Consider the following 57,671-nt stretch of genomic DNA (forward strand, 5'->3'; position numbering starts at 1 on the left):
AAAATTCATCTCTTTTATCTGGGGTAAACATAACGATATCTTGAGGTGTATCAGGTAAATATCCTTTAATCGTATCTCCCTCCATAGTAGTTATTTCAAATGGTATTTTTAGGAAAAACTGAATTCTTTTGAAATTCAGCTTATCCTTTATATCAGTTATCACTAGGGTATTTTCTATAATAAAGCCTTGCTTAAATATAATATTTTTGAAAGTATCATTACCTATATCTACTATTATATTTCTAAAGCAAGATTTTTGTTGACATTGAAAAAAAACTTTGTCAGTAATAATACAGGTGTTTTTTAAATCATGTATAAAGTCAAAAACTTTGACTGATGGACCAGAGGATATACTAGATAGTATACACGAATCCAGATTCGAATCTAAACCTGAGGCAATAGCTCTATTTATAGAACGTAAACCTGTAGCATTAAAGAGACCTTTGATTTTAAACATAGCAGTTAAGGTTTTACCAGGAGGAATCTCTTCAATACTCCAGATAATAGAATTATGAGCTACAAGAATGCCTCCAGAAACTATAAATAGGGTATTAATATAATTAATCTCGTCAAATAAAATATAGTCTGTTACAATTACGTTCTTTAAAACCTCACTAGTTAAGTTAGTAACTTTTAAAGAGAAGCACCATGTTCTGAACTTACCCGAGAAGGCTGCTAGAGGTTCATCTACAATAAATTTTTGTAATAGTAATCTTTCTTTTATGGTACTTTGATCAGGCAAAACTATGATTTCTATATCATCTGCAGGACCAGCAAATATTTCACCAGTAGCTAGATTACCAAGAACTGAGGCAGTATCTAAATTTCTAAATCCATCTTTAGAAAAAGAACCTATAATGTCTACTACTAAAACTGAAGTTTCTAATTTCTTTAGTAGACCGACTTCCCAAATAATTTTATCATCTATTAGACTAGCATTGCCTTGGGATATACTGATAATTTTAGCATTATTTATATTATCTATAAATAATGTATCTGTCATAATAACATCAGATATATTATTACTATTAGAATTACTTATCTTTATTTCTACTCTCCAGCTATTGGTTTTATCAACATTTACTTTTGTTGGTCCAGATGTGATGGTCTTAGTAATATCTAGACTTCTAACAATTTCTATTGATTTTCCACAGACAATATCAGACCTAACTTCACCTAATGGGCTATCACCGATTGCCAAACTTCTATTGATAAAGCGAGTGCCATCGGCTTTGAAAAGACCCTCTACTTCAAAATTTGCAGTGACAGATTCTCCTATATTTAAAGTATTTAAATTCCAAGTAATAGTTGAATCATTTATAATGATATCACCTTGGAATGGAGAAAAGTTTATTATGTTTAAGATAGAATCTAGAATAATATTATCTGTTACAATAATATTATTAATTGGGATACTTCCTATATTGGAGACTGTCAGGGAAAACTTCCAATTGCCAATATGTCCTGTTGGAATAGATGTAGGACCAGATATAATATTTTTTTCTAGTTTTAGATAATCTTTTATGGAATTCTGAACTATAATATTAGAATCAGTAACAGGACCTACAGAGATATGTCCTAATGGTATATGACCTTTAGCAGCAGCCGAATTAAGATTTGTAGTTTCTTCTTCTATAAAGGTAATAAAAGAAATAATAATAGCTACATCTTTTTGAGGAACATCTTTAGTTTTTAATAACAGTAATCCCTTTTCAATTTCATAGTTAACCCTAGGTTGTAATACACCATTAATGAACAAATTAAAATAAGAAACATCATTGGGATCGAGGATACCTCTGCTTCCATATTCTATCAATTCATCTTGATTAGTGTAAATCCTTTTTTTACCATCGGACAGAGCGTTATAATGATAAACATCGGCTTTTAATAACCTTTTCTCATTGTTTAAAGAAGAATCTTTTGTGTACATAGATATCACTCCGAAAATAAATATAGGCTCACATGTAATTAGTTTATGTATAAAACAAATAATGTGTTCTTAAGGATAATAAAGATATATGCGTTTAAAAAGGATGTGCTATGTGGCACATCCTTAAATTTAGATGTTAAGTTGTTACTGTAGTTGTAGAAGTAGAAGTTGGAGCAAAGTTATTTACTACTAGGATAATAGGGGCATCAACAGGGACTGTAGATGCTTGAGGTATTACAACTTGAGAACCATCGGCACTAACTGTATATAGACCAGATTGCTGTAATACTCCATTTACAAATAGCAAGTAATATCCATTGTCTGTTGCTACAGTTGTAAGATTTCCTGTAACCGCATTACCAGAATCATCCATGAATTGAGTAGATGGAATAGTTATGGTACCTCCAGATCTCTCATCTTCTCTTAATTTATAGAAATATTTCTCCACTTCTGGATTAGTATCTGTTGTCGTTGTTGTAACTGCACTCATAACAAGTTTAAATAATTCTGTAGCCATAGTAATTTATCCCTCCTTTATTTTGATTTATACCTTAGTATATTAGACAAGGTGTCAACTTGCTACTGAAAGGAGATTATACCTGTTAAATTATTAATGATTTTATGTGAATTAAGAGTGAAAATGAGCTAGCCGTTAAAAGTCGTATTCTACTATCTATTTTAAGTTGATTAATAGGTGTAACCATTTAATTTATTAAAACATACAATATTAATGGGAATGAACAAGCTGTAGATTGTTTTTTCTAGATTTATTAAACTCTATATTACAATTAGATGAAAAGAAGGAGCGTGTTATATATGGAAGATAATAACGGATTTATCCGAAAAATCCAGGAATGTTATGATGAAAATATCCAATCGAATTCGTATATCATACCAAGAGATTTCATTAATAAAAGTATAGATTATAATTGTAATAGATGGGTTAGGCCTTGTCCTTGCCGTTGTCGTTGTCATTGTCATTGTGGTAGATGGCCTTGGTGGATGGATTGTCCAGAAGATCCAGGAGAAGTTGTTACAGCAGATTCAATGTTTGCGGCGAATGCTTCTGGAGCAACTATAGCAGTAGTACCAGCTGGAACTTTAGTTCCATTGCCAGATGCTCAGAATTTAGATGGATTTATTCCAAATGGAACTAATACTTTATTTATGGTTCCAGAAACAGGACGATATTATATAACCTATAATATAAATTTTACTGTAGCAGTAGCTGTAGGCTCTAGGGTGACAGTAAATGGAAATCCTCTAGCTGGTTCCAATATACAGCCATTATTAGGCACTCAATATAATGCATCACTTATAGCTAATTTAAGAGATGGCGATACAGTGGGATTAGAACTTTTTGGTTTGCTAGGAGCAGCGGTACTAAGAAGTGGAGTAGGAGCATCTTTAAATATTATTAGATTATCATAGTATAGATATGAAACCCTCAAATGTTTTTGCATTTGAGGGTTTCATAAAAATTCTTTTATTGAGACATTAGTATATATTTTAGTATATATTCAAGGAAGTTTTCTTGAAATCCGTGTACCCAAGGTTCTTATTAAATAAGGTTAGAAAAAAGAGAGAAGTTTCTTATGGATTATAAAAAAGTGTAACCATTATTGACTAAGGAAAATATTTTATAGTATAAGAAGGAGGTAATTCTATGGATCAAAATTATTATATAGCTGTTTTTGAAACAAAGAATAAAGCAGTATTTCTATACTCTACACTTGAGACCATGGGCTATAGCAATTTTCAACTAATATCTACTCCTTGCACGTTAAAGGCTGGATGTAATTACTCAATAAAATTTAGAAATATAAGGTATGCAGATGTTTTAGCCAGAGAGGCAGAAGAGCTAAATATTGGAGCCTTTGATATATACTTCGTTGAGAAAAAGGATGGTAAGTATAAATATAAAAAAACAAACATATAGATTAATTTATAAATCTATTTAAGAAAGAAGATTTTTTTGAGTTAATAGATTTTTGTAGATTGTCTAGTTTATCCTCCATGCTTTTTTGATTAGTTAGCAATTGATTTAAAATAGGGTGTATAAAATCATAATTTTCTAATATAGATTCAATTTTATTTTCTAATCCATTTAAAATATCAGGTTTTATTTCAGAAGGTTCTGAAATGATTTCTTTGTTTTCTAATTCTAATGATGAAGTTTCAGAAGTTTTTGGAGACTCTATATATGAGAAGGAATCTAGAAAATAAAATTTAAGATTATCATAAATATTACAATAAATATAATTGATTTTGTCTATATTTGACCTGACTTTAGCCAATATTGTATTCTGGCGTAGAGTCTCACTATTTTCTTCTTTTAACCAAGAGTTGCCATAGTCAGAAGAATAGAGTAGATCAATATTATTATTATATAAAGATATTAATTTTAGTTTATTATTTTCTTCAAAGATTATTGGCGGATATTTTGATAATGGTATATATGGAAGCTTTATATCCTTCCATATATACTTTTCTTTTCCGCTAGAATTCATTCTTAGATATTTCACTTGATAATTATTATTTACTTCTTCTATCCACAATCCATGTAAGTTATCTTGAGAATCTATGAATAGAAAAGGCAACCAATTATTACTGCTATCCGAAGATATCTGTTTAGACAGAGAACTCCATGTTTTAGTATAATGACTATAAAAGACATGATATATTTGAGGATTATTTATATTATTTCTATATAATAAATGAATAGTACCTTGTTTATCTACATCTATAATGAAAGGATCTGGAGTTCTTTTTGAAACATATCTAATTGCATTATGTTTTTCTTCAGTGCCATAGATTACATGCTGAATAGTCCAAACATTGGAATTTATTAAATTAGAATAATCATAAATTATATGGAGCTTATCTTTAATCATTAAAATTTCTATTTGATTATATATGTTTGATTTTATATCAAATTTTGCGATAGTAGATTTTGACCATTTCCCTTCTATATATTTATAATAGTTCAATTCTCCATTATTTATTAATGCAACGAGATGTATTATATCATTTTCATCAATAAGAACAGAGTAATTTAATATATTTTTATCATATAGGCTATTAGAATTTAAAGCTATTAAGGATGAATCAAAAACACTATAGATAATATCTCTATCATCTCCCAATTGAAATATAAATATCTCTCTATTAGAATTAATAACAATATTAATATTTAAATTAAACATTTAATTCACCTCCATAAATTATTTAGTAGCACATTACTATATCTATACATAATATGTTAGTGAATATGAATTTATTAAATAAAAGGAGTGAAAAGCATGGCTGAATTTAATATTAATCAAATAAGTCAGGAGTTAGATTGTGATTGTATTATTGTTGACAAAGTATTCGCAAGTTGCCAACAAAGAGAATGTTTTCCTGAGATCGAAGTAGAAATATGTGAGAAGAAATTCGAAAGAATAAGGTTTAGACCTGGATTTATAGTACCTAATACATTAATAGTTACAGATACTGATATTCCTAATTTTAGAAGAGTGAGATTTACAATAAGGATACCTTTCCAGATTCTAGACTGCAATGGGAACATAATAGCAGAAGGTTTTCTACCAGACATATTTAAAGATATAATATTATATATTCCAGATGCCAGAGATGAGTTCGACTTTAGGATAGTCGTTGAAACGAGCTCTGAAGTTTTACTACCACCAGTACAAACTGGAGATAACTTAATTTTTACAGCTGGGGTATTTATTATAATTAAGGTAGTAGGTACTGTACAACTCTTAATACCAACGTTTGGATATTGTCCGCCACCACCTCCATGTGAAGAATTTAGTCCACAAGATATATGTGAAGATTTCTTAGAATGTGCGCCATTCCCAGAATTTTTCCCACCTCAAATTGGGGATTTAGAATGTTCTCCATGTAATCCAGCACCGTAGAGAAGAGCTGAATGGCTCTTCTTTTTTTGTCTAATTTTATAAAATATGAATGTTGACAAAAACACTAGGGTATAATATACTTATTAATGAAAACCAAGCGGAACAGTTGGGATTAAAAGAGGTGAAAAAATGAAATTATCTACAAGAGGAAGATATGGCTTAAAGGCAATGTTTCAGCTAGCTTTATATCATGGTGATGGCCCTATATCTCTAAAACAAATTGCAGATGAACAAAATTTATCAGAGAATTATTTAGAGCAATTATTTTCTATTCTAAAAAAAGAAGGATTATTAAATAGTGTAAGAGGTGCTCAAGGTGGGTATATGTTGTCGAAGGAGCCAAGTGAAATTACAGTAGGAAATATATTGAGAGCTCTTGAAGGGAATATGGCCCCATCTGAGTGTGTTATGGGTGATGAATTTGAATGCTCCAAGGAAGATAAATGTGTAACTAAATTAGTTTGGGTTAAGATAAAAGACAGCATTGATGAAGTAATTGATTCCATCACATTACAAGATATGGTGGATGATGAGAATAAATTAAATAGAAAACAGTAAACTTAGGAGGATGAGTCTATGGGAAAATATATATATATGGATAATGCAGCTACAACTCCAGTAAAAAAAGAAGTATTAGAAGAAATGATGCCATATTTTACTGAGAAATATGGAAATCCATCATCTGTTTATTCTCTAGGTAATATATCTAAAAGAGCTGTAGAAAGTGCAAGAGAGAAGGTAGCAAAGGTTCTTCATGCAGATAAAAGGGAAATATTTTTTACTGGGGGAGGTTCTGAAGCTGATAACTGGGCTATCAAAGGTATTGCATTTGGTAATAAAGATAAAGGCAATCATATAATAACTACTAGAATTGAACATCATGGAATATTACACACCTGTGAATACTTACAGAAAAATGGATTTGAAGTCACTTATTTAGATGTAGATAAATATGGCTTAATTAATTTAGAAAATCTTAAAAATGCAATAACTGATAAAACAATACTTATATCAATCATGTTTGCAAACAATGAAATAGGAACTATACAGCCAATTAAAGAAATCGGAGAAATAGCAAAAGAAAATAAGATATATTTTCATACAGATGCTGTTCAAGCAATTGGACATATTGACATAAATGTTAAGGAATTGAATATAGACCTTTTATCTCTGTCAGCTCACAAGTTTTATGGTCCAAAAGGAATAGGTGCTTTATATATTAGACAAGGGGTAAAAATTGATCCCCTTATATCTGGTGGAGGACAAGAAAGAAATAGAAGAGCAGGAACTGAAAATGTGCCAGGTATAGTTGGAATGGGAAAAGCGATTGAATTAGCTTATGAAAACTTGGATGAGCATAATGATAAATTAATTAGATTAAGAGATAGTTTAATCGAGAAGATACAATTAAATATTCCTTATGTGAGATTAAATGGACATCCAACCTATAGATTACCTGGAAATGTAAATATGTGTTTTCAATTTATTGAAGGAGAATCTTTGCTGCTTAGTCTAGATATGGAAGGAATTGCTGGTTCAAGTGGCTCAGCTTGTACTTCTGGGTCATTAGATCCTTCTCATGTTTTATTAGCTATCGGTCTGCCACACGAGATTGCCCACGGTTCTTTAAGACTATCACTAGGAGATTTTAATACCGAAGAAGAATTAGATTATGTAGTAGAAAAACTTATTAAAATAGTAGATAGACTAAGAAGAATGTCACCACTATACGAAAAAATAAAGGAGGAAAAATAGATGTACTCAGAAAAGGTAATGGATCATTTTCAAAATCCGAGAAATGTTGGAGAAATATTAGACGCAGATGGCGTAGGTGAAGTTGGTAATGCTAAGTGTGGAGATATAATGAAAATGTATCTTAAAATAGAAAATGGAGTTATTGAAGATGTTAAATTTAAGACATTTGGATGCGGGTCTGCTATTGCATCTTCTAGTATGGCTACAGAGTTGATTAAAGGGAAAACAATTGAAGAAGCCATGCAATTGACTAATAGGGCCGTTGCAGAGGCCCTTGATGGACTACCGCCAGTAAAGATGCATTGTTCGGTGTTAGCAGAACAAGCTATAAAATCAGCTCTATTAGATTATTCAAAAAAGAATAATGTTCATATTGAAGGATTAGATGATGTAAATTTTGACGATGATGACCATCATAACCACGATTTAGAGGAATTATAAAACCATTTATTTTTCTAAAAAATTCTAATATTAGATAATACTAACAGAATTATTATCTCCTTTTAGTGACAATATATATTATATAGATTAGAAAAAGGAGATGGATATATTGTTTAATAATAAGTATAAAAATGGGGCATTTTGGGGAACGGTTATAGGAACATCATTAGGTATTATTATTACCTCAAAAATGACACCTTTAAATAAAAAGAAAATGATGAGAACTGCTAGAAAAGTAAGAACTAATTTAAGAGATGGGATGAATTCTTTTTGGGACTAGGCAGCACTTGCTGCCTTTTCACGAATTCAAAGGGGAGATAAACTATGAATCCACCAAGTTTTTTTATTAAATTGATTTGGTCGCTTTCTATTATATTACTAGTGTTAGTTATATATTATCTTATTAACATAGGAAACAATTTTGTCTCAGACAGGAAAAAGATTAGGATTAATGATAAAAAGCTTTTACCTATTATTATAGGATTAGTTTTTTTGTTTTTGCTTTTTAATCTATTTAAAAAATATACAATATTATCGGAGACATTCTATACTATTATATTTTCTGCAATTTTGGCGTATCTTTTTAATCCAATAATAAATTATTTAGAAAAGAAAAATATAAATAGATTAAGAGGAGTTTTTCTATTATATCTAGGAATAGTGGCTATGTTTCTAATTTTAGCATTTTTAGTAATACCAAAGTCAACTACTGAGATAAAAAGACTTGTAGTGGATATGCCTATATATTTAGAAAAGGCCTCAGCATTAATAGACGAGCTCTATAACAAGTATTATTCTACTTTAGGTGATTTACCTCCGATGTTTCAAGGAGTCCAACAAGTTGTTATGGAAAATATTGTTGGAATAGAGCATATGGTTATGAATGCACTTAAAAACTTTATTGGTGGAATACTCAATACGTTTTCAAAGTTTGTTAGTCTGATATTAACACCTATTTTAACATTTTATTTTTTAGTAGATAAAAATTATTTTAAGGATAGGATGATGGGATTTATTCCTAAAAAATATAGAAAAGATTCCATAGCATTATTTCGTGAAATAGATGATTCTTTATCCAAATTTGTCAGGGGAAAAATAATCATGGCCGCATATGTAGGTATTGCAACCTCTATAGTTCTACTTATTATGGGAATTGATTTTGCCATTGTCATTGGCTTTATAACTGGAATTGCTGATATTATACCTTACATAGGTCCTTTTTTAGGATTTTTACCAGCTGTATTTTTTGCTTATTTAATTAGTCCTTTAAAAGCAATATGGGTAGCTGCATTATTTGTTTTTATTCAATGGGCTGAGAATAACATCCTTGCACCTAAGGTGATAGGAGAAACAACAGGAATTCATCCATTGATAATACTTATCTCCATAATAATTGGAGGAGGGGTATTTGGAGTATTGGGAATGATTTTAGCAGTGCCAGTAGTTGCTATCTTTATAATTTTGTTTAGATTTGTAAGTAAAAAATTTAGGAAACCACCAAGAGTGCAGAATTAGAGGTTCTAGTTATTTACAAATCTAGAATATTAACTATAATCAAAATATATCATAAAACTTTAAGTACTATTATAAAGGGAGAAAATCAATTCCCTTATAATAGTATTTTTATTTCTAATAGGAAAGCGGTGTCTTTTCCCATTCTTATTTCTTAAGATACTAAATATAGACAGAGAAAAACTTAATTAGATTATGGATTTATATTATCATTCATAGAATATAGTTAGTCTATATCTATGTTATAATGTTCTTTACAAGCATTTTTAAATTTACTTTTTAATTCATTTTGATCTGATATTTCATACAAATGTTTTGCTTTCTCAAGGCTGTTTATATAATTATCATAATTTAGCAAGTGTTCTGCAATACCTTTTCTAGTATATAGAAGAGCTAAACAATAAAGGCTTCGATTTTCTATGCATGTTTTTATACCTAAATTTGCAAAATGCAAAGCATTATCGTGGAGAAATAGTCTATGATAAGTATATGATAGATTGTAAACTACTCTAATATTAAGCTCCCAATCATCTGATTCTAAGTTTTTATGGCAAAACTGTAATAATTCAAGACATTTGTTTATGGATTCTTTTTTATTTAAGATAAGTGCTATGTTCATGAGAATTCGGATTTCTGTGTTATTGTAAACAAAATTATTATATTCTATTAGAGAGAAATTAGGAGAAGTTATTTTTATAGATTCTATTAAATATAATAATGCTTTATCATAATCATTACAACTGACTTTAAGAAAAATAGCTTTGACCAAGAAATAAAGTTGCTTTGTTAATCTGGAAAAATAAGAATTCATATCATCTTTATCGATAATTGCATTTAGATTATCCAATTGATTTTTTAACTCAATAAAACTTCCATTTTCAATTATTTTTTCAATTGAATTCTTTAACTGATGAAACTTCGAATAGTTATTAAATCTATATTTTAGTAATATAGTATTTAAATCTTTTTTTAATACCATGGATAAAATATCCAACGTTTCCTGCTTTGGTATTACTTTTCCGTTTTCGATTTTGCTCAAGGTATCTACATTAACTCCTGATAGAAATGATATATCTTTCTGGGTAAGGTTTAGATTCTTCCTTATATTTCTTATTTCTTCACTAAATGATTCTAAATTATAGTACAAAAAGTCACCTCCTTAAAAAAATACCGATTTAAATCGGATTGAATTTCATATTAATTACATATATTATATAAGTAATAAAAAAATATGTAAAGAGAGGGAAAATTATGAAAAAAAGATTAATGCCAATTTTAATTATCTGTATTATCCTATCATCTTTATTAAATTTTATTCCATTTAAAAACAACTATAAAACTGTTGCACAAAAAGGTAAGGACGACGTAATAGAAATACATTCAGGTGATTTAGAAATTTTATTGTAATCAGAATTTACAGAATTTTTAAACAAATAGCACTTAAAAACTAAAACATAAATAAAATGAATAACAGCCTTAAAACCGATATTTTCAAAAACTTGCAAAATTTATAAGAACAGATTAGTTTTTATAAGTTAATATGTATATTTATAAAGTTTTGAGAGGTTTTAAGGTTGTTTTTGAATAGGGGGGATATTATGTTAACAAAGACCTGACGTATATCAATATATCAAATAGCTAAATATAGAGAAAACGTAAGATAAAACAAAGGGGGATTAGTGATGAAAAGGATATTAAGTTTACTGATGGTATTAACATTAATTGTATCTATGAGTATAACTGCTGTAGCAGAGGAGGAAAATATTTTTAGATTAAGAAGTGATGAGATACAGACAATATCAGGGGAGTTAATAGTATCAGTTGAAAATGGAAGTGATTATTCTCTGCAAAATACTGGGGATATTATTGCTAAACATGTTTCAATATTCAAAGATAAGGATTTTATTATTAAAGATTCTCTTATCTCTTCCATTGATAATGATAAAATCAAACTTAATGACTTAGATGAGGACTTTAGAGAACAGATTGTTAAAGATATGGGATATGTGTATTTAGTAAGTTACTCAAAGGAATATAGAAGCCAAGAAGACGCTATTAAAGAATTAGAAAAAACTTTAGAAGAGTCTGGCATAAAGGTTAGATATATTGAGCCAAATTATATGGTATATGCCTTGGATGAATATACTTTGGATGATTATGCTATAGAAATAGATGGAGATATACTTGAAGACGAAATAGGGCTTCAAATGCATAATAATCAAAGATGGCATTATGAAATGATTAAGGCTCCTAGTGCTTGGAATATAACTTCAGGGAGTAGCGGAGTAAAAATAGCTGTATTAGATACAGGAATAGATCATAATCATCAAAGTCTAAGAGACTTTGTTGATAGAAATTTAGGCAGAAACTTTTCAGGTGGCTCCTCAACAGATACTATGGATAGACAAGGACATGGAACTCATGTATCGGGAACAATAGCAAGCTATGGCAGTGTTTCAGGCGTAATGAAAAATGCAACATTAATTCCGGTAAAGGTCTTAGGAGATGATGGAAGAGGATCAACCTACGGAATCGTTCAAGGTGTATTGCACGCAGCAAACATACAGGCAGATGTAATAAATATGTCTTTAGGCGGCGGCGGATATTTGCAAAGCTTTGATGATGCTTGTAGAACAGCTGTATCAAGAGGTGTAGTTGTAGTAGCAGCATCTGGAAATGAATATGCTTCAAGTATATCATATCCTGCGGCATATGATAGTGTTATAGCAGTAGGTGCAGTTGATTCAAACAGAAGAAGAGCATCTTTCTCGAATTATGGGACAGGCTTAGAGCTTATGGCACCAGGGGTGAATATATATAGTACAATTCCTGGAAATCAATATCAAACTAATTCAGGAACTTCTATGGCATCTCCTCATGTGGCTGGAGTAGCAGGTCTTATGAGATCGGTTAATAGAAATGCCTCTGTATCAGAAATCAGAAGTGTATTGAGAAATACTGCTCAATATGCAGGGAATAGTACAGAATATGGTTATGGAATAGTGGACGCTTATGCAGCAGTTCAAGCCATAAGTGGAAATCCAGCACCAAATACGGAAACAAGAACAAGTGTAATGACAGATAAAACTTCTTATTATAGATCTGAGATTGTAAATGTTACAGTAAAGGTAACAAATAAAGATGGTCAACCATTGCAAGGAGCTACAACTAAACTTACCTTAACATCTCCAGACAATTCTAAAGTGAGTGCTGCTAAGACCACTAATGCTAGCGGGGAGGTACAGTTTACAATAACTGCAAATGCTAATTCTCTTATAGGAAATTATGGAATCCTCATAGAAACATCATTGACTGGATATAGTCCAAGTACAGCTAATACAACTTTTAGATATATAAATTAGTGAGTATTAATCAAAAAATGAAATAGAGATAATTATTTATATTTCAATCTATTTACTGGTATCTGTAAATAAAGTATCCTTTTAAATTAGATGAAATATAAAGGCTTATTTGATAAAGGTGCTTGTAAAAGTGGATAAAAAAATCCGCTTTACAAGTACTTTTATTTATAGATATTAACTTACTATAAATTCGGAAAATTCATATTATTAAGAAAGCATTTCTGGTTTATCTTCACTTTTAAAGTCTAATTATTGACAAATCGGGAATATTAAATTATAATCCAAATATATCATAAGAGAGAATCTCGTCCCTCTACTAGGGACGATTTTTTGCAATTCATACAACGGATAAAAACCTTATTAGCTTCGAAATTATTTGAAGTTAAAGATAATCTTAAATGGAGAGGTGTATATAATGAAAAAGATTGGATTACATGAGATAAGAAAAGAGTTTTTTGACTTTTTTAGGGAAAAGGAACATTTAGTTGCACCTAGTTTTTCACTTGTGCCTCAAAATGATAAATCATTACTTTTAATTGGAGCGGGAATGGCACCATTAAAGAAATATTTTACAGGAGAGCAAACTCCGCCTAATAAAAGAATGGCAACATGTCAGAAATGTATTAGAACAGGTGATATTGACAATGTAGGTAAAACGGATAGACATGCCACATTTTTTGAAATGTTAGGAAACTTCTCTTTTGGAGATTATTTTAAAAAAGAGGCTACAGCTTGGGCTTGGGAATTCCTTACGGAAAGAATGGAAATAGATAAAGAAGATTTATGGGTGACAATATATTTGGAGGACGATGAAGCTTTCGAAATATGGAATAAAGAGGTTGGAGTACCAAGTGAGAGAATCGTAAGGTTAGGGAAGGAAGATAACTTCTGGGAATTGGAAGTTGGGCCATCAGGTCCTTGTTCAGAGATATATGTTGATAGGGGAGAAAAACATGGATGTGGATCCCAAAATTGCAAACCAGGATGTGAATGTGATAGATTTATTGAAGTTTGGAACTTGGTATTTACTCAATTTGACAAAGATGAAAATGGAGTATATCATCCACTGCCAAACCCAAATATAGATACAGGCATGGGACTTGAAAGAATCACGTGTGTAATGGAAGGAACTAAAACTATATTTGATACTGAAGCAGTTAAAGAAATTAGAAGAAAAGTAGAAGAAATCGCTAAAATTATCTATGGTAATGATCCTAAAAAAGATATTTCTATAAGAGTAATTACTGATCATAGTAGGGCTATGACCTTTTTGGTATCTGATGGAGTGTTGCCTAGTAATGAAGGAAGAGGATATGTATTAAGAAGACTAATTCGTAGAGCAGCAAGACATGGTAAACTTCTAGGTATAGAAGAAGCATTCTTGAGCCAAGTCGTTGATGTTGTAATTAATTCATGGCAAATAGAATATTCTGAGTTGAAAACAAGAGAAGATCAGATTAAAAAGATAATAAAGGCAGAAGAGGATAAGTTCCAAGAAACTATTCATCAAGGAATATCCATTTTAGAAGAATATATAAATGAAATGAAATTAAGTAATGAGACTATTTTAAGTGGAGAAAAAGCATTTAAATTATATGATACTTATGGATTTCCTTTAGATTTAACGAAAGAAATCCTTGAGGAAAAAAACTTAAAGGTAGACGAGGAAGAATTTAATATAAATATGGAAGAACAAAGAAATAGGGCTAGAAAAGCTAGGGATGAAGGCGATAGTGGTTGGTCTACAGGGAGTGACCAAGATATTTTTAAAGGCTTAGATACTATTTTCAGAGGATATGAAAAAACTAATATTGTAGCTGAAATAACAGGATTATTTAGTAATAATCAAAAGGTAAAGGAATTAAATGCCGAAGAAGAAGGTATTATTATATTAAATGAATCACCATTCTATGGAGAATCTGGTGGGCAGGTAGGAGATACTGGAATTATTGAAAGTCCTGATTTCAAAGCTATAGTTCTAGATACTAAGCATTCCAAAGGAGACCATCTAATTCATATAGTAAGAATTGTTGATGGAGTGGCGAAAGTTGGTGATAGAGTAATAGCTGATGTAGATGATAATAGAAGAAATTCTATTAGAAGAAATCACTCTGCAACTCATCTTCTTCATAGGGCTTTGAAAGATATATTAGGAGAGCATGTTAACCAAGCAGGATCAGTTGTTATGCCAAATAGATTAAGATTTGACTTTACTCATTTTGAAGCTGTAACGCCTGAAGAATTAAAGAAAATTGAAGAAATTGTTAATTCTAAGATTCTGGAAGCTTTAGAGGTAGTTACTATAGAGACTTCTCTTAAGAATGCACAAGAAATGGGAGTAGTAGGATTATTTGAAGATAAATATAAGGATGAAGTTAGAGTGTTAAAAATGGGTGAATACTCTAGGGAATTATGTGGTGGAACTCATGTTTTAAACACAGGAAATATCGGCTTATTTAAGATACTTTCTGAATCAAGTATTGCATCTGGAGTTAGAAGGATAGAGGCAATAACCGGTGAAGGTGTATATGAGTATATGAATCACATGGAAGAGAATATAGAGCAATTATCTAATATATTAAAGACAAATAAAAGCAATTTGTTAGAAAAAGTTAAAACTTTAGCTGAAGAAATAAAAGAAAAAGAAAGAGAAATAGAAAGTCTCAAATCAAAGATGGCATCTTCTATTGCTGATGAAATATTATCATCTAAAGTAATTATAGAAGGAGTATCCTTAATTACTTATAAGGTGGATAATTTAGATATGAATAGTTTAAGAAACTTAGGTGATGAAATAAGAAATCGTCTAGGTTCAGGTGTTGTAGTACTTGCTAGTGTAAAAGAAGATAAACTTTCTTTTGTGGGGATGGTGACTAAGGATATTGTTGAAAAGGGTATCCATGCCGGAAACATAATAAAAGAAGTAGCTATGAGAACTGGCGGTGGAGGCGGTGGAAGGCCAGATATGGCTCAAGCTGGTGGAAAGGACATCACTAAAGCAGATGAAGCTCTCTCAGTTGTTCCAGATTTAATTAAAAAACAAATAAAATAATATAATAAAGGGAATAAATATTAGCTACTAGCTAATATTTATTTCTTATAATCTATAGGAGGTAGAAAAATTCTATATTAATTTTTTTATAAGCTTTTGTTATTATACATTGCAAATATATGATATAATATTAGTATATTAGGGGGTGTTTTTGTGAATAATAAATTTAATGAAACTATGAAATTTGAACCACCAAAAGAAAATATTGATTCTGTAGAAGAAATAATATTTTCAGTGTTTTCCTCTTTAGAGGAGAAGGGTTATGATCCGATTAATCAGATAATTGGATATATACTATCGGGAGATCCAACATATATTACTAGTCACAACAATGCCAGATCTACTATATGTCGTATAGAGAGAGATGAGCTGTTAGAGGAGCTTCTTAAATCTTATTTAAAGAATAGGAAGTAGAATAAGGAGAATTAACTTGAAAGTAATAAGGATTTTATCGCTTTTTCTATTACTTATATTACTGATACCAAATTTATCTTACGGAATTGAAGATAATTCAAGGGTATATCTAATAGTCATAAATAAACTAACTCTAAAAGATATAGAATCCATGGAAAATCTAAAAAAAATAATTGAAGATGGCAGTATCGGATTGATGAATACTAGGGGTGTATCAGGATATACTGGTGCAGAAAGCTTTCTTACAATTAACTCTTCAAGAAAGTCATCTTGTAATTATGCTAGCATCGATTTTCTACCTAGAGAACTAAATGGCTCCATAGTTAATAAATCTTTTAGTAGATTGATTAAGTTAAATAAAAATAATAAATTTTCGCCTTATATTGGTGCTATAGGAGATAACCTCCATAGTGTGGGATTAAAGACAGCGATTTATGGTAATGGCGATTTGATAAATATGCCTTTAAAGACTGCCGCATTGATTCCAATGGACTCCAGAGGGTTGGTTGATTATGGCAATATAGATAATATAACGATAGAAGACAATGATTATCCCTTTACAATAAAAACTGATTATAAAAAACTTTTAAGCGAGATAAAAAATAGTTCTGCAAATCTTATTGTAGGAGATACAGGTGATTTAGATAGGATATATAGATATAGTGACTTTTTATCAGAAGATGAGTCTAAGAACATCCGAGAGAGAATCTTATTAGATATAGATAGTTTTATTGGAGAATTAATCACCATATTGAAATACGATAAATCCTTATTGATTATTACAAGTCCCAATAGTGGAGATATAAATGTTGATGATAATAAATTATCTCCCATAATAATTTGGGGAAATGGTATTGGAAAAGGAATACTAACTTCTGCAACTACTGAAAGAGCAGGAATAGTTGCCAATATGGATATAGGGCCTACTATTATGAGTTTTTTAAAAGCACCTATGGATAACATGTCAGGTAGCCAAATTAAGTCCATTAGGAAGAATGATATAAATCTTAAGGATATAATAGAATACAGCCAACAGATAAATACTACATCTAAAGTAAGATATAATACCTTATATTATTATGGAATTTTCTCTATGATTATATTATCTTTAGCGATTATTTTTCTTATTGCAAAAATAAGGTTATCAGGAAAGACAAAAGATATTACTAAGGTATTATTTGCAATGATACTAGTTTTTCCAAATATATTTATTCTAGTTTCAATATTTAAACCAAGAAGGATCTATAGTTTTATATTGATTCTTTTTACTTTAATGTTACTATCATTGATTGTGTTATGGGTGACTAGGAAAAGTAGTAATCAAATTATTAATATTGTAAGTATTTCTATTGTTATAATAATATTAGATTTGATTTCAAGAGGCAGTATTAGTAAATTTTCAGTGTTATCCCACGATCCTACAATTGGGGCAAGATATTATGGAATAGGTAATGAAATGGTTGGGTTGTTTTTAGGTTCTATAACTATATTTTCAATAGGAATTTCCAAAAGAAATGATAAGAGCCTAATACCTTTATTTTTATTGGGAATATCAGTTATATTGGTAGGACATCCTCATTATGGGGCTAATGTTGGGGGTACCATGGCATTTATAGTTGCTACGGTTTTTTATGTTGTGGAAATTTTTAACAAAGATAAAGTTCTGAATTTAAAAAGGGTATTTTTTATGGTAATATCAATTATATTACTTATTTCTATTATGGGATTTATTGATATAAAATTCAATAGAAACACTACACATTTAGGTAATACAATATTACTTACTAAAAACAATGGACTAAGTTATTTAAATAAAATAATATTTAGAAAACTACTTATGAATATTAAATTGATAGGTAACTCTTTTTGGACATATATATTATTATTACATATGATTTTACATACGTCGATATTTTATTTTAAGAAAAAGAACAATAAAACTTTAACTGCTGCCATAGCAGGATTATCAGGGACTATAGGAGGTTTTTTACTTAATGATTCTGGAGTAATCCTTGCAGCTATATGTATGAATTTAATAACCACAGGACTATATCTAGAATTTGTAGAATAAGGTGAAAAAATGGACAGAATTAAATTAGGAAGAACAGATGTTGAGGTATCAAGACTTTGTTTTGGTTCTCTTACAATGACTCCTTTTCAAGCAGGGTTAACTGTTAAGGAAGGAGCATATCTTATAGAATATGCTTATGATAAAGGAATTAATTTTATTGATACAGCGGAGATATACGAAAATTATGAGTATATAAGAGCTGCTCTAAAGGGTATAAAAAGAGAAGATTATAACATAGCTACAAAGACTTATGCATATACGAAAGAAATGGCAAAGAATAGCTTGGAACTTGCTTTGAAGGAATTGAATACGGATTATATTGATATATTTCTATTACATGAGCAAGAAAGCATTCATACAGTACGAGGCCATTTTGAAGCAATAGAATATTTTTTAAAGGCAAAGGAACAGGGAAAAATTAGAAGCATAGGGTTATCTACCCATCGAATTGAAGGGGCATTAGCGGCAAGGGAAGTAAAAGAAATAGAAATAATCCATCCTATAATTAATAAATATGGTATTGGTATACAAGATGGAACAGTAGAAGAGATGTTAAAGGTAATTGAAGAAATACATCAAATGGGAAAAGGTATTTATGCTATGAAACCTTTAGGAGGAGGACATTTAATAAGAGAAGTAGAAGATGCCTTTAATTTTGTAAAATCTATTTCCACTATACATTCTATTGCTATTGGAATGCAATCAAGGGATGAAATAGATGCTAATATTAATTTATTAGAAAAGGGATGTATGCCCGAAGATTTGAAAGATAAATTGGTAAATAAAAAAAGAAAATTGATAGTTGCAGACTACTGTTTGGGTTGTGGCAATTGTGTTAGAAGGTGTAAACAGCATGGAATAGAATTGATAAATGGAGTGGCTACCCCAAATGAAAAATGTGTTTTATGTGGATATTGCGCAAAGGTCTGCCCTGAGTTTTGTATAAAAGTAATTTAATATAGGAGTGAATAATGGAAAGAATAATGGGATTAGATGTAGGAGATAAGACAATTGGTGTTGCCATATCTGATTTATTACAGATGACGGCTCAAGGAATAACGACTATTAAAAGAGAATCTAAGGAAAAAGATTATAAAGCCTTAGAAGAAATTATTAATGAATATGGTATTAAAAAAGTAGTAGTAGGCTTGCCTAAGAATATGAATGGAACATTAGGGCCTCAAGGAGAAAAAACTATTAAATTTGCAGATAAACTTAAAAATAAATATAAAGTAGAAATTATATATGAAGACGAGAGATTGACGACTCAGGCGGCTGAAAAAATGCTTATATCAGGAGAGGTTAGAAGAGATAAGAGAAAAACAGTAATAGATAAGGTTGCAGCTACATTTATTTTACAGACATATTTAGATAGGAAAGGGAGGATATTGTAATGAATGAAAGAATTGTTTTATTAGATGAATTGGGCAAAGAACAAGAGTTTGTTATTTTGGCTACTTTTGGATTAGATGATGAAGATTATGCAGCACTAATGCCGGCAAATGATATAGAAAGTCCTACTTATATCTTGAGAATGGAAAGAGATGAAGAGGGAGAATTACTTTTAGTTGGTATAGACGATGATGAAGAGTTAGAAGATGCAATAGAAGCTTATGAAGAAATGCAAAGAGAAAATCTTCAGTAGTTGACAAATATGGAAAATAGTAGTATTGTAAACTTAGTATTATAATCGGGTGAAAAAATGGATATTAATATAATTAAAGGGAAACTTCAAAAAGAAGGATATAAACTTACAACTCAAAGAAGAGCTATATTAAAGACTATAGTAGATAACCATGAAGAGCATCTAAGCTGTGATGAGGTATATAATATTGTGAAAAAGGAATACCCAGATTTAGGTATTGCCACTGTATATAGAACCTTACAATTGTTTGAAAAGCTCAACATAGTTTACAAATTAAATTTTGATGATGGATGCAGCAGATATGAGCTAAGCGTAGGTTCGGAAAATCATCACCATCATCATTTGATTTGTTTAAATTGTGGAAAAGTTACAGAGGTGAAGCTTGATCTATTGGAAGCCTTAGAAGAGGAAATCGAAAGTGAGGGGCAATTTACTATAGTGGATCATAATGTAAAATTCTATGGATATTGTAGTGAGTGTAAAAAATAAATCCCGATAGGGATTTATTTTTTGAGCGAATATTTATTTTAAAAGATTATAAACTGAAAAAATGGGAAAAATAAGACGAAAAAGAGGAGTGATTCGGTGCGAAAACCAAATAAAATTAAAATTATTCCATTAGGGGGTTTAGGAGAAGTAGGAAAAAACATTACAGTTATTGAATATAAAGACGATATTATATTGATAGACTGTGGGATGACTTTTCCTGAAGATGAAATGCTGGGAATTGATGTAGTTATTCCAGACATAACCTATTTATTAAAAAATAGAGAGAAAATAAGAGGTATAGTGTTAACTCATGGACATGAAGACCATATAGGTGCTCTTCCATATGTATTAGCAAAGTTAAACTTGCCTATTTATGGAACTAAGTTGACTTTAGGATTGGTAGAAACCAAGCTAAAAGAGCATAAATTAGAAAATGTAAAATTAAATGTTGTAAGACATGGAGAAACTATACAATTAGGAATTCTCGATATTGAATTTATTAAAACGGGTCATAGCATACCAGATAGTGCGGCTTTAGCAATTCATAGTCCAGTAGGTACTATTGTTCATACTGGTGATTTTAAGATAGACTATACGCCAATAGATGGAGACGTCATAGATTTAAATCGTTTTGCTGAGTTAGGAAATAAAGGAGTATTAGTTCTAATGGCTGACAGTACCAATGCAGAGAGACCAGGCTACACTATGAGTGAAAGGACTGTAGGAAATACTTTTAGGGATATATTTATGAATCATAAGCATAGAATAATAGTTGCAACTTTTGCTTCTAATGTTCATAGGATTCAACAAATAATAAATGCTGCGGAGCAAAATAATAGGAAAGTAGTTTTATCTGGTAGATCAATGACTAACACTATTGGAGTAGCTCTTGAATTAGGTTATCTACACATTCAGGAAGGTACTTTAATAGATATTAATGATATGAATAAATATCCAAGCAATGAGATAACGATTATTACTACTGGAAGTCAAGGAGAGCCTATGTCTGCATTATCTAGAATTGCAGCAGGAGAACACAAGAAAATACAAATTCAACCTGAGGATTTAGTAATAATATCTGCTACACCAATACCAGGTAATGAAAAAACAGTTTCAAAGGTGATAAATAATTTAGTGGAAAATGGAACAAAGGTTATATTTGAAGCATTGGCAGATGTTCACGTTTCTGGTCATGCATGTCAAGAAGAGTTGAAATTGATACACACTTTAGTTAAACCGAAATATTTTATACCTGTTCATGGCGAATATAGACATTTAAAGAAACATGCAGAAATAGCAGAATCTCTAGGGTTACCAGAGGAGAATATATTTATTTTAGATAATGGAAGGGTTATAGAATTTACTAAGGACTCTGCTGAATTAAATGGATGTGTATCAGCAGGAAATATTTTAGTTGATGGATTAGGTGTTGGAGATGTTGGAAATATAGTTCTTAGGGATAGAAAGCATCTATCTGAAGATGGTCTAATAGTTATTGTAGTTACCATAAGTAAGAAAGAAGGAACTATCTTAGCGGGACCAGATATCATTTCTAGAGGTTTCGTATATGTAAGAGAATCTGAGGATCTTATGGAAGAAGCTAGAAGCATAGTAAAATCAGTACTTGAAGATTGTGAACAAAAGAAAATAACTGATTGGGCAACGTTAAAATCTAATATTAGAGATACCTTAAGAAATCATTTATATGGTAAAATAAAAAGAAATCCAATGATACTGCCAATAATTATGGAAGTATAATAAAATCCCTGGTATAGATTTATACCAGGGATTTTGGTATAATAATAAGGGCGAATTGTGCATTGTGAATTGTTTACTGTATAAAGGGGGTATATTATATGGGATTAAGATTAATTTTATATTTGGGAATACTAATATTAGGGGGGGTAATTGGATATAAGGATAAAGTTAGTGAAAAATTGCAAGCTAATATAAATACAATTCAAAATCTCTGTCTACTTTTTTTATTGTTTGTAATGGGAGTTACAATTGGAATAAATAATGAAGTTATATCTAATTTGTTTTCTATAGGATTGAAAGCTGGAATAATATCTATTTTTACTATTTCTTTTAGCATAATATTTGTAAGAATGATTAGAAGGTTTATAATACTGGAGAGTGATAAGATTGAGCCTTAAAATATTTTTAGCGGTTTTATTAGGGACTGGTGTGGGATACTTTTTCTTACCGGCTACTATTTCATCAAGTATTGGAATTATTATAGATATTGGACTTATGGTATTATTATTTTTTGTAGGCATGGATATTGGGAAACAAAAAGATGTATTTCAAAAAATAAAAAAGATGGGTTTAAGGATACTATTAGTGCCAGCAGCAATAATAGCAGGAAGTATAATTGGAAGTATGCTAGCAGGTTTATTACTTAAGATGCCAATAAATGAAGCTGGTGCTGTAGGGGCAGGCCTAGGATGGTATACATTAAGTTCTACTATGCTTCTTGCAGATGGTTATATAGAACTAAGTGCCTTAGCATTTTTATCTAATGTATTTAGAGAGATAATGGCTTTAATATTAATACCTATTATAGCTAAATATGTTGGAAAAATAGAATCCTTGTCTACGGCTGGAGCAACGGCTATGGATACGTCGCTCCCAGTAATATCCGCTTCTACTGATCCTGAAACTGCAATAATTGCATTTATCACTGGAGTAATATGTACAACTGCTGTACCTATAATATTACCAATTATATTGAAATTGTAGTTTCAAATCAGTGAAGAGTGAAAAACAGGGAGGTAAATATGAATACAAAATACTTAACTAAAGCTAGTTTAATAGCTGCAATATATATAGTCTTAGTTTTAATACAGATGTTGCCAGTTCCATTTATTAATTTAACATTTGGACCTATACAACTTAGAGTTGCAGAAGGTTTGGCTTTACTTCCATTGGTGGAATCTGCAGCTGTTCCTGGCATATTTGTAGGATGTTTATTGGCTAATTTATTATTAGCACCTTATTCTGGCTTTGGACTAGTGGATATACTAGGTGGATCTTTGGTAACACTTGTTGCAGCATATATTACGTCTAAAATGAAGAATAAGATAACAGGAATGATTCCTCCAGTAGTGATAAATGGATTAATTGTATCTATTTGGGTATCATACTTCACAAAGGTTCCATATTTTGTTACTGTACTCGGGATAGGTGGAGGAGAACTACTATCAGTAGCTATTTTTGGTAGTATCATTTTATCAGTTTATGATAAAGCAACAAATTTAAAAGAATATTAAAAACCAATGAATAGTGAAGAGTTAAAAATGAATAGTTTTAAGTAAAGATTCAGAGACTTTTAGCTATTAGTTATTCACTAGATAAACAAACCCTAAAGGACTACTGAACAGTACCCTACGGGGCAAATGTTAGTAGCTAAGCGATGTACACAAAGTTGAAAATCATAATTTTGGTACCCTGCTTATATTAATTATTCACTATAAAAAGGAGTTGTTAAGGAATTGGAAAAGACCAAGATGAAAAAAAACAGAAGGAAAGCTAAATCAAAGAAATTTTCTGTATTAATAATATTATTATTTGCAATAATATTTGGAGCATTTTTTGCTCAAAAATATTATAAGGAAAGTTTGGGAGCAATGGCGGTTGACAACCCTTCTGATGTAAAAATTATTATCCCTCCATCGAGTTCAACTATTAAAATAGCAGATATTTTATATGAGAATGGATTGATTAAAAATCAGTTTATATTCAGGTATCGGGTAAAAGCTAAAGGTGTAGGCAGTAAACTAAGGGCAGGAGAGTACAATTTATCTACTGGCATGAATCTTGAGAATATAATAGATAGCCTTACAAAGGGTGGCAAAAGTCAAAATACAGTAAGATTTACTATTCCAGAGGGGTATGAACTTAAACAAATGGCTGAGAAGTTATCAGATGAAGGTATTGTAGATAGGGATAGATTCCTTGAATTAGTAAGTGACAAGAAAAACTTTGAAGATAAATATACTTTTTTAAAGGAATTAGATGATGAACAAGGGCTTGAAGGATTTTTATTTCCATCCACCTATGAAATCTATGTTGATTCAACAGAAGAAGAGATTATAGGTAAGATGCTGGATGAATTTGAGAAGGTTTATAGAAAAGATGTAGAACCAAAGCTTGAGGAGCTTAATTTAACATTAAATGAGGCGATTACTTTAGCATCTATAGTAGAAAGAGAAGGTAAGGTAGATGAGGAAAGACCTTTGATGTCTGCGGTATTTCATAATAGGATTCATAAGGGAATGATGCTACAATCCTGTGCTACCGTACAGTATATTTTAGGAGAGAGAAAAGAAGTTCTAACTAATGAAGATACGAGGATAGAATCGCCATATAACACTTATATCCATGAAGGACTTCCACCAGCGCCAATAGCATCTCCAGGAGAATCTTCATTAATAGCAGCAGTAAATCCAGCAGATGTAGATTATTTATTTTTTGTATTGACAGGTAATGGTACTCACACATTTACTAAAACCTATGAAGAACATTTAAAAGCAAAACCAAAGAAATAAAAGGGATGATAAAATTTGAACCAAATAAATGAGGAATATATTGAAGATTATATAAGAAGTTTATTACCTGATAATAATACTAATTTAAAAATTATGGAGAAATATGCAGAGGAAAATCATGTTCCTATTGTACAGCCTGAAGTAGCACAGCTTTTGAAGGTTTTGTTAAAGTTAAAGAATCCCAAAAACATCTTGGAGGTAGGTACAGCAATAGGTTACTCTGCTCTCTTGATGGCAGAATATACGGGAAACTATTGTAATATAACTACCATAGAGCGTCGTAGCGATATGATAGATTTGGCAAAAGAAAATATCTCTAAGACCATATATAAAGATAGGATTAAAATTCTACAAGGGGAAGCGGAAGAAGAACTTCTTATTTTAGATGAAAAATATGATTTTATATTTCTAGATGCTGCAAAGGGTCAATATATGGACTTTTTTAATAAATGCATTAAATTTTTAGAGCCAGGAGGAATCATAGTATCAGATAATGTACTTTATAAAGGCATGGTTGCCACAGATACTTTAGTTATTAGGAGAAAGAAAACCATAGTAAAAAGATTGAGACAGTTTTTACAATATATAAATGAAATTGAAGGCTATACATCCAGTATTATACCAATAGGAGATGGGGTAGCTATAACATATAGAGAGGAGTAATATCTTGGATAAAATAGAACTATTAGCACCAGCTGGAGATTTGGAGAAATTAAAGATGGCTATAATGTATGGAGCAGATGCTGTTTACTTAGGTGGAGATAGCTTTGGACTTAGAAAAGCATCAAAGAATTTTTCTGTAGAAGAAATAGAAGAGGGTATAAGATTTGCTCATGAAAGAGGAAAGAAAGTATATATTACTTTAAATATAGTACCTCACAATGAAGATATGGAAGGTCTAGAAGAATATGTAACTAAGCTTTATGAAATAAAAGCTGATGCAGTTATAGTATCAGACCCAGGAATGTTTTCAGTAATTAGAAGAACGGTTCCAGAATTACCAATACATCTAAGCACCCAGGCATCTGTAACAAACTACGAAACAATGATGTTCTGGTATAACTTAGGAGTAAGACGAATAGTATTAGCTCGTGAGTTATCATTTAAAGAAATAGAATCTATGTCTACTAAACTTCCGAAGGATTTAGAGATAGAAGCGTTTGTTCATGGTGCAATGTGTATGTCATATTCTGGTAGATGCTTAATTAGTAATTATATGACTGGCAGAGATGCTAATAGAGGAGATTGTGCTCATCCATGTAGATATAAATATAATCTTGTAGAAGAAAAAAGGCCTGGTGAATACTTCCCAGTATTTGAAGATGAAGAAGGAACATTTATTATGAATTCTAAAGATCTTTGTATGATAGAATTTATTCCCCAGCTAATTAAATCTGGTATAAAGAGTTTTAAGATAGAAGGAAGAGTTAAGAGCTCCTATTATGTGGCAACGGTTATTAGGGCTTATCGAATGGCGATAGATGAATATTATAAAAATCCAGATAACTATAGATTTGATGAAAAATGGCTTAAGGAAATTAAAAAAGCTAGTCATAGAGATTTTACAACAGGATTTTATCTTGGAAAACCTACTAATGAGGCTCAAGTGTATAGTACATCTTCCTATGTTAGAGGATATGATTTTGTTGGACTTATACTAAATTACGATGAAGAAACTAAAATTGCTACAGTAGAGCAAAGGAATAGGATGTTTGTAGGAGAAGAGATAGAAGTCTTTGGGCCTAATAAAGAATTTTTTACCCAGATTATCGAAAAAATGTGGGATGAAGAAGGGAATGAAATAGAAGTAGCCCCACATCCACAACAGGTTGTTAAGATTCTTATGACAAGACCAGTCAATAGTATGGATATGATTAGAAAAGAGAGGGAGGAATGAAGATGAAAAGACCATTACTCATTGGGATAACAGGAGGGACAGGCTCTGGCAAATCAACTGTATCTAAAGAAATCTTTAAATCAATCCATGAAAAGAAAATTGCGGTTATAGAACAAGACTCTTATTATAAGGACCAAAGCAATCTAACATTTGAGGAAAGGGTAAAAACTAACTATGATCATCCCTTTGCATTTGATAATGAATTGTTAATACAACATCTAAAGGATTTAATGAATAATAAATCTATAGAAAAACCTATATATGATTTTGAAAGACATACAAGAAGAGAAGAAACTATAACTGTAGAACCTAAAGATATAATAATATTAGAAGGAATTTTGCTATTATTTGAAGAGGAAATAAGAAACTTATTGGATATTAAAATATTTGTAGATACTGATTCTGATGTTAGAGTTATTAGACGTATACTTAGAGATATTAAGGATAGGGGACGAACTCTCGATTCTGTTATACTACAATATATGGAAACAGTAAGACCAGCTCATCTTCAATTTATTGAACCTACTAAAAGATATGCGGATATCATAATTCCTGAAGGAGGCTATAATAAGGTAGCCATAGATATAATAGTTGCAAAGATTAATTCTATACTTAATAATTAAGTTTAATCTCCCTAAAAGTGGAAACACTATCTAGGGAGGTTTTTTTATGTCTAGATATAAGAGAAATACTATCTATTCGCGAATAAAATTTTATTACTTTATATCCATCTTACTCTTTGCAGGTTTATTAGGAAGATTATATTATTTGCAGATCTATGATAATAGAGATCTTAAATTACAAGGATTAAAACAAAGAAGCACAGAAATTAATTTAAGATCTAAAAGAGGGACAATATATGACAGAAATCTAATCCCGTTAACCAATAGAGAGGTGACAAAAACTTTAGTAGCTCCAAGGGAAGCTATTATAAATAATAAGGAGATATTAAAAAAGGTAAAAGAAAATACCGAGTTATCTACTATAGAAATAAATAAAATCTTAGATACAAATAATAAATTGGTTCAGATTCCTCTGACAAGGAAAATCGATATTGAAAATGCTAACAATATTTTTATAGTTGATATTATAAATAGATACTCAAAAACAAACTTACTTTCTCACGTCATTGGATATATTAATAAAGCTGAAAATAGAGGAGAGTCTGGTATTGAGAAAGTATATGATGAGTTCTTAAATAAATCTGATAAATCATCTTTATTCATAGAATACGATAAAAATAGATCATTGGTTCTAGGGAGCTCTTATTATGTAGATAGCTCTGTAGCTCCAGAGGAGCCAGCAGGAGTAAGGCTTACAATTGATTATTATATTCAGAGCTTGGTAGAAAATATTTTGGATGAGGGCGATATAAAAGGATCTGTAATAGTAGCTGATGTAGAAACAGGTGAAATATTAGCATTAGCTAGTAGGCCTAGTTTTAATCAAGAGCATATGGAGGAATACTTTAATAGAGTAGATATGGCTCTATATAATAAAGCTGTTCAAGTCTCCTATCCACCGGGTTCTATTTTTAAAATAATAGTACTGTTAGCTGCATTAGAAGAAGAACCTGATATTATAAATCAAGAATTTTATTGCAAAGGTTATGAAAGCATAAATAACGTAACTATAAATTGTAATAGTACTCATGGAGATATATCATTAAAGAATGGATTTGCGAAATCATGTAATTCTGTTTTTATACAGATTGGGAAAAAAGTAGGATCAAAAAAAGTAATTGAAATGGCTAAAAGGTTAGGATTTGGTGAAAAGGTTAATATTGGACTTATTGAAGAGGTAGAAGGGATTTTACCAGAAGGAAAAGAGTTACTAGGGCCAGCCATAGGAAATATTTCAATAGGTCAAGGAAAGATAGAAGCTACACCATTGCAGATTACTAATATGCTTTTAACGATTGCAAATGGAGGAGTCCAAAAAGATATGTCTATAGTACAAGGTATAACCACAAAGGATGGCAAAATTATAAAAGACTATAATAAAATGGAAGATAAAAGAATATTATCAGAAGAATTATCTAATATAGCTAAAGAATTTTTAGAAGAAGTAGTATACTCGGGAACTGCAAGAGCAATAAAATTAGATGATATAGGAGGAGCAGCAGGAAAAACTGGTTCTGCAGAAGGCCTGCTTAAAAGTAAGCCAACAATACATGGTTGGTTCGCAGGATATTATCCTAGAGATAATCCAAGATATGCAATTACTGTGTTAGTTGAAGAAGCTAATTCAGGATCCATATCTGCAGCGCCTATTTTCGAAAGAATTAGTAGAGAAATTTTCATGTTAAATAAATAGGACTTGCAAAGATTAGCACCTCCTTACATATACTTATATATGACTAAAGGAGGGTATAATATATGAAAAATGCGATTCTATTAATTTTTAGTATAGTATTAAGGCCGTTTGTAATCCTCTGTGGATATATGATAAATTCTAATTCGTTTCCGAAGCCACTATCTAGGGAAGATGAAGAAAAGTATTTAAAACTTTATTCAGAAGGAGATGAAAATGCAAGAAATATATTAATAGAAAGAAATCTAAGGCTAGTTGCACATATAGTGAAAAAGTATAGTAATACAGGAAAAGAGACGGAAGATTTGATTTCTATTGGCACAATAGGTTTAATTAAAGCAATATCTACTTATAATCCAGCTAAAGGCACAAGATTAGCTACATATGCTGCGAGATGTATAGAAAATGAAATTCTAATGACTATAAGATCGACTAAAAAAACTAAAGTAGAGTTATCCTTACATGAACCTATTGGTATGGATAAAGAAGGCAATGAAATAAATTTACTAGATATTTTAGGGTCAGATGTAGATGAAATACTAGATGAAGTAGATTTAAAATTACAAATAAAAAAATTATATAAGGCAATAAATCAGGTTTTAAAAGATAGAGAGAAAGTAATTATTGAATTGAGATATGGTTTGATAGATGGAAGTTGTAAGACACAAAGAGAAATTGCTGCCATGCTAGGTATATCTAGATCTTATGTGTCAAGAATCGAAACAAGAGCACTAAATAAATTAAATAAAGCTTTAATGAATAAATAAATTAATCCAGGGAATTTAATCCTGGATTAATTTATTTACTTATCTAACGGGGGGCTGTTATTCTATTAAGAATATTTTCTATATCTCATTCTCAGGTACCAGATAAGGATGTTAAAAAAATACAAACATCGCTAAATAAATAGATTATATGCTAAGGATTGATAAAAGAAATACCTGTGACATGGCAGAACTGTTCAGAAAAATAGTACTAAAGCTAATAGTAATTTATGGAAAGCATATCCCAATAGAAAGGAGATAGAAACGACTACAGTTGAAATATGGTATGACTGCTTAAAAGATGTAGATTTAACCATTGCTTTAGCAGCTAGAAAAACACATTCTTGAAAGTCTATTTCCTCCTGTAAGAGTTAATATAAGAAAACAAATAGTAGTTGCGACTACTGCATTAGAGGATAGGCTAGATAGTTCTGAGGTATCGGGAGAAGTAATAAATGCTATAGAACATACGAAGAAACAGAAGCGTTTAAAAGCATGTCACCAACAATTAGAAAAGTAGTCAACTATATTTACTAGAAGATTTAAAACAAGAAATAGGAGAACTAACCAAATTATTCAACAAAGTGAATATCAACAATGTACTAGAAGGTGAGAAGCAGAAGGAAAAGGCGAGACGATATGTCCTAGATGTAAGACTAAGAATAAATATGATACTGAGAAGAATAGTTAGTCATTTATGTGCAATTAAACATTAAAAACTTAATAATACGGTATTGAAAATAGAAGCTTCTTTTAATAACTTAGAAAATATGTTATAATTTTCTTATTAGTTAAGTTACATTAGATATAAATGGTGAAGTAAAGATTATTTATATAATAGGAGATAAAATATATGAAAGAAATTAGAAAGAAGAGAGCAATAGCTTGTGCAAATAAAAATAATTTTGGAGGTGATATTTTATTTAGATAGGAGAGTGTTAAAATGCATAATATACCTAACCCAAATATAGTTTTTCCAAATGAATATAAGACTTCTTGTTATATTAAGAATGTTATAACAGCACCTAATATTTTTATAGGTGACTACACATACTACGATGGCCCAGTAGATCCAACTGGCTTTGAAAAAAATAATATTCTTTTTAATTGTCCAGATTTTGGTGATAAACTTATCATTGGAAAATTTTGTTCCATAGCTTGTGGAACTCAATTTGTTATGGGTACAGCCAATCATCGTATCAATAGTATAACTACCTATCCATTTAATGTTTTTGGGGGAGCGTGGGAAGAAAATACTCCACCACATCTATCTCAACTTCCTTATAAAGGGGATACTATTATTGGGAACGATGTATGGATTGGAAGAGAATGTGTTATCATGCCGGGGGTTAAGGTTGGTGATGGCTCTATAATTGCCACACGTTCTGTAGTTACAAAAAATATAGAGCCTTATAGTATTGTTGGAGGAAATCCTGCACATTTTATAAAGAAAAGATTTGATGATGAGTTCATCGAACTGCTTCTGAAAATCAAGTGGTGGGATTTTGAACCACAAAAGTTATTAGATTTTCTCCCTCTTTTGTGTGACCCAAATCTTGATAATGTTCGAATTAAATTAAAATCTATAATATACTCAAAATGAGCATAATTTTAAGTTATGTCGCATTTTTATATATAAAGTTATAGTTATTAAAACTTAATATTTAATTGAAATACCGTATCATTCAGAAAAGAATTATGCGGTATTTTTATATTATGTTTAAGTAATTAAAGTTATTTATGTGAAGTAATAATTAGAAATTTGAACTTTGAAAACTGAATAATATGGTATTGAAAAGTAGAATATCACCATATATGTCCAATAAGTTTATGATTTATGCTATAATATTCGCATAGGTAATTCGTAATAGTTTATACTTGCGAACATTTGGGCAAGGGGGAATGCTAATGAAAATAAGGAAAGCAGTTGGTGCAATTGTATTTCAGAAGAATGAATACTTATTAATTCATAAAGTTAAAAGTTCCAATAATAATGAAGAGATAATTGGACATTGGGACTTTCCAAAAGGTGGGGTAGAAGAGCTGGACAAAGATTTAGAATCAGCAATTTTACGAGAATTAAAAGAGGAAACAGGCTCTACTAACTATAGAATTATCAATAGGTTTGAGACAAAAATTTGTTTTTCATTCCCTAAAGCACATAAGTATGATAGCCAAGAAACGGTGATGTTTTATGTAGAATATTTGGGTAACAGAGAAGATTTAAAGCCGCGAGATAAAGAAATTGATATAGTGAGGTTCTTTGATAAAGACGAATTAATAGGGGCGTTATATCATGAAGAAACACATAAATTTTTAAATGAGGTATTCAATAAAATCTAGTATGTTATTTTCCTATTAAATGTCATGATTACTAAAATTAAATATTTTGTGAAAGTACCGTATTATTCAAAAAAGAATTCTACGGTATTTTTATCTTATCTTTTAAATAACTATTGGAAATAAAGATATGAAGATTGAACCTTGAAAATGGAATAATACGATATTGAAAATCAAGATTCTATTATGTCAATATAAGAAATATGGTATAATTTGCTTATTGGATAAGTTAGATTAGATTTAATTCACGACAAAGGTTAGAAAATACTCTAATATGATTGGTATTACTGACTGGACAGAAACGCAATGGTTAGACTAAATAAATTGCTTAGTAAGTCGGTTTTGGAATTACAAATCAAAGAATAAAGATAAAGGGAGATGGTATAAATGGAATGGTCAATATTTAAACAGGAGAATCCATTCGTGATGATTACAGAAGAAAAAGTAGATGATATCCCATACCTAAGGTTTAATCCAAAAGAATATACTGGAGTACTACCAACTGTTATTTATTATCATGGATCGCATTCAAGTAAAGATTTTATAAGATTTCAAGCAATGACAATTGCCAGTTTCGGTTATCAGGTAATCGTACCTGATGCATTATACCATGGTGAAAGAGAGTCAATAAAATATGACGTAAAATATATATGGGAAATAATATTTAAGAGTATTCAAGAATCCGATGTACTCATTAAGAGGGCAATAGAAAAACATGACGCTGACCCAACACGGATAGCTGTAATGGGAAGTTCAATGGGGGCAATAACAGCTGGAGGAGTTTTCATTAAGCATGATGACTTAAAATGTCTAGCTGGATTTAATGGAGCCTTTGCATGGCAAGAATGCATAAAAATGAATGTCTTGCCACTGAGTGAACTTTATAAAGACGAAATTGAGATGTATGATCCAATGACACATGAAGAAAAGATAAAAGATAGAGCTGTTTCAATTTTTCACGGAGTAGAAGATACATCTATACCTATTAAAATACAGAGAAAATTTGTTGATAGAATAAGGCCTATTTACACAAATAATCAAGAAAAATTACAGATAATAGAGTTTAGTAATGTTAACCACAGGGTTACGACAAGTATGTTAGAGAATTTAATTACATGGCTAAAAGCCAATCTTTAGCATTAAGCAGAAATAATGAAATAATATCAAACGGACTTTGATTTTAAGGATGCTTAGTAACTTTAGATTATCTTTTCTAGATGCAATAATTATAAAAAACTAATAACTATTTAAAATACCGTATTATTCAGAAATGAATTTGCGGTATTTTTATATTATGCTTTAAGTAACTAAAGTTATTTATGTGTAATTGAACCTTGAAAACTGAATAATACGGTAATAAAAATATTACTATATAAAGCCTATAGTAAATGCTACATGTATGCTATAATTTCTATATAAGTAATTGATAACAGTAAAACAATATTTATTAAAAATTCTTTATATTAAGTTGAAGAAAATTGTTTAGGGGGTGATTTAAGTGAAAAAATCATCACTTGGTAGTTTAGCGATCATCTTTGGGGGCTTAGTTTTATCACTAGAAATATACAGTTTAAAATTTATCCAAGGTATTGAAATGCAAACGGGTTCATGGAAAACTTATGCTAGCGACTATGCAACAGAGATGCCTATGTTTCTTGGACTATGTATGACTCTTGCAGTAATTATTTACGGAATTGTATTAGTGATAAAAGCTAAAGAAACAAAAGAATGATTCAAAAGGTAGGCAAATCTTAAGTTATTACAATGATTTTTTATAGGCTTATTGAGATGTTTAATTAACATTATCTATACAATTATGTAAGACATATAGTAGGATTTTTATGGAGGTGTAAATATGCATGGTATAGTATCATTGCTGCCTCAACCTTATTATAAAGAAGTTGAAAGCATATGGAATGAGTTAAAAAAAGAAATTGGATTAACTGGAGTTAGAGTTACACCATATCCACATTTTTCATGGCAAATTGCAGAAAGCTACGATATGAACAAATTAATAAATGTATTTGAGGATATTGCAGTATGTACAAAACCATTTGAAGTAAAAACAACGGGGATAGGATTGTTTACTGGAAAATTCCCAGTTGTTTTTATACCCGTAGTTAAAGATATTCAACTATTGAAGTTCCATTATTCTGTTTGGGAAAGATTAAAACAAGTAGGAGAAGATATAAGCGATTATTATAGTCCACAATTGTGGATTCCTCATATTAGTTTAGCATATGAGGATGTTACAAAAGAAAATATAGGAAAAGTATTAAAAAAACTATCATTTATGGATTTTAGTTGGAGCTTTAAAGTAGATAATATTTCATTTATTTATGAGCCAAATGGACAAATAGGGGAACTAAAATATAGAATTGATTTCAAAAGATAGCATTAATGATTTGCTTGGAGATTTAGCATACTGGTGTGGGATACTTCACCTAACATGGTATTTGTGCAAGGGTGCACTGGGGCACAATCTTTATATTTAACGTCATAATTTTTAAAACAGAATATTTACTTTAATACCGTATTATTCAGAAAAGAATTATACGGTATTTTTATGTCATGTTTTAACTAGCTAAGGTTATTTATGTACATTGAAAACTGAATAATTAGGCATCGAGGAGTAAAAACATATACCATATAATCCTAATAGGTTTATGGTATATGTTATAATATACACATAAAATTAAGTGAGGTGTATTTAGTGGATGAAAATAAGGTTGAGTTAATAACATACACTAATCAGCATAGTTCAATTGTAGAAGGTGGTATAAAAGCAATTAATGAAGTTTTAAACGGTAGCAACATATCTGAAAAAAGAAGTTTGTTATTTTGCCTAGATAAATATCTAGATCCTTATTACGGATATAATTTAACTTATTTTGAAGATATCATTATCCTTTTGCAAAAACATTTGTTTTTAACTGATGTTATTAGAAATTTGTTAGTTAAACCCCACAGGCCTTGATTTACAAGCACATTCACAAGATTTCAACTCGAATTTACTACTATTATACTACTTTTGGAAAGAGTTTTGATATGCTAATTTGAAATTCTTATGAATATGCCCCTATATAAGCATGTAGGGAAAAATACAGCAATGGATAGGCGAAACGTGCTGACCATTCCATTGCTCTGCAAAATTTAATATTGTTCACAAATAGCAAGTTAGTTTTTTAAAGAGCTAACTTCTTTTTTTGTACCCAAAAATCGAAAGGAGGAGCGAACTTGAACGCAAAAGTAATTGCCATTGGCAACCAAAAGGATAGCATTGGCAAAACAACCACTTGTGGCAACATAGGGATAGGACTGGCACAAGAGGGAAAGAAAGTCCTGCTTGTTGACTGTGATCCTCAAGGTAGCCTATCTATCAGTTTAGGGTACTCTCAATCGGATACACTCCCCACTACTATTGCAACTCTCATGGGGAAGGTAATTACGGATACTCCCATTGAAAATAAAGAGGGAATTTTGAGACATCCTCCACTGGTAATACCATTATCCCAAATGGTAGGAACACAGGCATTGATGAATGTAATCAATTGAGAAAGATACAAGATGATACCAAAAGAGATCAAGGATTATGTAAAAGGATTATATGGAAAATCCCCATGACCTATATCGAGAGAAATAAAAGAAAAAATCATAGGTTATGAAAAAGTATTAGATGTACGACCAGCAGATTTATTAAAACCAGAAATGAAAAAATACAAGAAGGAACTAGGGGATTTAGCAGAGTCAACGGAAGACGTATTGATGTATGCCCTATTTCCACAACTGGCTTTACCATATTTTAAAGAAGAGAAAAGATCCATTCCATGATGTACCAGTACAAAATGTAATTGTAATTTATTAAAGATTGGAATAGAACATAACTCTGATAAAGAACCCCTAGGCAAAAAAGCTTAGGGGTTAAAAATCTTTATTTATCTTTGGTCTTATCTTTAATCTCATCAAGATAGCTGTATACAGTAACTTTTGATATTCCTAGCTTATCAGCAACCTTATCAATTGCACCTTTTATTAAAAATATTCCTTTACTGTCCATAAAGTTAACAATATTCACCTTATCTTCCCGCTTCATTTCATCTACTTGTTTATCTCCAATGATTTTAGCAATCAAGTCATCGGCAATTTCTGTTATATGGTCTGAGGATAGTTGAATATAATCCTGGTTTGAGTCATTATTCAAACTGGGTAAAAGGTTTGAATTTGGGAGGGATTCCATTAGCCAGTTAATAGCATTTGAGGTTTTAGATGTGTCAAAATTAATGCATAGCGCCCCTATGACTTTTCCATCTTTATTGCAAATTAATGAGGTTGAGGATTTAATGAGGCGATTATCACCAGTTGTAAAATAGTAATTACTTGAGTAATTGTTTGTATAGTTCTGAGACAACAATACATGTGTAATGAGATGGTCAAAACTCTGACCAACTTCCCTTCCTGTTACATGGCTATTAACGGTATAAACCACTGAATTTTGTGGCGTTGAAAGATCATGAATCACAACTTCACAATCTTGTCCGAATGTATCGGCAATTATATGTGCGGCGGGTATAAAATTTTCTAGTATTTTATTCATATTTATCTCCTATAAAAAATATTCTATACTTATTTTATCTCTTTTTTTAGTTTAAATCAAGGCGTTGTATAAAGGAAACCAATAAAATTTTCTATATTAGGATAGAAAAAATAATTTTTTTAACTTTCGTATAAATATTTATATATAATGAAACCGCTAAAAATGCACAATATCTTATTTAAAAACCTGAAAAGGATGAAAAATATATAAAAAGTTATTGACTACATACATAATAAATTATACAATAAACAAAATATGAAAATTAGAGGTGAAAGATATGAAATATTTGGATTTGGATACCCCTTCTTTACTAATTGATCAAAAAATTTTGCTGGATAATATCTTGAGGATGCAAGATTATGCTAAGCGACAAAATGCAACCCTTCGTCCCCATACCAAAACCCATAAGATGCCTTATATTGCAAAACTCCAAATGGAGCATGGTGCCTGTGGTATTGCAGTTGCTAAGGTAGGAGAGGCAGAGGTTATGGCTGAAAATGGAATTACTGATGTTTTTATTGCAAACCAGATAGTTGGGAATCAAAAATTGGAACGTATTTGTGCAATACAGAAAATAGCAAAGATATCTTTTGGTGTGGATACACCTTCACAAGTTGAGGATGCAGAAAGGGTATTTGCTAAGCATGGATTAATAGCAAATGTACTAATTGAAATTGAAGTTGGTGAAAACCGTTCCGGTGTTATTGAGGAGGCAGACTTTATAGCTTTGCTGGATACCATCCGTAACAGTCCCCATGTCCATTTTAAAGGGATATTTTCTCATGATGGTAATACTTATAAGGCAAAAGATTTAGAAGAGTGCTACAATATTTCCATTGGGGCCCAACAAAGGACACTTCGATTTGCACAGATTTCAGCAGAGCATGGGATGATCTGTGAAACTGTGAGCTATGGATCTACCCCTTCTATGATAAATGATATGGATGTTCTTGAAGGGATTACGGAGCTACGTCCAGGAACTTATGCTTTGATGGATGCTTCTCAGAGTAATTCGATTGGAACTTTGGACCATTGTGCAGCTACAGTCCTCGCCTCTGTTATCAGCCGTCCTACAAATGAACGTGTAATTTTGGACGTAGGTGCTAAAGGTCTGACTATGCAGGAACGTACAGTTGGTATATGTGCTACCCCTGGAAAAGGAACTATCTTAGATTTCCCAGGTATACATATCCATTCAGTTTTTGACGAACACGCCATTGTTTATGATAGTAAATTCCAGGAGACTGTTCAAGTGGGTGATAAGGTGCGTATTATTCCTGTGCATATTTGCCCGGTGTGTAATCTATATGATTCTGCCTGGTTGATTTCTGGTGATGAGGTTGTAATGGAAATCCCTATCTTATGCAGGGGCAAGTTGACATAGTATAGTAGTTTCTAAAGTCCAATGCAAACATTTTCAAACCTTAAAGCTTAGAAAAATTTATAAATATATTAAATAAAAAATAGAGGGGATAACAAGATGAAAGTAAAGAAAATTTCGCTTGCAGTTCAAATTATGATTGCTATGGTTTTGGGTTCGGTGTGTGGATTGGTATTTGGTCCAATTATGACTAACTTCGGATTCATTGGCACAATTTGGTTGAACAGCCTTAAAATGATTATCGTTCCTTTAGTTCTGATTGTACTTGTGACGGGTATCACATCACAAAAAGATCTTAAATCCTTAGGGCGTATAGCAATTAGTATAATAGTATTTTACATTATTAGTATGCTTTTGGCTACTTCTGTCGCCGTAATAACTACATCAACAATTAAGCCAGGCTTAATAGCCAGTATTACAGGACTGGAAACAAAGGAAGTTACTGCAGGAAGTATGGAAATGACATTATCTGGATTTGCTTTAAGTCTATTTTCTGACAATATGTTTGCCACCTTTACAAGTGGGAACATCATTCAAACAGTTGTAATTGCAGCAATAATTGGTATAGCTATATTATTGACTAAGGATCAGGAAAAACAGGATAACTTAATTGCTCTTTTTCAAAATCTAGAGAGCCTGGTTAATTCCATTATTGGACTTATAATGAAAGCGTCACCAATTGGTGTATTCTTTCTTATGGCCGATTCATTAGGAAAATATGGTGCAAGCATCTTCAGTGGAATAGCTGCATTAGTAGGAACTTTCTATTTGGCATGCTTTATTTATATTCTATTGGGTTATGGTTCATTTCTGTATTTTGGAGTTGGTATAAATCCTTTCAAGTTCATTAAAGATTCAGCTGAACTATGGATATACACCATCTCTACATGTAGCAGTGTTGCAGCCATTCCGATTACAATGAGAGTTGCAAAGGAAAAGTTTGGGGTACCTGAGAAGGTTTCAAGCTTTACAATTCCTCTTGGTTCTCAAGTTAGTAATGATGGTAGTGTAGTTTTATATGGATGTGTTATATTATTTATAATTCAAATGAATGGAATACCTATGGGATTGGGCGAGTTGGTAAGAATCATTTTTCTAGCTACAATTTTCTCCCTTGGAGGACAAGGTCTTCCTGGCAGTGGAATCATAAAAGTGTTAGTGCTGGTTTCTGCTTTTGGATTTCCTACAGAACTAGTAGGTGTAATTGCAGCATTTTACCGTTTATTTGATATGGGAATTACAACACTGAATTGTATGAGTGACTTAGTTGGCACTGTACTTGTAAGTAAGAGAGAAGAAAAAAGAGAACGAAGGATTCTTCAAAGTAGACAGTTCTAATTATAGGATAGTTATAAAAAGTACTGATTAGTAAAAAGTATATTAATTAAATAGGGGACATAATGTCCCCGAATCATCTTATATGTGGAGATATAAATTTAGTAGAATCAATCTAGATATATCTCCAAAAGTAGGGGATTATTTAAGGAAGAAAACAATTTATTTTAAAATAGATTAGTTATAAGGAGGAATAAATATGATAGTTGTAAATCCAGAATATACCGGTGAAAATAAGGGGCACTATTCTCCAGGTATCATCTCTAAAGGTATGCTATACATATCGGGTCAGCTTTCAATGGATCCAAATACACGTCAAGTTCCAAATGGAGGTATTGAAGAACATCTAGAACTTGCACTTTCAAATATTGAAGATGTGTTAAATGAAGCAGGGCTGGATAAAAATGCAGTAGTTCAATGTAGAATTTATATAACTGATATTGATTATTGGGATACTGTAAATCAAATATATGCTAAATTCTTTGGGGAACACAAACCAGCAAGGATAATAGTACCAGTACCTGAATTGCATTATGGATGTTTAACGGAAATAGAAGCTATTGCTCAGTTAGAAGATTAAAAGGAGGAATCGAATATGAATTTCATATGTTCTAAATGTGAGAATAAGGTTGATGTAAGCACAAGAAAGTCCAAGTGTGAATGTGGCGGTCTTTGGAAACTTGAGTATAAGCCACCAAGATTTGACTTAAATCTGATAGATAAACAGACATGGGGTATATTTAGATATCGTGCTTTCATGCCCTTAAAAGGAGATGATTGGAAAGAAATAACCTTAGGTGAAGGAATGACCCCAGTTATCGAATTTGACGAAGATGTATTACTGAAGATGGATTATTATATGCCAACGCTGTCGTTTAAAGACAGGGGAGCAGCAGTCTTAATGGCACACTGCAAATCAATAGGTGTTGATTCAGTTGTGCAGGACAGTAGTGGTAATGCAGGAAACAGCGTAGCTGCATATAGTGCAAAGGCTGGCATAGGGTGTGAGATATTTGTACCAGAGGGAACATCCCCTAAGAAAATTGATATGATTAAAGGACATGGTTCTAGTGTAAATATTGTTAAAGGTTCTAGAGATCATTGTGCTGATGTTTGTAGGGAGAAGGTGGAGACAGAGAATAAGTATTATGCAAATCATGTATTTAATCCCTTCTTCTATGAAGGGACAAAAACATATATCTATGAGGTTTATGAGCAATTAGAAAGGATACCTTCCAATATTTTTGTACCATTGGGTAATGGAACTTTGTTTATAGGCATAGTAAAGGGACTTGAGGAATTATTGGAAAGCGGAATTATTGAAAAGATGCCTAATATAGTAGCTATTCAAAGTGAAAAAGTCGCACCATTCTATGAGGCGGTACAAAAAGGAGAAAAGAAACCGGCTACTGTTGAGATACAAACTACTATAGCAGAAGGAATTGCAATAGGTGTACCAATGCGTGGTGAGGAGATATTGGAATATATATATAAATATAATATTGAAGTAATCACTGCACCAGAAGAAAAGATACTGGATGCTAGAATGACATTGGCACGTAAGGGAATCTATTGTGAACACACAACGGCAGCTAATTATGCAGCATATTTGAAGTATTGTGAGCTCAATGGGAGAACAAAAGATAGCCTAATACCGATGTGTGGTGCCGGATTGAAGTCAGATCATTAATAAATATCTCCATTTAGAAAAAATTAGAGTTAAACAGCCAGGATTCACCACTTTATAGGATTAAGGCTGTTTAATTTATTTTTATATCAGGGAAGTGAGGTCAAGATATGGGATTTTTTGATAGGTTCAGAAGAAATACTAATTCTATGGAGGAGGAAGAAAATATTGAAAGTATTAACTCAAATATCAGTAATGAGATATTTGATAATTCGGTATTAGACTTATTATTAGAAGTATCAGATGAAGAAAAAGAACTAGTTTCTTTGATCGCATCGGTAATTGCATCAGGAGATCATCTAGATGCAAAGTTTAAAGTAACTAGTATCAAAGGAATCGATATTGATAAGGAAATAGCAGCAGCCATTGTTTCGGCAATAGCAGCAGGTGACAATCAAAATTCAAACTTTAGATTAAAAAGTATTACACAGATAAAATAATAAAGAAGAAAGAGGGTAATAGAATGCTTAGAAAGTTTCGTATAAAAATAAATGAAAAAGAATATTTAGTCGAAATGGAGGAACTAGGAGTACCTAATCAACCGGCAGCTCCTGTAGCACAAGCTCCAGCAACTGCACCACAACAAACACCACAACAAGTAGCAGCACCAGCACCAACGCCAACTTCGACTCCTGTACAAGCCAATGGACCAGGAACCAATATAGAAGCACCAATGCCAGGAAATATCATAGATGTACTTGTAAAAGTTGGAGATGTAGTTCAATTAGAACAGACACTAGTTATATTAGAAGCGATGAAGATGGAAAGTGATCTAGTTGCACCTAAAGCAGGCACTGTAACGGCAGTTCATGTTACGAAGGGCTCAGCAGTAGATGTAGGTGAAGTACTAGTTACAATTTCATAATTTTGGAGGGATTTAATTGACACAATTATTAGAAGGTATATTATCTGTTTCAGTAGGACAGTTGATTATGATGGCTCTTGGAGCCCTATTAATATATTTAGGTATAAAAAAAGAATACGAACCAACATTACTTATCCCTATGGGATTAGGTGCAATACTAGTTAACTTTCCTAATTCAGGACTAGTTACCCAAGTGGGAAGTGACCAAATCGGAGTATTGAATATCTTATTCGATATAGGTATAGCAACAGAGCTATTTCCCTTATTAATCTTTATAGGAATTGGAGCCATGATCGACTTTGGTCCACTGCTACAAAATCCATTTATGCTTTTATTCGGAGCAGCAGCACAATTCGGAATATTTTTCACTATAATCATAGCCGTATTATTTGGATTTGATTTATCACAAGCAGCATCCATCGGTATCATAGGAGCAGCAGACGGTCCAACATCCATCTTTGTAGCCAATATATTAGCACCAGAACTACTAGGACCCATAACCATAGCAGCCTATTCCTATATGGCCTTAGTACCAATAATTCAACCATTTGCAATTAAATTAGTAACAACCAAAAAAGAAAGAGCAATAAGAATGACATATAAAGCATCCAACGTATCAAGGATGACCAAGATATTATTCCCAATAATAATCACAGTAGTAGCAGGATTCATATCCCCAGCTTCCTTGCCATTAGTAGGATTCTTAATGTTTGGAAATCTATTAAGAGAATGTGGCGTACTAGACAGATTAAGTCAATCAGCACAAAATGAACTAGTCAACCTGGTATCCATATTATTAGGATTAACAATATCAGTAAAAATGACAGCAGACCAATTCTTAAACCTACAAACATTAATGATCATAGCCTTTGGACTGGTAGCATTTATAATGGACACCATAGGAGGCGTACTATTTGCAAAGCTATTAAACCTATTTAGAAAAGAAAAGATCAACCCAATGATTGGTGGAGCAGGGATATCAGCCTTCCCAATGTCAGCAAGAGTCATCCAAAAGATGGCAGCAGAAGAAGACAAACAAAACTTCGTCCTACACTATGCCATCGGAGCCAACGTAGCAGGTCAAATAGCATCAGTAATCGCAGGCGGAATGATACTAGCATATTTCATGTAATAAGTGTATGAAAGGAGTATGAATATGAATTTTGATACAGAAATATTAAAGGGAGCCTTTGAAGTAATGGGATTCGGAATGGCAGGAATATTCGTAGTACTAGGAATCCTTTACTTAGTAAGTTTAGGATTACTAAAATTCTTCCCAGCAAAAGACAATTAAAGCCGTTCAAAGGCGTAGCCCTCTGTCATTCGGAAGCAGAGGCGCCAGTGCTCTGTCATTCAGAGCCAGAGGCGAAGAATCTTTAACCCTAGTAAAAATGATAAAATTAAGATTATTAATAAATTATTGATAACACAGATAAATAAAAATATAAAAAAAAAGGAAAGTGAATATAAAGTGGGAAAGCAAATCAGATTTACGGATACAGTTCTTAGAGATGCCCATCAAAGCTTAATAGCCACAAGGATGCCCATAGATAAAATGGTACCCATACTAGAAACCATGGACAAAGCAGGATATCACTCCTTTGAAGTATGGGGAGGTGCAACATTTGATGCATGTCTAAGATATCTAAATGAAGACCCTTGGGATAGATTAAGAACAATAAAAAAGCATGTAAAAAATACAAAACTACAGATGCTTTTAAGAGGACAAAATCTCCTAGGATACAAACACTATCCAGATGATGTAGTAGAAAGTTTTATCCAAAAGGCAATAGAAAACGGTATAGATATCATAAGAGTATTCGATGCATTAAATGATTTAAGAAATTTAGAAACATCAGTAAAAGCCATCAAAAAATATGGTGGTCAAGCACAAATGTGTATCTGTTATACCATAAGTGAAATTCATACCAATGAATATTATATAAACCTAGTAAAAGAAATGGAAAAGATGGGGGCCGATTCCATCGCAATAAAAGATATGGCAGGGATTATAACCCCAGCAAATGCCTACTCATTAGTAAAAGATATAAAGGCAGTAACAAACTTACCAATAATAATCCACACCCATGCAACAAGTGGAATAGCAGAAATGACTTATTTAAAAGCAGCAGAAGCAGGAGTAGATATCATAGACACAGCCATATCTCCATTTTCAGGAGGAACCAGTCAACCAGCAACAGAATCCGTAGCTATAGCCTTAGAACAATTTGGATTTAATACAGGATTAGACTTTAGTAAGTTAAAAGAAATAGCAGAACACTTCAAACCAATCAAAGAAGAATTTAGAAAAGGTGGCATACTAAATCCAAAAGTAATGGATATTGTACCAGATACATTGACATATCAAGTACCAGGAGGAATGTTATCCAATCTATTATCACAACTAACAGAAGCAAAAAAAGAAGACAAATATGAAGAAGTACTACAAGAAGTCCCAAAGGTAAGAGCAGAGCTTGGCTATCCTCCACTGGTAACACCATTATCCCAAATGGTAGGGACACAAGCATTGATGAATGTAATCAATGGAGAAAGATACAAGATGATACCAAAAGAGATCAAAGATTATGTAAAAGGATTATATGGAAAATCCCCAGGACCTATTTCTAAGGAAATCAAAGAAATGGTCATAGGAGATGAAGAAGTCTTAGACATAAGACCAGCAGATTTATTACAACCAGAAATGGAAAACTACAAGAAAGAATTGGGAGACTTAGCAGAGTCTATAGAAGATGTACTAATGTATGCCCTATTCCCACAGCTGGCTTTACCATATTTAAAGAAGAGAAAAGATCCATTCCATGATGTACCAATACAAAATGTAACGGTGAGTTATTAGATCTTATTTATGTAGAAATAATTCTGCAGTTATTGGTAAAGAAATATTAGTAGTAAGTGGAACAACGAAAAGATTAGGAAAAGCCATTGATATAATGAAGCAGGAGAATTAATTGTAGAGTTTAATGATGGTAAAATTGAATCCGTTTTTTCTGGAGAAATATCAATAAGGGGAATAGAAGGATATATCTAATTTAATGGTTGAGTGTGTGAAGAAATCTCTGTAAAAACAGATCTTCTATGATAAGTGGTAGGGCTGAAGGCTTCTGTATGAGTTTTCAGCCCTTGGTTTTATATACCCTACCTATCACAGGGCATGTCAAGGGCAGACGAGAATTTGCACACAACTATAATGATTTAACTTGACAGGCGGCCCTCATACATGATACTCAGCTCCCCATATACCTGTCCCCAGTTACGGATTGGCATCGTCCACTTTTTTTGTGGCTTCAAATGTAGATAAATACAAGGCTTTTAACAGGGTCCTATCGCTCGGAAATACACTCCTTTGGCGGTTTAGCTTCCGGTAGGTCGCATTCAGGCTTTCTATTGCACTTGTGGTATGTAAATCGGCAGTTACCGAGGTTTTACCATGCACCTGTCTTATGACGGGTTTTATAATAAATTTCAACTTACCTTAAAGGGTGCAATGAGCCATATAGCTAAACTTGGTATGGATGCCAGAGGAAATCTCACTCGTATGGACAATGCCCTTACTGCTATTCCTGACAGGTTAAAGGCTGTTACGGATCAACTTGATAATCTTTATAAACAGCAAGAGGCAGCATAGTCTGAGTTCGGCAAACCATTCCTACAGGAACAGGAGTTAAAAGATAAGGTTTCCCGTTTTGCTATCCTTGATGCGGAACTAAATATGGGCGTATCTAAGCCACAGGAGGCTGACAGCCGGGTTTCCAAAAGAGAGCGATCATCAGTGTTAGATAACCTGAAACAGCCTCCACAGGTCAACAGAGAGGGCAAGGTAAAACAATATAAATGTATGGAGGTGCGATAATGGCAAAACGAAAGAGAAATGTACAGTTGCACTTCATGGTGTCAGAACAGAAACGAAAAGTTATAGACGAAAAAATGGAACAGCTTGGCACAAAGAATTTAGGAGCATATCTTCGTAAAATGGCAGTAGACGGTTATGTTATCCATCTTGATTTATCCGACATACGGGACTTGTTACCTTGCTTTGCCGTACCAGTAACAGCCTTGTAATCAAAAGGTAAGTATTGTATAATGTCTATTAATCTTTGCTACAGATATAATAGAAATAAAAGCCTAAAATAACAAATAAAAGGAGAAAACATGATAAGAAGAGCATACCCACAGGATTTACCCTCCATTTTAAGGGTATATGAAATTGCAAGAAAATTTATGGCTGATAATGGAAATTCATCCCAATGGGGAGCCGACTACCCATCTGAAGAAATGCTTAAAGATGACATTGAAAAACAACAGCTTTACGTTTATGTAAAACAGGATTTAATCCATGGAGTATTTGCTTTTATTCCAGGAAAAGACTCCTCTTATGAGAACATAGAAAATGGTTCGTGGAGGTCCGATTCACCTTATAGTACAATCCACAGAATCGCCAGTGATGGAATAGAAAGAGGCATATTTACAAAATGTATCAATTATTGCAAGGAGCAAAGCCCTCATCTTAGAATTGATACTCACGAGAATAATGAAGTCATGAAACATCTGATTCAAAAAAATGGGTTTGTGAAATGCGGAACTGTATATCTAAAGGACGAAACTCAACGAATTGCCTTTGATTATCTTAAAGAGGTATAAGGACAGTTATAAAAAATCATATATGAAAGGCATAAGGGTTGCACAGCTTTTATGCTTTTTTGTGTTATTAAAAGGAGCGTGATGAAATGGTGATAACAGAATGGATGATATCTCCCATCTGTGAAAATAATACACGTTTAAAGATAAGGGCATACACTGAAATAAAAAAATCCCCTCTATATCGGAAGTGATGACAAGATAATTTAATTGATATAAAGCAGTTCAAAGTAACGTTAATTACATAGCCAGACACAATGACGCAGAGTCGATAATTTGTGGTTAATATAATCCCACTTTATCGGCTCTTTCTGTTATGTATGAATTCTTTCAATTAGAGTTCAAATTTTCCTAATTCATTGATACCACTCGCTAAAGATTTCATTAAGGATAGTTCCTTGTCAGTAAAACTAAGGTGCTAAAGAGAATATAAGAATTTAGTGGTTCTGAACGTTGATTGTTAAAGAAAAAAGCAATCTCTGATTTACAGAAAGCCAAAAAACGTCAAAGCAAAATTGACCGTTTGTTTGCAAAGATGTATGAGGACAGAGCACCAGAAAAAATAACTGAACGCAATTTCTCAATGTTAAGCACTAAGTATCGAGAAGAACAGTTTTCTTTAGAGAAACAGATTAAAGCTTTAGAAGATTTGCAATCCCTTTTCACTTATATCATCAAGTAAACTGTCAAGCTGTCTGCGCTGCGTGGATATATCTGTTGTCTTGTTTAGAAAAAGGAATTAGTCTACCGATACATCTAAAAGAGTAACAAGCTCATAAAAAATTTGCAGGCTTGGGTGCTATCCGCTGTTTCAATGGACGCAATATATCGAGGGGCTATGTTCATTTGTTTTGCTAATTTATTTCTCGATATTCCTTTTGTTTTTCGTGCTGCTTTTATGGCTTGACCGAAAGCCTTAAAATCATATTTGTCGATTTCTCGCTTCATATAATTTCACCCTACTACATTTTACTGCTCACCCCTTACTTTAGATATGATTACACATATCATTTAGTTGACAAAAATATATCATGTAGATTGTGCCTGCGTATTGATATTATACGGCTGTCCATATATAACATATAGTATATTGTTTGCAAATGAAAAATTGTCAAATTATGGAATATATTTCAGCCCCCAAAGTTGCAAAAAAATGGGGCATTTCAGAGCGGCGTATACAAAAACTTTTACGGATGAAGAATTTCAGGCTATATAGAAAAACACCCTGACCTCCTATTACACCGAGCAGGGCGATATCAGCTATATCTATCAGGAACTTGCGAATATGGGATTTAGGGGCGGAAACATCTTATCCCCTGTCCATGGCACAGGAATACTTTTTTATTCAAAGATTTCGATAGTTTAAAATACGGTAAACATATTATAAAGTTTAATTAGTTTGTAATCTTCTTGTGTTAACATTAGTTTCTTTTTTAGGGCAATATCTATCTTTTGGGGAGTTTTTGTAAAGAGCATCTTTATTGAGGCTGGCATTACTGGCCTTGTAGAAATTCCTGACCAAAGCCCCCATCTTTCATCGTTTTCAACAAATGGAGAGAGAATAGCTATTGTTGCTTTTTCTATTGAAGTATCTCGATTAATGAAATCGATTCTTGTAATTATATCATGATGAGTCATCAGACCATAGTATGTATTTTCACATGCTTGAGGATAATTTATATCTTTTATATTCATGTACATATGAACGCTAATAGAATTATCATCATGAGCCTTTTTAACCAATAGAGTGGAACAAATTATATCTTTATTCCGACCATCATAATAATAAGAATAAAAACGTGTATTATTTTTAAAAAATGATGGTACATTTACAATGGATGGTTGACAATGTTGACTTGAAATATTACTGAATTTAGGTAATAACTCATCAATGCTTATTTTTAAAACTTGAGAAATTTCATTAATAGTAAGAATATCTATTGCTATTTCGCCACGCTCGTATTTTGATAATGTTGATTTGCTTTTTTGAATTTTATCTGCTAGTTGTTGGACAGTTAAACCGCGTAATTTCCTCACATTTCTAAGAATGCTGCCTAATTCCATTAAGTATTCCGACATAAGAATCCACCTCGTTTCGTATAAAGGCTCTAAAAGCATAAATTTAGTGTAGTAAAGTAGTTTTCTATACACATTATATCTAAATTACAGATAAAAGTCTACTGTGATGACACAATATTAATTTTTATCGCCCTCTGGATAGAATTTTGTGACGTTGTTTTTTGTAATTTTTGTGCTATATTCTATGCTATAATCAACAAAAAATTATAAAGGAGTGGCATTTATTATGGGAAAATTAAATTTAGACAAGCTGTACGATAGGAGAGGTACAGATTGTGTCAAATGGGATCACAAAGATTTTGTGGACAGAAGAGTATCAGACACAGCATTACCTCTATGGCTTTCGGATATGGAATTTAAAGTTGCTGATGAAATTACCGAAGCATTGACCAAAAGGGTTGAGCATGGATTTCTTGGACATTCTATGCCGGGCGATAGCTATTTTGAATCTGTTCAAGGGTGGTATAAAAGACGATTCAATTGGACCATTTCAAAGGATTCAATCTTTTATTCACCAGGTGTTTTACCTGCATTGGGTTTTGCATTAAGGGGATTTACAAAAGAAGGTGAAGGAATTATTATTCAAGAGCCTGTATTCTATCCATTTGCTGAGTTAATAGAAGGAACAGATAGAAAAGTGGTAAATAATCAGTTAATAAATAACGATGAGAATTATAGCATTGATTTTGTTGATTTAGAAAATAAATTAAAAAATCCTAATAATACAATGCTAATTTTATGTTCACCGCATAATCCGGTAGGTAGGGTATGGACAAAGGATGAATTAAAAAAAGTAGTTGATTTATGCCAAGAAAACGATGTTTTAATTTTCTCTGATGAACTACATTGTGATTTAACACGAGCTAATGTAATGCATTATCCAATTAAGACGATAACTGATTACAGTAAAATTATTACTGCAGTGGCTTTAGGGAAGACCTTCAATGTTGGAGGGGTACCAATTTCTCAAATAATTATAGATGATGAAGAGTTAAAACAAATATGGCACAAAGAAACAAGAAGAAAACATTATATTAGTTTTGCTCCGCCGCTGGATATGGTTTTAACAGAGACTGCTTATAATAAATGCGAATATTGGGTTGATGAAGTCATGGAATATGTTGAGGGGAACTTTGACTTTTTAGTGAATTATCTTAATAAACATCTTCCAAAAGTAAAATACAAAAAGCCTGAAGGGACATTTTTGGCTTGGATAAATTTTGGAGCATATGTTGATTATGAAGAATTATTTGAATTACTGATTACAAAATATGATTTATTGATTGAAAACGGTCATGTGTTTGGAGAATCTGGCGCTGGATATTTTAGAATGACAGTTGCCTGTCCACAAAGTATGCTTGAAGAAGGATTAGATAGAATTGTCAAAGCGATTAAAGAATTAACGGATAATTAGTTTGATATACTTAATAACTTTACAAAGTAAGTAATTAGAGGAGGATGAACAATGGCTATAGATGATATCATTGGGGTAATTGATACATTTGTTTGGGGGCCGGTTTTAGTTTGGTTTTGCTTGATTTGTGGTTTAATTTTTTCCTTAGCAATGAAATTTGTACAAATTAGACTTTTTAAAGAAATGATTAAATGTTCTTTTGGAGGCAATAAATCTGAAACAGGCATGACTGGTTTTCAGGCATTAAATATAGCAATTGGCGGTCGTGTAGGTACTGGCAATATTACGGGTACGGCAAGTGCAATATTGTTCGGCGGACCAGGTGCTATTTTTTGGATGTGGGTGATGTCGATTATTTGTGCCTCTTCGGCCTATATCGAATCGGCATTAGCACAAATCTGGAAGCAAAAAGCTGGGAATGAATATGTTGGAGGACCTTCATTTTACATGGAAAAGGGGTTGAAAGCAAAGCCTGTAGGTATGTTCTATGCAATCTTCAGTATTATATTCTTGATAATATTTGCGGGGTTACAATCGAACGCATTTAGTTCAGTTGCATCATTAAGCTTTAATATCCCTTCCATTGTAACCGCAGTGGCATATACAGTTTTACTTAGTGCAGTAGTTTTTGGTGGAGCAAAGCAAATTGCAAGGGTTGCCGAAAAAGCGGTTCCTTTTATGTCACTTCTTTATGTTGCTGTAGCCATCATTATGCTAATTGTAAACTTTAAGCAAGTGCCCTCTATGCTTGCAATGATTGTTGGTTCCGCATTGAATATGAATGCCCTTTTTGGGGGATTAGTTGGTTCTGCGGTTTCATGGGGGGTTAAGCGAGGTATTTTTTCAAATGAAGCAGGACTTGGTACAGGCGCATGGGTAGCTGGCTGTACAGATGTATCTCATCCTGCCAAGGCAGGGCTTTCACAAGCGTTTTCTGTTTTTATATCATTGCTGATATGTACTGCAACAGCTCTGATGATCCTATGCTCAGGACGTTACAATGTGTTATCACCTGATGGAAGCTTTCTTGTTTCAAATGTTGTTGGTGATAGCAGCCAATTCACCGCTATGGCAGTGGACTCTCTTATTTCAGGGGGAGGAGCAGTGTTTATCGCAATTGCCATGTTCTTTTTCACATTTACCACTGTTATGGCATATTCGGTATATTTAAATTGTATTAACCGTTACCTCTTTAAAAGCGATATTGATGGGGTCCGTGCGAAAAAATCAATGATGTATATTAATTTAGCCACTGTTATCATGGCATTTGCAGGACCACTGATCTCATCTGCAACGATATGGAATTTGGCATCAGCAATGTGCGGGATTATATCTATAGTTAATGTCGGAAGTCTTGTTTTGCTTTATAAACCAGGTGTAGCAACACTGAAGGATTATGAGAGACAGATAAAGAAAGGAATTGATCCTGTGTTTATTCCTGAGAACTGCGGTATTACAAATGCTGACATCTGGAATGAAATTATAAGACGGGATTATGCGGATGAATTAGCTGCTTACCAAAAAGCTTTTCCGAATGACAAGTGTTGATTATTTTGATTGAATTAAATCGTATTTGAAAACGGATTTATTTTCAATAAAAAAAAGAAGGATATGAATGGGTTATAAACATAAAAGAACAATTCCACATGCGTGAAAGTGCTTTCATCATGAGGAGCTGTTCTTTTTGTAAATGATAATATTATAAACTGATAGTCCCATATTTTCAAGACAACTAATAAATAAATATGATTTATACTTATCAAATATGATATGTGTAATCATATCCCCAAAAGGAAGATGAACGGTAATATGAAGTGTGAGTTTGATAAATTTGATTTTAAGGTCTTCGGTCAAGCCATAAGAGCAGCAAGAAAAGCAAAGGAAATATCAAGGAAGCAATTAGCAGATCAAATGCTCATTGCTCTCGGAAAAATCTACGCAGCGCAGACAACTTGAAAGCCTACTTAATGATATGAGCGATAAAGGATTACGTATAGTTACTGCTACGGTAAGGTAGTGTTATGAAAAAATAGGAAAAGTTTGGTAATAACTTTAGATGCAGAAATAATCGGGTTTAGTAAAAGAAGCATCTACGGTAAGCAATATGACGTAGATGCTTCTTTTGTTATAAGTAGGGCTATTTCTTATTGCAATAAAATGTTAATTCTTTAAGAGTGGTTTCGATATTCTTTTGGTGTGCAGTTATAAAATCTTTTAAACATCTTTGAAAATGCTATTTGTTATAGTGAGGGGCTATTGTGTAATACCTGTTTTCTATATTCGGCAGGAGTCATCTTATAATAGCATTTGAACTTTCTGCAAAAGTAGGAGTTACTGGAAAAACCAGTAGTTAATGATATATTGGAAATCGTATTTTTTGTGTTCTTTAATAAAAACGCCGCCTGTGTTAAACGATATTCAATAAGGTAAGAAATTGGAGATTGGTTAATTCCACGACGAAAAACTTCCAACGTACTGCTTTTGCTAATGTTAGTAGCTTTCCCTATATCCTCAAGTCCTATATCCTCTGCATAATGGTCATGGATAAATTGCATCATAACCTGTAATCGCGAAGATTGAAAAGTAGATTTTACTCCATTTTCAGAAACTGGTTCAATATTTATGTTTTGAAATAAATGTTTCCATAGCTCAGTAGTTAAAAGAAGCGTATTTAGAGGAGATAAAGAATCCCTATTCTTATCTTGTATGTCGTATATCTGATTCAAGAGCACCAGTATTGTATTCTGCCATAAAACATTCGGGTTCAATATCTGATAAGCAGGACCAGAAGATAGTACAGGTAATATATATGTTTCATGAATTAAACTTCTTTCTGTAGCAATCAGTTCCGGTGCAAATACAATATCGGACATGATGCCATCATCATCGGTTTCAAAGCGATGAATGATTCCGCTATTTATAAAGATTCCCCAACCTTTTTCCAGACGAATTCTGTTTTGCCCAATTAAACAATTTATACTACCTTTAGATACAGTTACGAATTCAACCTCCCGATGCCAGTGCCAGTCTATGCGCCCATGGTCGAATTGCATGATATTATCAACATAATATGCGATAGGATATTTATCACTGCCATGAGCAACGGTTTCTCTTAACGTTTCATCAGTAGTAGTTTTACAAGACTGCATAATTTTCACCTCTGTTATATTGTACTATATTTTTGTGATTTTGTGTAGTGAAAAAAGATTTTAGCTGGGATATAATGCAAAAGAAAAGTGAATAATTAATTTTTTTAGGAGGAAAAGATATGGCTAACTTTTTAAAATACAATCCGCAATGGATTCGTGAACCAGCTCAGACAGTGGTAGGTGAAGATAAGGTAGAAGTTATTACAGAAATGGGAACGGACTTATGGGCGCGTACCTATTATGGTTTCCAAACTGATACAGCTCCTGTGTTACAGGTGAAAACAACTGAACAGTTTTTTTCATTTATAGTAAAGACGGAGTTTGAAAGCAGCCAGCGTTTTGACCAGTGTGGCGTTGCAATGTACTTGGACAGCGATAACTGGTTTAAGGCTTCGATTGAATATGAGGACGAAAAAGTACAGCGATTAGGGAGTGTAGTTACCAATCATGGCTATTCTGATTGGGCGACTACAGATATCTCCTCAGAGATTAAGGCTATGTGGTATCGCTTTTCTCGTAGGGGAAGTGATTACCGTATTGAGTGTAGCCAGGACGGTATTTCCTTTAAGCAGATGAGAATTTTCCATATGTGGGAAGCGTCCGGTGAAATTACTTTTGGGATATATGCCGGAAGTCCGTCAGAAGGCTCTTATAAAGCGACGTTTACCAATATGGAGATTATGGAGTGTCAGTGGGAATCAGATGCAGAATGGCGCGCTGACAAAAAATAGATATTACTTGCGGCTTGCTATGGAGTTTAAGTGCATGGTTCAAAGTACAATGAACATAAGTGGCGGCTAACGAAGGAGGAAAAATGAAACTAAATTACAAACACACGCTTTACGCTTGCTTTAGTGGTTACATTGGTCAAGCTGTAGTAAGCAATTTACCGCCACTTCTATTTGTGATATTTCAATCGCAGTTAGGGATTTCCCTCGAAAAGATAACACTTCTCATTACCGTGGGTTTCTGTATTCAGATTTTAGTAGATTCTCTGGCAGCTAAGATGGTTGATATTTTGGGTTACCGTATTGCAGTAACTATTGCGAACATCTTCTGCTTTGCGGGACTACTTAGTATAGGTATACTTCCCATGATTATAAATCCATTTATAGGGTTGTTGATTGGCATAACATTAAATTCTATAGGTGGAGGCTTTATTGAAGTTGTTGTGAATCCTATTGCAGAGGCTTTACCAGGAGATGAAAAATCGGGTGTGATGGGAATTTTACACTCATTCTACTGTTGGGGCTATGTGGCAGTTGTCTTGGTGTCCACGCTGTTTTTTACATTAGTTGGAGAGCAGTATTGGAATTGGTTGCCAATACTTTGGTGTGCCATTCCGCTTTTAAATCTATTCTTATTTCTTAAAGTGCCTATAAAAACGTTAGTCGAAAAAGATGTCCAAATTTCGCCAAGAAAACTTTTTTCAACAAAGACGTTTTGGTTGTTGTTCATACTGATGGTATGTGCGGGCGCTGCTGAACAGGCAATGTCAAAGTGGTCTTCGTTTTTTGCCGAGGTCGGTCTTGGCACATCTAAGACATTTGGCGATTTGTTGGGACCTTGCGCTTTTGCCCTCTTGATGGGTATTACAAGGTTGATTTATGGCAAAAAAGGTGCAAAGTATGATTTGCGGAAGTTGATTGCAATTTCTGGGGGTATATGTATTTTCAGTTACCTGTTGGTATCCTTATCCCCAATCCCGGCAATATCGCTTATTGGTTGTGCATTGACCGGGTTGTCTATTGCTATCTTGTGGCCAGCAGCTATTAGCCTTTCTTCTAAAATGCACCCAACCGGGGGAAATGCTATGTTTGGGTTCTTGGCATTAGGTGGAGACATTGGGTGTGCAATTGGACCGAGCTTGGTTGGGTTGGTATCAAACGTAGTAATTAAGTCTAACTACGCAGGTATTGGACACTTGTTTACAGGTGAAAATATTACACAATCTGCTCTTGAAGCGGGGTTATTTACTGCAATTGTATTTCCTATTGTGATTCTACTAAGTACCCGTATGTTAAAAAAAATAAAATAATTACTACGGGTTCTTAGCTGAAATAGGTTAGGCTGGACAAATTATTATTAGAGGTAGTTGTTGTGCTTCCATTTCTGCAAGTGCAGAAATGGAACGATTGGAAAAAAGAAAGCAACCGGAACAGCAGCTTGCTGCTTAATATAAAATGTATCTTGTTTGGAAAACGAATTTACTACTTTTTTACTACCTTTCAAGAAAAAAATATAAAAATTTCTAAGAGCATTTAAGAACATCTCCCAAAACACAAAATGCCGAAGTGCCTGCATAGGCAGGCTTTAATGGCATTTAAGGAATTATAAAAAGATATTAAAAAACTAACTTGAGATTAAGGAAATTAAAGAGGATATTCTAGAATTGTTAAGAGCCTATACAAGGAGGGAATTAGACTATTTAGCTGAAAAGTTGGCAGAATTAGAGCTAGAACCTGAATTACTTGAAGAGGCTTTATATGCTTTAGGTTATACCTATAATCTTAAATATGTACCAGTTTTGACTAGATATGTGAGTCATCATAATTCTACTATAAGAAAAGTTGCAAGAGAAATTCTAATAGATTTGTCAAAGTAAGTATCTTTAAATTATGTAATTATAAATAGACAGGGGGAAAAGATAAGATGGAAGACCTAACAAAAAAAGATTTGGAATTAATCGAAAAGGCATCTGAAGCAATAATAAAGAATTATGATAAAATAAACTATAACCATACAGTTGCTGTAGCAATGAGGTGTAAAGGCGGAAAAATTTATACAGGGGTAAATGTTTATTCTCTTCATGGTGCTTGTGCTGAAATTATAGCTATTGGCTCAGCAATAACTGACGGAGAAAGAGAATTTGAATGTTTAGTTGCTGTTGGAGGAGAGAATGGTGAGAAGATATTACCGCCATGTGGGAATTGTAGACAATTTATTTTGGATTATGCACCAAATTGCAAAGTGATTATTGATATAGAAAATAAATTGAAAAAGATTACTGTAAAAGAGTTACTACCATTTGCTTATTCTGCTACAAATTAAGATTAATAAATAAAGATAAATATTATTTTTATCAAGTCAAATGGATAGAGGCTCTAGAAGCTCGGGGAAAATAAAATAAAATCCTTGGGTTTTTCTTTTTTTGGATGGAGGACATGTAGGATCTACAGATAGAATTAAATAAATAACTGAATATATATATGCAAATATTTTACCATCACTATTTTATGATAAAATTAAAAATGAGCTATAGATTAATATTATAACCTAGCGCGGTTAAACTTTTTAAAGTAAGTCTATGAATTTGATCATAGGCTTTTTATTTGAAAACTTTTCTAGTTTTTGCAGCTATAATTTCTAAAGCTTTTATAAAATGATAAAATTATACAATCAGTGGAGTCAGAAAATCTATATCTGTATCATTTATTGAGTGATATAAAAATACATTGATAGTATTCTTCCTCTTAGGGAGATTAATATAATGTTCACGAGAAATAAATCAAGAAAAAAAGAAATCATGATCCAAAGCAAGAAGATGAACGAGTTGAGATAGAGGGTCAAATAAATTTTTAAGATGAACTAAGAATGATAAGACTTCATATAATTAAAATGGCAGTACTAGGGTAAGTGCTAGAGCATTAAGAGATTTAATGTAGAAATGATAGATATAGAAGAATTGGAAGAAGAAGGACAAACTCCAGTAACTAGAAAAGTAGTTAAATATATGAACCGGAGAGAAACGTGTCTTAGGAATAGTATTTTCTAATAAAAAAATAAACGAAATAGATTACGAAATTGGATTACGCTGTAAGTGCAAATTATGACAGCAAGCAAGTGGTAGAATAGCAACAGTGGAAAATAGCCTAGCAGAGAATATGGTGGAAGAGAATTTTACTAGACTTAGGAAAGTATATCCTAATCTAGTTACGGATTTAGTAGGTTATAGTTTATGAATAAATATAAGAAAGAATCGGAGGTAAACCCCGACTCAATTATTATAGATTAAAAGAAATCACAGTTACAGAAAATAATTACTAATAT

At 32.2% G+C, this 57,671-nt stretch carries 66 protein-coding genes and 1 pseudogene (1 of these 67 only partly in view); 57 read left to right on the plus strand and 10 right to left on the minus strand.

Going from position 1 to position 57,671, the window contains the following annotated elements; translation table 11 throughout:
* Together KQI38_RS02740 and KQI38_RS02745 are read right to left on the minus strand one after the other, a co-directional pair.
* A protein-coding gene (locus tag KQI38_RS02740) for a DUF4183 domain-containing protein (protein WP_216555443.1) crosses the window boundary here: on the minus strand, positions 1-1,930 show its 5' portion. It extends 1,145 nt beyond the left edge of the window; 1,930 of the gene's 3,075 nt are visible here — the first part of the coding sequence; it begins with the start codon at positions 1,928-1,930; its stop codon lies beyond the left edge, outside the window.
* Positions 1,931-2,066: 136 nt separating this feature from the next.
* A complete protein-coding gene (locus KQI38_RS02745) occupies positions 2,067-2,447 on the minus strand; it encodes a DUF4183 domain-containing protein (protein WP_216555446.1) in 381 nt (126 codons plus the stop codon).
* Positions 2,448-2,746: 299 nt separating this feature from the next.
* Between KQI38_RS02745 and KQI38_RS02750 the strand changes: the two genes are divergently transcribed.
* Both KQI38_RS02750 and KQI38_RS02755 read left to right on the plus strand, forming a co-directional pair.
* Positions 2,747-3,361, plus strand: coding sequence for a BclA C-terminal domain-containing protein (locus KQI38_RS02750; protein ID WP_216555449.1), 615 nt, complete (start codon positions 2,747-2,749; stop codon positions 3,359-3,361).
* A gap of 235 nt (positions 3,362-3,596) precedes the next feature.
* Positions 3,597-3,869 (plus strand): putative Se/S carrier protein, encoded by a 273-nt coding sequence (locus KQI38_RS02755; protein ID WP_216555451.1) that lies wholly within the window; start codon positions 3,597-3,599, stop codon positions 3,867-3,869.
* 1 nt (position 3,870) lies between these two features.
* On the opposite strand, the gene KQI38_RS02760 is transcribed toward KQI38_RS02755, so the two are convergent.
* On the minus strand, positions 3,871-5,136 hold the full coding sequence (locus KQI38_RS02760) for a hypothetical protein (protein ID WP_216555452.1): 1,266 nt from the start codon (positions 5,134-5,136) through the stop codon (positions 3,871-3,873).
* A gap of 96 nt (positions 5,137-5,232) precedes the next feature.
* Between KQI38_RS02760 and KQI38_RS02765 the strand changes: the two genes are divergently transcribed.
* From KQI38_RS02765 to KQI38_RS02790, 6 genes are all read left to right on the plus strand, one after another.
* Positions 5,233-5,856 carry a hypothetical protein gene (locus tag KQI38_RS02765; RefSeq protein WP_216555455.1) on the plus strand — a complete coding sequence of 208 codons (624 nt, stop codon included), beginning with the start codon at positions 5,233-5,235 and terminating at the stop codon, positions 5,854-5,856.
* A gap of 129 nt (positions 5,857-5,985) precedes the next feature.
* A complete protein-coding gene (locus KQI38_RS02770) occupies positions 5,986-6,414 on the plus strand; it encodes an RrF2 family transcriptional regulator (protein ID WP_216555458.1) in 429 nt (142 codons plus the stop codon).
* Positions 6,415-6,432: 18 nt separating this feature from the next.
* Positions 6,433-7,611, plus strand: coding sequence for a cysteine desulfurase NifS (nifS, locus tag KQI38_RS02775; protein WP_216555463.1), 1,179 nt, complete (start codon positions 6,433-6,435; stop codon positions 7,609-7,611).
* The gene (gene nifU / locus KQI38_RS02780; RefSeq protein ID WP_094900201.1) at positions 7,612-8,052 is read left to right on the plus strand and encodes a Fe-S cluster assembly scaffold protein NifU; all 441 of its coding nucleotides are present in this window, start codon (positions 7,612-7,614) and stop codon (positions 8,050-8,052) included. It abuts the gene before it with no gap.
* A gap of 109 nt (positions 8,053-8,161) precedes the next feature.
* The gene (locus KQI38_RS02785; RefSeq protein WP_216555465.1) at positions 8,162-8,332 is read left to right on the plus strand and encodes a hypothetical protein; all 171 of its coding nucleotides are present in this window, start codon (positions 8,162-8,164) and stop codon (positions 8,330-8,332) included.
* Positions 8,333-8,376: 44 nt separating this feature from the next.
* Positions 8,377-9,567 (plus strand): AI-2E family transporter, encoded by a 1,191-nt coding sequence (locus KQI38_RS02790; RefSeq protein WP_216555468.1) that lies wholly within the window; start codon positions 8,377-8,379, stop codon positions 9,565-9,567.
* Between the two features lie 223 nt (positions 9,568-9,790).
* Here KQI38_RS02790 and KQI38_RS02795 read toward each other — a convergent pair whose 3' ends face one another.
* Positions 9,791-10,711, minus strand: a complete 921-nt coding sequence (locus tag KQI38_RS02795; protein WP_216555470.1) for a helix-turn-helix domain-containing protein — start codon at positions 10,709-10,711, stop codon at positions 9,791-9,793.
* Positions 10,712-10,815: 104 nt separating this feature from the next.
* On the opposite strand from KQI38_RS02795, the gene KQI38_RS02800 reads away from it, so the two are divergent.
* From KQI38_RS02800 to KQI38_RS02930, 28 genes are all read left to right on the plus strand, one after another.
* Positions 10,816-10,971 carry a hypothetical protein gene (locus tag KQI38_RS02800; protein WP_158220043.1) on the plus strand — a complete coding sequence of 52 codons (156 nt, stop codon included), beginning with the start codon at positions 10,816-10,818 and terminating at the stop codon, positions 10,969-10,971.
* Positions 10,972-11,246: 275 nt separating this feature from the next.
* A complete protein-coding gene (locus tag KQI38_RS02805) occupies positions 11,247-12,926 on the plus strand; it encodes a S8 family serine peptidase (RefSeq protein WP_216555479.1) in 1,680 nt (559 codons plus the stop codon).
* 415 nt (positions 12,927-13,341) lie between these two features.
* Positions 13,342-15,978 (plus strand): alanine--tRNA ligase, encoded by a 2,637-nt coding sequence (gene alaS, locus KQI38_RS02810; protein WP_216555488.1) that lies wholly within the window; start codon positions 13,342-13,344, stop codon positions 15,976-15,978.
* A gap of 153 nt (positions 15,979-16,131) precedes the next feature.
* A complete protein-coding gene (locus KQI38_RS02815; protein WP_094900206.1) occupies positions 16,132-16,392 on the plus strand; it encodes an IreB family regulatory phosphoprotein in 261 nt (86 codons plus the stop codon).
* 16 nt (positions 16,393-16,408) lie between these two features.
* The gene (locus KQI38_RS02820; RefSeq protein ID WP_216555490.1) at positions 16,409-18,463 is read left to right on the plus strand and encodes a hypothetical protein; all 2,055 of its coding nucleotides are present in this window, start codon (positions 16,409-16,411) and stop codon (positions 18,461-18,463) included.
* Between the two features lie 9 nt (positions 18,464-18,472).
* The gene (locus tag KQI38_RS02825; protein ID WP_216555492.1) at positions 18,473-19,420 is read left to right on the plus strand and encodes an aldo/keto reductase; all 948 of its coding nucleotides are present in this window, start codon (positions 18,473-18,475) and stop codon (positions 19,418-19,420) included.
* A gap of 14 nt (positions 19,421-19,434) precedes the next feature.
* Positions 19,435-19,857: a Holliday junction resolvase RuvX gene (gene ruvX / locus KQI38_RS02830; protein WP_094900209.1), complete on the plus strand. Its 423-nt coding sequence runs from the start codon at positions 19,435-19,437 to the stop codon at positions 19,855-19,857.
* The gene (locus KQI38_RS02835) at positions 19,857-20,108 is read left to right on the plus strand and encodes a DUF1292 domain-containing protein (RefSeq protein ID WP_094900210.1); all 252 of its coding nucleotides are present in this window, start codon (positions 19,857-19,859) and stop codon (positions 20,106-20,108) included. Before ruvX ends, KQI38_RS02835 begins: the two co-directional genes overlap by 1 nt.
* Positions 20,109-20,165: 57 nt before the next feature.
* Positions 20,166-20,597, plus strand: a complete 432-nt coding sequence (locus tag KQI38_RS02840; protein ID WP_094900211.1) for a Fur family transcriptional regulator — start codon at positions 20,166-20,168, stop codon at positions 20,595-20,597.
* Positions 20,598-20,693: 96 nt separating this feature from the next.
* Complete coding sequence (locus KQI38_RS02845; protein ID WP_216555493.1) at positions 20,694-22,355, plus strand: ribonuclease J; 1,662 nt, start codon at positions 20,694-20,696, stop codon at positions 22,353-22,355.
* A 98-nt stretch (positions 22,356-22,453) separates the two neighbouring features.
* Positions 22,454-22,753 carry a LysO family transporter gene (locus KQI38_RS02850; RefSeq protein ID WP_216555494.1) on the plus strand — a complete coding sequence of 100 codons (300 nt, stop codon included), beginning with the start codon at positions 22,454-22,456 and terminating at the stop codon, positions 22,751-22,753.
* Positions 22,743-23,339: a LysO family transporter gene (locus KQI38_RS02855; protein ID WP_216555497.1), complete on the plus strand. Its 597-nt coding sequence runs from the start codon at positions 22,743-22,745 to the stop codon at positions 23,337-23,339. Before KQI38_RS02850 ends, KQI38_RS02855 begins: the two co-directional genes overlap by 11 nt.
* A 38-nt stretch (positions 23,340-23,377) precedes the next feature.
* Complete coding sequence (locus tag KQI38_RS02860) at positions 23,378-23,869, plus strand: QueT transporter family protein (RefSeq protein ID WP_216555500.1); 492 nt, start codon at positions 23,378-23,380, stop codon at positions 23,867-23,869.
* A gap of 237 nt (positions 23,870-24,106) precedes the next feature.
* The gene (gene mltG, locus KQI38_RS02865; protein WP_216555503.1) at positions 24,107-25,147 is read left to right on the plus strand and encodes an endolytic transglycosylase MltG; all 1,041 of its coding nucleotides are present in this window, start codon (positions 24,107-24,109) and stop codon (positions 25,145-25,147) included.
* A gap of 15 nt (positions 25,148-25,162) precedes the next feature.
* The gene (locus KQI38_RS02870; protein WP_216555506.1) at positions 25,163-25,810 is read left to right on the plus strand and encodes an O-methyltransferase; all 648 of its coding nucleotides are present in this window, start codon (positions 25,163-25,165) and stop codon (positions 25,808-25,810) included.
* A gap of 4 nt (positions 25,811-25,814) precedes the next feature.
* Positions 25,815-27,044 carry a peptidase U32 family protein gene (locus KQI38_RS02875; protein ID WP_216555508.1) on the plus strand — a complete coding sequence of 410 codons (1,230 nt, stop codon included), beginning with the start codon at positions 25,815-25,817 and terminating at the stop codon, positions 27,042-27,044.
* A 2-nt stretch (positions 27,045-27,046) separates the two neighbouring features.
* A complete protein-coding gene (udk, locus tag KQI38_RS02880) occupies positions 27,047-27,667 on the plus strand; it encodes a uridine kinase (protein ID WP_094900218.1) in 621 nt (206 codons plus the stop codon).
* A 46-nt stretch (positions 27,668-27,713) separates the two neighbouring features.
* Entirely contained in the window at positions 27,714-29,360 is a 1,647-nt protein-coding gene (locus tag KQI38_RS02885; protein WP_216555510.1) for a peptidoglycan D,D-transpeptidase FtsI family protein, read from the plus strand.
* Positions 29,361-29,422: 62 nt separating this feature from the next.
* The gene (gene sigK / locus KQI38_RS02890) at positions 29,423-30,124 is read left to right on the plus strand and encodes an RNA polymerase sporulation sigma factor SigK (RefSeq protein WP_216555512.1); all 702 of its coding nucleotides are present in this window, start codon (positions 29,423-29,425) and stop codon (positions 30,122-30,124) included.
* A 581-nt stretch (positions 30,125-30,705) separates the two neighbouring features.
* On the plus strand, positions 30,706-30,837 hold the full coding sequence (locus KQI38_RS22225) for a hypothetical protein (protein ID WP_256310099.1): 132 nt from the start codon (positions 30,706-30,708) through the stop codon (positions 30,835-30,837).
* 227 nt (positions 30,838-31,064) lie between these two features.
* Positions 31,065-31,724, plus strand: a complete 660-nt coding sequence (locus KQI38_RS02895) for a CatB-related O-acetyltransferase (protein ID WP_216555514.1) — start codon at positions 31,065-31,067, stop codon at positions 31,722-31,724.
* Between the two features lie 305 nt (positions 31,725-32,029).
* Positions 32,030-32,464, plus strand: coding sequence for an NUDIX domain-containing protein (locus tag KQI38_RS02900; protein ID WP_216555517.1), 435 nt, complete (start codon positions 32,030-32,032; stop codon positions 32,462-32,464).
* A gap of 384 nt (positions 32,465-32,848) precedes the next feature.
* Complete coding sequence (locus KQI38_RS02905) at positions 32,849-33,598, plus strand: dienelactone hydrolase family protein (RefSeq protein ID WP_216555520.1); 750 nt, start codon at positions 32,849-32,851, stop codon at positions 33,596-33,598.
* Positions 33,599-33,959: 361 nt separating this feature from the next.
* Positions 33,960-34,193 (plus strand): hypothetical protein, encoded by a 234-nt coding sequence (locus KQI38_RS02910; RefSeq protein ID WP_216555522.1) that lies wholly within the window; start codon positions 33,960-33,962, stop codon positions 34,191-34,193.
* Between the two features lie 123 nt (positions 34,194-34,316).
* The gene (locus KQI38_RS02915; RefSeq protein WP_216555525.1) at positions 34,317-34,856 is read left to right on the plus strand and encodes a 2'-5' RNA ligase family protein; all 540 of its coding nucleotides are present in this window, start codon (positions 34,317-34,319) and stop codon (positions 34,854-34,856) included.
* A 318-nt stretch (positions 34,857-35,174) separates the two neighbouring features.
* Complete coding sequence (locus KQI38_RS02920; protein WP_216555527.1) at positions 35,175-35,438, plus strand: hypothetical protein; 264 nt, start codon at positions 35,175-35,177, stop codon at positions 35,436-35,438.
* A gap of 260 nt (positions 35,439-35,698) precedes the next feature.
* Positions 35,699-36,016 carry a ParA family protein gene (locus KQI38_RS02925; protein WP_216555530.1) on the plus strand — a complete coding sequence of 106 codons (318 nt, stop codon included), beginning with the start codon at positions 35,699-35,701 and terminating at the stop codon, positions 36,014-36,016.
* An 84-nt stretch (positions 36,017-36,100) separates the two neighbouring features.
* Positions 36,101-36,292 carry a hypothetical protein gene (locus KQI38_RS02930; protein ID WP_338114438.1) on the plus strand — a complete coding sequence of 64 codons (192 nt, stop codon included), beginning with the start codon at positions 36,101-36,103 and terminating at the stop codon, positions 36,290-36,292.
* Positions 36,293-36,392: 100 nt separating this feature from the next.
* Here KQI38_RS02930 and KQI38_RS02935 read toward each other — a convergent pair whose 3' ends face one another.
* Positions 36,393-37,055, minus strand: coding sequence for a helix-turn-helix transcriptional regulator (locus KQI38_RS02935; RefSeq protein WP_216555538.1), 663 nt, complete (start codon positions 37,053-37,055; stop codon positions 36,393-36,395).
* A 277-nt stretch (positions 37,056-37,332) separates the two neighbouring features.
* Between KQI38_RS02935 and KQI38_RS02940 the strand changes: the two genes are divergently transcribed.
* From KQI38_RS02940 to KQI38_RS22760, 13 genes are all read left to right on the plus strand, one after another.
* Positions 37,333-38,439, plus strand: a complete 1,107-nt coding sequence (locus tag KQI38_RS02940; protein WP_276515538.1) for an alanine racemase — start codon at positions 37,333-37,335, stop codon at positions 38,437-38,439.
* 96 nt (positions 38,440-38,535) lie between these two features.
* Positions 38,536-39,774 carry a dicarboxylate/amino acid:cation symporter gene (locus tag KQI38_RS02945; RefSeq protein ID WP_216555550.1) on the plus strand — a complete coding sequence of 413 codons (1,239 nt, stop codon included), beginning with the start codon at positions 38,536-38,538 and terminating at the stop codon, positions 39,772-39,774.
* 196 nt (positions 39,775-39,970) lie between these two features.
* The gene (locus KQI38_RS02950) at positions 39,971-40,351 is read left to right on the plus strand and encodes a RidA family protein (protein WP_216555553.1); all 381 of its coding nucleotides are present in this window, start codon (positions 39,971-39,973) and stop codon (positions 40,349-40,351) included.
* Positions 40,352-40,366: 15 nt separating this feature from the next.
* Complete coding sequence (locus KQI38_RS02955; protein ID WP_216555556.1) at positions 40,367-41,461, plus strand: threonine synthase; 1,095 nt, start codon at positions 40,367-40,369, stop codon at positions 41,459-41,461.
* A 107-nt stretch (positions 41,462-41,568) separates the two neighbouring features.
* On the plus strand, positions 41,569-41,898 hold the full coding sequence (locus tag KQI38_RS02960) for a hypothetical protein (RefSeq protein ID WP_216555559.1): 330 nt from the start codon (positions 41,569-41,571) through the stop codon (positions 41,896-41,898).
* A gap of 23 nt (positions 41,899-41,921) precedes the next feature.
* On the plus strand, positions 41,922-42,323 hold the full coding sequence (locus KQI38_RS02965) for a biotin/lipoyl-containing protein (RefSeq protein WP_216555562.1): 402 nt from the start codon (positions 41,922-41,924) through the stop codon (positions 42,321-42,323).
* Between the two features lie 16 nt (positions 42,324-42,339).
* Positions 42,340-43,455 carry a sodium ion-translocating decarboxylase subunit beta gene (locus tag KQI38_RS02970; RefSeq protein ID WP_216555565.1) on the plus strand — a complete coding sequence of 372 codons (1,116 nt, stop codon included), beginning with the start codon at positions 42,340-42,342 and terminating at the stop codon, positions 43,453-43,455.
* Between the two features lie 24 nt (positions 43,456-43,479).
* Complete coding sequence (locus KQI38_RS02975; protein ID WP_216555569.1) at positions 43,480-43,617, plus strand: OadG-related small transporter subunit; 138 nt, start codon at positions 43,480-43,482, stop codon at positions 43,615-43,617.
* Positions 43,618-43,794: 177 nt separating this feature from the next.
* Positions 43,795-45,180: an oxaloacetate decarboxylase subunit alpha gene (locus tag KQI38_RS02980; RefSeq protein WP_216555572.1), complete on the plus strand. Its 1,386-nt coding sequence runs from the start codon at positions 43,795-43,797 to the stop codon at positions 45,178-45,180.
* A 591-nt stretch (positions 45,181-45,771) separates the two neighbouring features.
* Positions 45,772-45,969 (plus strand): hypothetical protein, encoded by a 198-nt coding sequence (locus tag KQI38_RS02985; RefSeq protein WP_216555575.1) that lies wholly within the window; start codon positions 45,772-45,774, stop codon positions 45,967-45,969.
* 224 nt (positions 45,970-46,193) lie between these two features.
* Complete coding sequence (locus KQI38_RS02990; protein ID WP_216555578.1) at positions 46,194-46,403, plus strand: plasmid mobilization protein; 210 nt, start codon at positions 46,194-46,196, stop codon at positions 46,401-46,403.
* A 90-nt stretch (positions 46,404-46,493) separates the two neighbouring features.
* Positions 46,494-46,982, plus strand: a complete 489-nt coding sequence (locus tag KQI38_RS02995) for a GNAT family N-acetyltransferase (RefSeq protein WP_216555581.1) — start codon at positions 46,494-46,496, stop codon at positions 46,980-46,982.
* A gap of 104 nt (positions 46,983-47,086) precedes the next feature.
* A complete protein-coding gene (locus KQI38_RS22760) occupies positions 47,087-47,173 on the plus strand; it encodes a cysteine-rich KTR domain-containing protein (protein WP_246565553.1) in 87 nt (28 codons plus the stop codon).
* 140 nt (positions 47,174-47,313) lie between these two features.
* Here KQI38_RS22760 and KQI38_RS22765 read toward each other — a convergent pair.
* The 4 genes and pseudogenes from KQI38_RS22765 to KQI38_RS03020 all read right to left on the minus strand — a co-directional run.
* Positions 47,314-47,391: pseudogene (locus tag KQI38_RS22765) on the minus strand (XRE family transcriptional regulator); the annotation flags it as partial.
* A 228-nt stretch (positions 47,392-47,619) separates the two neighbouring features.
* Positions 47,620-47,691: a hypothetical protein gene (locus KQI38_RS22940; protein WP_476756236.1), complete on the minus strand. Its 72-nt coding sequence runs from the start codon at positions 47,689-47,691 to the stop codon at positions 47,620-47,622.
* Between the two features lie 44 nt (positions 47,692-47,735).
* Positions 47,736-47,927, minus strand: a complete 192-nt coding sequence (locus KQI38_RS22945; RefSeq protein WP_476756234.1) for a helix-turn-helix domain-containing protein — start codon at positions 47,925-47,927, stop codon at positions 47,736-47,738.
* Between the two features lie 414 nt (positions 47,928-48,341).
* The gene (locus KQI38_RS03020; RefSeq protein WP_216555584.1) at positions 48,342-49,058 is read right to left on the minus strand and encodes a helix-turn-helix domain-containing protein; all 717 of its coding nucleotides are present in this window, start codon (positions 49,056-49,058) and stop codon (positions 48,342-48,344) included.
* A 226-nt stretch (positions 49,059-49,284) separates the two neighbouring features.
* Here KQI38_RS03020 and KQI38_RS03025 point away from each other — a divergent pair, with 226 nt between their 5' ends.
* The 4 genes from KQI38_RS03025 (at position 49,285) to KQI38_RS22955 (ending at position 52,489) form a co-directional block, all read left to right on the plus strand.
* Positions 49,285-50,472 carry a MalY/PatB family protein gene (locus tag KQI38_RS03025; RefSeq protein WP_216555587.1) on the plus strand — a complete coding sequence of 396 codons (1,188 nt, stop codon included), beginning with the start codon at positions 49,285-49,287 and terminating at the stop codon, positions 50,470-50,472.
* Positions 50,473-50,523: 51 nt separating this feature from the next.
* A complete protein-coding gene (locus KQI38_RS03030) occupies positions 50,524-52,020 on the plus strand; it encodes an alanine/glycine:cation symporter family protein (protein WP_216555589.1) in 1,497 nt (498 codons plus the stop codon).
* Between the two features lie 249 nt (positions 52,021-52,269).
* On the plus strand, positions 52,270-52,428 hold the full coding sequence (locus KQI38_RS22950; RefSeq protein WP_476756237.1) for a helix-turn-helix domain-containing protein: 159 nt from the start codon (positions 52,270-52,272) through the stop codon (positions 52,426-52,428).
* Positions 52,391-52,489 carry a hypothetical protein gene (locus KQI38_RS22955; protein ID WP_476756235.1) on the plus strand — a complete coding sequence of 33 codons (99 nt, stop codon included), beginning with the start codon at positions 52,391-52,393 and terminating at the stop codon, positions 52,487-52,489. Before KQI38_RS22950 ends, KQI38_RS22955 begins: the two co-directional genes overlap by 38 nt.
* A 223-nt stretch (positions 52,490-52,712) precedes the next feature.
* Here KQI38_RS22955 and KQI38_RS03040 read toward each other — a convergent pair whose 3' ends face one another.
* Positions 52,713-53,621 (minus strand): AraC family transcriptional regulator, encoded by a 909-nt coding sequence (locus KQI38_RS03040; protein WP_216555591.1) that lies wholly within the window; start codon positions 53,619-53,621, stop codon positions 52,713-52,715.
* A 119-nt stretch (positions 53,622-53,740) separates the two neighbouring features.
* Here KQI38_RS03040 and KQI38_RS03045 point away from each other — a divergent pair, with 119 nt between their 5' ends.
* From KQI38_RS03045 to KQI38_RS03060, 4 genes are all read left to right on the plus strand, one after another.
* Positions 53,741-54,352 carry a DUF1349 domain-containing protein gene (locus KQI38_RS03045; protein ID WP_216555595.1) on the plus strand — a complete coding sequence of 204 codons (612 nt, stop codon included), beginning with the start codon at positions 53,741-53,743 and terminating at the stop codon, positions 54,350-54,352.
* A gap of 59 nt (positions 54,353-54,411) precedes the next feature.
* Positions 54,412-55,659, plus strand: coding sequence for an MFS transporter (locus tag KQI38_RS03050; protein ID WP_216555598.1), 1,248 nt, complete (start codon positions 54,412-54,414; stop codon positions 55,657-55,659).
* A 354-nt stretch (positions 55,660-56,013) separates the two neighbouring features.
* The gene (locus KQI38_RS03055; RefSeq protein WP_216555601.1) at positions 56,014-56,226 is read left to right on the plus strand and encodes a hypothetical protein; all 213 of its coding nucleotides are present in this window, start codon (positions 56,014-56,016) and stop codon (positions 56,224-56,226) included.
* A gap of 47 nt (positions 56,227-56,273) precedes the next feature.
* Entirely contained in the window at positions 56,274-56,672 is a 399-nt protein-coding gene (locus tag KQI38_RS03060) for a cytidine/deoxycytidylate deaminase family protein (protein ID WP_216555603.1), read from the plus strand.
* Positions 56,673-57,671 lie beyond the last annotated feature (999 nt).

It is taken from the genome of Tissierella carlieri, assembly GCF_018917285.1.
Lineage (GTDB): Bacteria > Bacillota > Clostridia > Tissierellales > Tissierellaceae > Tissierella > Tissierella carlieri.

What these genes read in the sequence shown, in the direction of transcription:
- KQI38_RS02975 (WP_216555569.1), top strand. Translation starts at nt 43,480, where the DNA reads ATGAATTTTGATACAGAAATATTAAAGGGAGCCTTTGAAGTAATGGGA.
- KQI38_RS02760 (WP_216555452.1), bottom strand. Translation starts at nt 5,136, where the DNA reads ATGTTTAATTTAAATATTAATATTGTTATTAATTCTAATAGAGAGATA.
- KQI38_RS02995 (WP_216555581.1), top strand. Translation starts at nt 46,494, where the DNA reads ATGATAAGAAGAGCATACCCACAGGATTTACCCTCCATTTTAAGGGTA.
- KQI38_RS02860 (WP_216555500.1), top strand. Translation starts at nt 23,378, where the DNA reads ATGAATACAAAATACTTAACTAAAGCTAGTTTAATAGCTGCAATATAT.
- KQI38_RS02950 (WP_216555553.1), top strand. Translation starts at nt 39,971, where the DNA reads ATGATAGTTGTAAATCCAGAATATACCGGTGAAAATAAGGGGCACTAT.
- udk (WP_094900218.1), top strand. Translation starts at nt 27,047, where the DNA reads ATGAAAAGACCATTACTCATTGGGATAACAGGAGGGACAGGCTCTGGC.
- KQI38_RS02770 (WP_216555458.1), top strand. Translation starts at nt 5,986, where the DNA reads ATGAAATTATCTACAAGAGGAAGATATGGCTTAAAGGCAATGTTTCAG.
- nifU (WP_094900201.1), top strand. Translation starts at nt 7,612, where the DNA reads ATGTACTCAGAAAAGGTAATGGATCATTTTCAAAATCCGAGAAATGTT.
- KQI38_RS02915 (WP_216555525.1), top strand. Translation starts at nt 34,317, where the DNA reads ATGCATGGTATAGTATCATTGCTGCCTCAACCTTATTATAAAGAAGTT.
- KQI38_RS02745 (WP_216555446.1), bottom strand. Translation starts at nt 2,447, where the DNA reads ATGGCTACAGAATTATTTAAACTTGTTATGAGTGCAGTTACAACAACG.
- KQI38_RS02825 (WP_216555492.1), top strand. Translation starts at nt 18,473, where the DNA reads ATGGACAGAATTAAATTAGGAAGAACAGATGTTGAGGTATCAAGACTT.
- KQI38_RS03020 (WP_216555584.1), bottom strand. Translation starts at nt 49,058, where the DNA reads ATGTCGGAATACTTAATGGAATTAGGCAGCATTCTTAGAAATGTGAGG.
- KQI38_RS02940 (WP_276515538.1), top strand. Translation starts at nt 37,333, where the DNA reads ATGAAATATTTGGATTTGGATACCCCTTCTTTACTAATTGATCAAAAA.
- KQI38_RS02965 (WP_216555562.1), top strand. Translation starts at nt 41,922, where the DNA reads ATGCTTAGAAAGTTTCGTATAAAAATAAATGAAAAAGAATATTTAGTC.
- KQI38_RS02955 (WP_216555556.1), top strand. Translation starts at nt 40,367, where the DNA reads ATGAATTTCATATGTTCTAAATGTGAGAATAAGGTTGATGTAAGCACA.
- KQI38_RS02900 (WP_216555517.1), top strand. Translation starts at nt 32,030, where the DNA reads ATGAAAATAAGGAAAGCAGTTGGTGCAATTGTATTTCAGAAGAATGAA.
- KQI38_RS03030 (WP_216555589.1), top strand. Translation starts at nt 50,524, where the DNA reads ATGGCTATAGATGATATCATTGGGGTAATTGATACATTTGTTTGGGGG.
- KQI38_RS02990 (WP_216555578.1), top strand. Translation starts at nt 46,194, where the DNA reads ATGGCAAAACGAAAGAGAAATGTACAGTTGCACTTCATGGTGTCAGAA.
- KQI38_RS02850 (WP_216555494.1), top strand. Translation starts at nt 22,454, where the DNA reads ATGGGATTAAGATTAATTTTATATTTGGGAATACTAATATTAGGGGGG.
- KQI38_RS02885 (WP_216555510.1), top strand. Translation starts at nt 27,714, where the DNA reads ATGTCTAGATATAAGAGAAATACTATCTATTCGCGAATAAAATTTTAT.
- KQI38_RS22945 (WP_476756234.1), bottom strand. Translation starts at nt 47,927, where the DNA reads ATGAAGCGAGAAATCGACAAATATGATTTTAAGGCTTTCGGTCAAGCC.
- KQI38_RS02755 (WP_216555451.1), top strand. Translation starts at nt 3,597, where the DNA reads ATGGATCAAAATTATTATATAGCTGTTTTTGAAACAAAGAATAAAGCA.
- KQI38_RS02805 (WP_216555479.1), top strand. Translation starts at nt 11,247, where the DNA reads ATGAAAAGGATATTAAGTTTACTGATGGTATTAACATTAATTGTATCT.
- KQI38_RS02985 (WP_216555575.1), top strand. Translation starts at nt 45,772, where the DNA reads ATGCACCTGTCTTATGACGGGTTTTATAATAAATTTCAACTTACCTTA.
- ruvX (WP_094900209.1), top strand. Translation starts at nt 19,435, where the DNA reads ATGGAAAGAATAATGGGATTAGATGTAGGAGATAAGACAATTGGTGTT.
- KQI38_RS02765 (WP_216555455.1), top strand. Translation starts at nt 5,233, where the DNA reads ATGGCTGAATTTAATATTAATCAAATAAGTCAGGAGTTAGATTGTGAT.
- mltG (WP_216555503.1), top strand. Translation starts at nt 24,107, where the DNA reads ATGAAAAAAAACAGAAGGAAAGCTAAATCAAAGAAATTTTCTGTATTA.
- alaS (WP_216555488.1), top strand. Translation starts at nt 13,342, where the DNA reads ATGAAAAAGATTGGATTACATGAGATAAGAAAAGAGTTTTTTGACTTT.
- KQI38_RS03025 (WP_216555587.1), top strand. Translation starts at nt 49,285, where the DNA reads ATGGGAAAATTAAATTTAGACAAGCTGTACGATAGGAGAGGTACAGAT.
- KQI38_RS02905 (WP_216555520.1), top strand. Translation starts at nt 32,849, where the DNA reads ATGGAATGGTCAATATTTAAACAGGAGAATCCATTCGTGATGATTACA.
- KQI38_RS02935 (WP_216555538.1), bottom strand. Translation starts at nt 37,055, where the DNA reads ATGAATAAAATACTAGAAAATTTTATACCCGCCGCACATATAATTGCC.
- sigK (WP_216555512.1), top strand. Translation starts at nt 29,423, where the DNA reads ATGAAAAATGCGATTCTATTAATTTTTAGTATAGTATTAAGGCCGTTT.
- KQI38_RS02960 (WP_216555559.1), top strand. Translation starts at nt 41,569, where the DNA reads ATGGGATTTTTTGATAGGTTCAGAAGAAATACTAATTCTATGGAGGAG.
- KQI38_RS22950 (WP_476756237.1), top strand. Translation starts at nt 52,270, where the DNA reads ATGAACGGTAATATGAAGTGTGAGTTTGATAAATTTGATTTTAAGGTC.
- KQI38_RS02895 (WP_216555514.1), top strand. Translation starts at nt 31,065, where the DNA reads ATGCATAATATACCTAACCCAAATATAGTTTTTCCAAATGAATATAAG.
- KQI38_RS02835 (WP_094900210.1), top strand. Translation starts at nt 19,857, where the DNA reads ATGAATGAAAGAATTGTTTTATTAGATGAATTGGGCAAAGAACAAGAG.
- KQI38_RS02800 (WP_158220043.1), top strand. Translation starts at nt 10,816, where the DNA reads ATGAAAAAAAGATTAATGCCAATTTTAATTATCTGTATTATCCTATCA.
- KQI38_RS03060 (WP_216555603.1), top strand. Translation starts at nt 56,274, where the DNA reads ATGGAAGACCTAACAAAAAAAGATTTGGAATTAATCGAAAAGGCATCT.
- KQI38_RS03040 (WP_216555591.1), bottom strand. Translation starts at nt 53,621, where the DNA reads ATGCAGTCTTGTAAAACTACTACTGATGAAACGTTAAGAGAAACCGTT.
- KQI38_RS02750 (WP_216555449.1), top strand. Translation starts at nt 2,747, where the DNA reads ATGGAAGATAATAACGGATTTATCCGAAAAATCCAGGAATGTTATGAT.
- KQI38_RS02840 (WP_094900211.1), top strand. Translation starts at nt 20,166, where the DNA reads ATGGATATTAATATAATTAAAGGGAAACTTCAAAAAGAAGGATATAAA.
- KQI38_RS22760 (WP_246565553.1), top strand. Translation starts at nt 47,087, where the DNA reads ATGATATCTCCCATCTGTGAAAATAATACACGTTTAAAGATAAGGGCA.
- KQI38_RS02790 (WP_216555468.1), top strand. Translation starts at nt 8,377, where the DNA reads ATGAATCCACCAAGTTTTTTTATTAAATTGATTTGGTCGCTTTCTATT.
- nifS (WP_216555463.1), top strand. Translation starts at nt 6,433, where the DNA reads ATGGGAAAATATATATATATGGATAATGCAGCTACAACTCCAGTAAAA.
- KQI38_RS03045 (WP_216555595.1), top strand. Translation starts at nt 53,741, where the DNA reads ATGGCTAACTTTTTAAAATACAATCCGCAATGGATTCGTGAACCAGCT.
- KQI38_RS02945 (WP_216555550.1), top strand. Translation starts at nt 38,536, where the DNA reads ATGAAAGTAAAGAAAATTTCGCTTGCAGTTCAAATTATGATTGCTATG.